We start from the raw sequence: 57671 nt of genomic DNA, 5'->3' as shown, positions 1-57671 counted from the left end.
GGAACGCGGAATCCCGCTCCTTGGGCAGCGGCGCGGGCACGACCTTCTGGACCAGTGCCTGCGCCATATCCACGAACACGCCCGAGGGCTGCGCGCCCGTTTTCTCGATCCGCCCGCCCGGCGGGGAGACGGTTCTGGCGGTGACCCCCGCCTCCCGCATCGCTGCGGTGCTGACCCAGATCGCATGGCCGTCGCCGCGTGACAGCACGACCGGCCGATCGCCCACCGCCGAATCCAGCTCCGCCGCGGTCGGAAAGCGACCCAGCCCCCAGGTCTCCTGATTCCAGCCGCCCCCGACGATCCAGCGCCGGTCCGGATTGGCCGCGGCATAGGCCCTGATCCGCTCCAGCGCGTCCGCCAGCGTCTTCGTCTCCGCCAGATCCAGCTCGATCTTGCGGAAACCGAGTTCCATGACGTGCCCATGCGCGTCGATGAAGCCGGGCATCAGCACCCGCCCCTTCATGTCCGCGCGCCAGTCCAGCCTGTCGGGCCGCTTGTCCTTCGCCGACAACAGCTTCGTCACGATGCCGTCGCGGGTCATCAACAGCCCGGTGAAGCGCACGACCTTGCCATCCGCGTCCAGCGTCACGCCCGCGACGTTGTCGACCAGCGCATCCGCGAAAGCGGGCGTCGGCATCAACAGCGCGGCGAAGAACAGCCGCCTCACTTTGGCAGCCTCCGGATCAGCGAGCTCGTATCGTCGCGCCCGCCGCCCATCGCCTGCACGTCGGCGTAGAATTGATCGACCAGCGCCGTGACCGGCAGCACCGCGCCATTGCTCCGCGCCTCCGCCAGCGCAAGCCCCAGATCCTTGCGCATCCAGTCGACCGCGAAGCCGAAGTCGAACCGTTCCTCCGCCATCGTCGGCCAGCGATTGACCATCTGCCAGCTCTGCGCCGCGCCACCGGAGATCGCCTCCAGCACCTTGGCCGTGTCCAGCCCGCTGGCTTGCGCGAACCGCAGCGATTCCGCCACGCCCTGGATCACGCCCGCGATCGCGATCTGGTTGCACATCTTGGTCTGCTGACCCGCGCCGGCCTCGCCGACATGCACGATGCGCGCGGCATAGGCCTGCATGAACGGTCCGGCCGCCGCGACGGCCTCGGCGGTGCCGCCGCACATGATCGCCAGTGCACCCTTCTCCGCCCCGGCCTGTCCGCCCGACACCGGCGCATCCACGACCAGCAACCGCGTCTCCGCCGCCAGTCGTCTGGCGATGTCCGCAGACACGGTCGTGTGATCCACGAACAGCGCGCCGTCGCGCATCGCCGCGAACGCGCCATCCGGCCCGAGCGTCACCGCGTGCAGATCGTCGTCGTTGCCCACGCACGTGAACACCGCATCCGCGCCCTCGGCAGCGGCGGCGGGCGTGTCCGCCACCTCAAGCCCGGTCGCCTCCGCCTTGGCGCGGGTCCGGTTGAAGACGACGACGTCGTGCCCGGCCTTCGCCAGATGTCCTGCCATGGGCGCGCCCATGACGCCTGTGCCGATGAATGCCAGTCTTGCCATGCGTCCGCGCATAAGCGGTGTTCCCCCACCGCGCCAGACGGTCTAACGCCCGTCAATGGCAACGCAGATCAACCCGCCGCAGCCCGTCCTGCCCGTGTCCATCGACGACGTCCGGACGGCGCACGACCGCATCCGCGCCTCGATCGTCCGGACCCCGACGCTGATTAGCCGGACGCTGAGCGAGATGACCGGCGCGACGGTGTATCTGAAGTTCGAAAACCTCCAGTTTACCGCCGCGTACAAGGAACGCGGCGCGCTCAACACGCTTCTGCAACTGTCTGAAGCGGCGCGGAACAAGGGCGTCATCGCGGCGTCCGCCGGCAATCATGCGCAGGGCCTTGCCTATCATGCGAACCGTCTCGGCGTTCCCGCGACGATCGTGATGCCCACCACGACTCCGACGGTAAAGGTCGTCCAGACCGAAGGCCACGGCGCGACCGTCGTGCTGGAGGGGGAGACGTTCGACGCCGCCTACGCCCATGCCCGCGTGCTGGAGGCGGAGCGCGGATACACTTTCGTCCACCCGTTCGACGACCCACGCGTCATTGCCGGGCAGGGCACCGTCGCGATCGAGATGCTGGAGGACGTGCCGGCGATCGATACGTTCGTGACGCCGATCGGTGGCGGCGGCCTGATTTCCGGTATGGCGACCGTGGCACGTGCCGCAGGGCGCACGATCGAGGTGATCGGCGTCGAGGCCGAGCTGTACCCGTCCATGTACAACCGCATCCGGGGCACCGACATGCCCTGCGCCGGTGACACGCTGGCGGAAGGGATCGCGGTCAAGGAGCCGGGCGGCATCACGTCGGCGATGGTCCGCGAACTGGTCGACGACATCGTCCTCGTTTCCGAGCGCAGTCTGGAAAAGGCCGTCAGCCTGTTGTTGCAGATCGAGAAGACGGTGGTCGAAGGGGCGGGTGCAGCCGGCCTTGCCGCGCTGATCGAGCATCCGGAGCGGTTCCGCGGCAAGACCGTCGGCGTCGTCCTGTGCGGTGGCAATATCGATACCCGGCTGCTCGCGAACGTGTTGCTGCGCGATCTGGCCCGTTCGGGCCGGCTGGCGCGCCTGCGCATCCGACTTCAGGATCAGCCCGGCGCGCTGTTCAACGTCGCCCGGATCTTCGATCAGGAGCGGATCAACATCATCGAGGTCTATCATCAACGCGTCTTCACGACGCTGCCGGCCAAGGGCCTCGTCACCGATATCGAGTGCGAGGCGCGTGATCGCGCCCACCTCGATCGTCTGGTGCTGGCGCTACAGGCCGCGGGCTACGAGACGGCGCAGGTCGAACTCGCCTGACATCCGGTGAGAAGCGGGCGGCGCTGCCGCCCGCTTCCCGGACAATCAGTTGCTGTCCGAATCCTCACCGTCCTTGACGATCGCGACGACGCCGATCGCGACGATGCCCGCTGCGATCACGGCAGCGATCAGACCGCCACCGGCCAGCTTGTTCGACTTGGCCGACGTGGACGACGCACGAACCGACTTGGCGACCGACAGCGAGGCGGCCGGGTTGGCCGAAGCCGCAAGAGCCGGAGCCGCAACCAGCGACATGGCGGCGACAGCCGCCGACATGGACGTAAGACGCATAAATTTCTCCAGTGAAATCGGGATACGCAAAAGTGCGAGACTGCCGCCTATCACGCCGACGACTTGACGGGTGAAATTAATTTTCCGGGCGTTCGATCGTCATCGGGCGACCGGGCGCTGCGTTTGCCCTCATTGCTGCGTTTACCCTCATTGATGGTAAACCCGCTTTTCAGGCGAGCGGCGTCGATCCATAGAGGGCGCTCCTGATTTTCACGGCCAGATTTCAACAGCCAGTTTATGTAGGGGGTCCGTCGGCGGTGACCGCGCCATTCCGTTTCCCGCGCTTCTTCGTCACCAGCCCGTCGCCCTGCCCGTATCTTCCGGGCCGGCAGGAGCGGAAGGTGTTCACGGAGCTGACCGGCCCGCATGCGGCGGAACTGAACGACGCGCTGGGCCGGATCGGCTTCCGGCGGTCGCAAGGGGTGGCCTATCGCCCGTCCTGCGCCGGCTGCACCGCCTGCGTATCCGTCCGCGTCGTCACGGGCGAGTTCGTGCCCAATGCCAGCCAGCGCAAGCTGCTGCGCCAGCATGCCGATCTGGAGGTCACCGCCTGCCGCGCCTGGGCGACGGACGAGCAGTTCCAGCTGCTGCGCCGCTATCTGTCGGCCCGTCATCCGGTCGGGGGCATGGCGGGCATGGACGAGGACGATTATGCCGACATGATCGAACATTCGCCGGTCAATTCGCTGATCGTCGAATATCGCGAGCCGGCGAAGGACGGGCGGCGCGGACGGCTGGTCGGTGCGTGTCTCACCGATCGACAGGCGGACGGGCTGTCGATGATCTACAGCTTCTTCGCCGCCGACGCGGACGATCGCCCCGGGCTGGGCAATTTCATCATCATGGACCACATCATGCGCGCCCGCGACGCTGGCCTGCCCTATGTCTATCTCGGCTATTGGGTGAAGGGTTCGGCGCGCATGGCGTACAAGGTCCGCTTCCGTCCGATCGAGGTGCTCGGCCCGGCCGGCTGGCGACGGATGACCGGCGACGAACCGATGCCGATGGCGCCACTGCCAAACCCGTTGCACGCCCTGTCGTAATCGACACCGGAATCGGCGTCGTAACCGGCGTTCCGATCAGCGCCGGCGGGCCTGCGCGTGAAGCTCCGCCCTGGCCAGCAGGGCATCGAGATCGTCGCGGCTGATATCGAAGCTTTCGTGCATGTCGGCCAGCGCCGCGTCGATATCCTCCGGCCGGAAGCCCGCCGCCGCGACCGTGGCGGGCGCGGCGGCCGGCTGGTGCGGATAGGAGCGCGCGGTCGCCCGGTGATAGAACATCGCGAGCGACACCAGGGCGATCGAGTTGATCCCCACCGGCATGAACGCGAAGCCGTAGCCGGCGGCGTGGATGCCCTGGCTGCCGATCACCGCGGTCAGCGCCGCCGCGCCACCGGGCGGATGCAGGCAACGCAGCAACGACATGACGAGGATCGCGCCACCCACCGCCAGTCCCGCTGCCGCCGTGACATCGGGCACGAGCTGGAACATCGCCACGCCGATCAGGGTCGAGATGATGTTGCCGCCGACCACCGGCCAGGGTTGCGCCAACGGACTGCTCGGCACCGCGAAGACCAGCACCGCCGATGCGCCGAGCGGCGCGACGATGATCGGCAGGTCTGCCCCGAGCGGCGGCAGGCCGGCACAGACCACCATCGTCAACGCAATACCGATCCCCGCGCCGATGCAGCCGGTCAGCCGGTCGCGGAATTGAGCGCCGGCCAGGATCGGCCGGAAGATAGGAGACATGGACGTCCTGCTGAAAAACTTCGTGTATCACGCCATCCGGGGCGACCGTCGGCCTGAGAGATGGTCCGGAGTCGGTCCGATGCGGCGTTTCGGGATCGACGCGCAGGAAAGCCGGCTACTCCTCGCGCAGCACCGTCACGTCGACGTCGAGTTCCTCCTCGCCCTCGCCCAGCCGCGATCCCGCGACCGGGGCGGCGCCGATCGAATCGAGCCCGATGGCGACGCGGACATAACCATCCTCCGGGCTGAGGCCCGTGCACGGATCGAACCCGATCCACCCGATATCTTCACACCAGGCTTCCGCCCACCCATGCGGCGCCAGCCGATGCCCCCCCCCGCCAAGGCGATAGCCGCTGACGTAGCGCGCGGGGATGCCGAGCGATCGCGCGCCCGCGACGAACACATGGGCCAGATCGCGCGCGGTGCCGCTGCGCCGGGCCAGCGTTTCCGCGGCGGTGACGCCCGGTGCGCCCCGACCACGCTCGACGGCCAGCATCGTCTTCACGGCCGCGTTCAGCCTGTGAAGCGCGCGGTGCGGATCGTCGCCCGCAGCCGCGTCGCGTGCAAACGCCGCCAGCGCATCGTCGATGGCGGTTTTGGGCGTCGAGCGGCGGAACAGCGCGGCCGGCAACGGTTCGTGGACGCCGTGGAGGACGCCGTCCGAATGACTTGTCACTACCTCTCCCTGCACGGCGATCTCGATCGCCTCCACCGGGCCGTCGACATAAAGCATCGTCACCGCGTTGCCGAAGCCGTCATGCCCCTCCCGCATCCGCGCATCGTGATCGACGTCGATCCGCCAGCTCGCGACGGTCTGGTCGTGCGAGTTCTGCGGATTGACGCGCAGCATCTGCACCAGCCGCGCCTGGGGTTCGGTGAACCGGTACACCGTGCGATGATCGATCGACAGCCGCATGGCCCGCTATCCTAGCTGAAGGTGAACTGCCGCCCGATCGCGGCGTGCAGCAGCGCGTTCTCGTGGATGAAGGCCTGAAGATACTGGTGCAGCCCCGCCGCGATCACCTCGCCCGACCGCGTCCGCGCCATCCGCGTCGCCCGCACCCGCGCCATCCGGTCCGCCTCGCCGTGCAAGCCCGTCCGCCGCGCCAGCAGGCCCAGCACGTCGACCGTCTCCTCCACCGACGCCGCCAGACTGCGCGGCAGTTCGGCACGCGCGATCAGCAGGTCGATGACGTTGCCGGGCGTCAGGCCGTCCGAATAGAGCCAGCGATACGCCGTCACCGCCGACACGGTCTGGAGGATCGTCGTCCACTGGTCGCGATCGACGACGCCGCCGATCCGCTCGCCCGCCGGTAGCAGGATGTGATACTTCACGTCGAGCAGCCGCGCCGTGTTGTCGGCGCGCTCCACCGCCTGCCCCAGCCGGATGAACCATGTCGTCTGATTGCGCAGCATCCGGTGCACCGCGCCCTCGAACCCGCGCGTCTCGTTCTTCACGGCCTCGACCAGATCGAGGACCGCATTGGGATCGTCCGCTGCCGGCTTCGCCTCGAACGTCAGCCATGCCCGGTTGATCGCCGCCCACGCATCGCGGGTCAGCGCGGTCCGCACCGCGCGCGCATTGTTGCGCGCCATGTCGAGGCAGCGGACGATCGATCCGGGATGGCTGTTGTCGACCGTCAGGAACTTCGCGACCTCGCGCCGGCGAACCTCTCCGCCGCGCTCGGCGAACGTCTCGTCGGTTTCGGTCACCGCCAGCGCCGAGGCCCATGCCGCCTGACCGGCAGATCGCGGCGACAGCACGTCGAGCCGGACCGTCGCCTCCACCAGTCGCGCGATGAAATCGGTCCTCTCGAAATAGCGGCCCAGCCAATAGAGCGACGATGCGGTACGGCTCAGCATCAGAGCGGCCCTTGGGACTGGGTCATGCCGCCCATCGTCTGCGTCTGGCCGAAGCCAAGGTCCTGCGACGGCGCGATCACGGGGTCGTCCATCAGCACGAAGCTGTCTTTCGTGCCGCCGCCCTGGCTGGAGTTCACGACCAGCGATCCCTCCTTCAACGCCACGCGGGTCAGGCCGCCGGGAACCACCTGCACCATATTCGCGCCGGTCAGCACGAAGGGGCGGAAATCGACATGGCGCGGCGCGAGGCCGCTGTCGGCCAGCGTCGGCACCGTCGACAGCGCCAGCGTCGGCTGCGCGATGTAGCGATGCGGCTCCGCGATCAGCGCAGCGCGGAACGCCTCGACCTCCGCCTTCGACGCGGTCGGGCCGACCAGCATGCCATAGCCGCCCGATCCGTCGACCAGCTTGACGACGACCTTCTCCAGATTGTCGAGAACGTATTGCAGCGCCTGCGGCTCGCGGCAGCGCCACGTCTCCACGTTCGGCAGCTTCGGCTCCGCCCCCGAATAGAAGCGGACGATTTCGGGCATGTAGCTATAGATCGCCTTGTCGTCGGCGATGCCGTTGCCGGGCGCGTTCATGATCGCGACGTTGCCCGCGGCGTAGGCGGCGATCAGCCCCGGCACGCCCAGCGCCGAGTCCGGACGAAACACGAGCGGGTCGAGGAAATCGTCGTCGATCCGGCGATAGATCACGTCGACCCGGACACGTCCGGCGATTGTCCGCATCCACACGACATCGTCGTCGACGACGAGGTCCGCCGCCTCGACCAGTTCGATCCCCATCGAATCCGCTAGGAAGCTGTGTTCGTAATAGGCGGAATTATAATGACCCGGCGTCAGCACGACGCAGGTCGGCGCGGCCACTCCGCGCGGCGCGACCGACTTCATCGTCTCCAGCAGCCGGTCGGGATAGCTGTCGACGGCCGCGACGCGGAAGTTGCGGAACAATTCCGGGCACAGCCGCAGCATCGCCTCCCGGTTTTCCAGCATATAGCTGACGCCGGACGGAGTGCGGGCATTGTCCTCCAGCACCCAGAATTCGTCGGGGCCGGTGCGGACGAGATCGATACCGCAGATATGCGCCCAGATGCCGTGCGGCGGGCGCATTCCCGCGATTTCCGGCCGAAACTGCGGGTTGCCGAGGACGAGGTCCTCCGGCAGCACGCCCTCTTTCAGGATGCGGCGCTCCCCATACACATCGTCCAGAAACGCGTTGATCGCCTCGGTGCGCTGGATCAGCCCTTCGGACAGGCGCGTCCATTCGTCGGGCAGGAACACGCGCGGCACGATGTCGAACGGAATGATCCGCTCCGCCGCGTCGCTCTCGCCGTACACTGCGAAGGTGATGCCGAGCTGCCGGAAGGTCGCCTCCGCGGAGCGTTGGCGACGGCGCAGTTCCTCGGGCGGGGTCGTCTCGATCCAGCGGGCAATCGCGGCCAGCTCGTCACGGGTCGGCGGTCCGTCCTCGCCGCCCAGGATTTCGTCGAACGCCCTCGCCATATACCGATACGCCTCCGACGCGGGTTGAGCCTGCATGCTGCGGGGAAACGCCGCACTGCACAAGAGGGGGCGCGTAGAAAGACGTCAGGACCGCCGTCCCTGCCCTCGCCGGGAGCGATGAGGTCAGCCGCCCGACATGCCCGTCAGGATACCGGTCGTCAGCACCTGCGGCATCACGGTCGGCTCAGCCGAGCCCGGCGCATACCACAGGTACAGCGGCACCCCCGCGCGGTTGTGCGCTTCGATGAAGCGGCCGAGCGCCGGGTCGCCGTCCGTCCAGTCGCCGACCAGCACCGTCACGCCCCGCTTGCGGAACGCGTTGCGCACCGCGTCCGTCTCGATCGCGGTCTTCTCGTTGACCTTGCATGTCAGGCACCAGTCGGCAGTGAAATAGGCGAAGACCGGCTTGTTCTGCGCCCGGAGCGTTGCCAGCCGCGCCTCGCTGAACCGCTCTCCCGCATCGGCCGCGGCCACCGCCTGCACGGGCGCGGGGCGGACCAGCACCACCGCCGCGATAGCCAGCACCAGCGCAGGCCATGCCGGCCACCATGCCCGCTCACGCCCCGCATGCTGCCGCCGCCCCGTCCACCACAGGCCGACACCTGCAAGCAGCGTCGCGGCCAGCCCGATCGTCATGCCATCGACGCCTGCCTGCCGCCCCAAAATCCACGCTAGCGCCAGCGCAGTCAGGAACATCGGGATCGACAGCACGCGCCGAAGCCGCTCCATCCACATCCCCGGCTTCGGCAGTCGCCGCCGCAATGCCGGCACGATGCCGAGCAGAAGGAACGGCAGCGCGATACCCAGCCCCAGCCCCGCGAACACCAGCAGCGCGGCAATCGTCGGCAGCACCAGCGCCGCACCGAGCGCCGCGCCCATGAATGGACCCGTGCACGGCGTCGCGACGAACGCCGCCAGCGCTCCCGTGACGAATGCGCCCGCCGCGCCGCTTTCGCCCGCGAAACGCGGCGTCGGCAGCTCGAACAACCCCGCCAGATTGAGGGCGATGCCCATCACCAGCAGCAGCAGCACACCGATGACCCGCGGGTCCTGCAACTGGAACGCCCAGCCGACCCGCGCCCCCGCCGCGCGCAACGCCAGCAATCCCGCTCCCAGCGCGAGGCACACCAATACGACGCCCGCAGTATAGGCCAGCGCCTCACCCCGCGCCTGCCGCTCGCTCGCGCCGCCCTTCGCGAGGCTCAACGCCTTCAGACTCAGAATCGGGAAGACGCAGGGCATGACATTCAGGATCAGCCCGCCCAGCACCGCGCCCGCGAACGCCAGCGCTGCGGTCATCCAGACGCTTTCCGTCGCAGCCGCGCTGACTACGCCCGGTTTGGCCGACAGCAGCAATCCCTGCCCGCCGCCGGTTGCCAGCACGCCCGCGATGGCTGCGACCGGAGCCTTCGCCCCCGCCTTCGTTTCGATCACCAGCCGGTCGCCGTCGCGCGTTGCCACCTGCGGCGCGGCCATGTCGACAAATCCATTAGCAGCCGGATAGAAATAGGCCTCCTCGACGCTCGCCGACGCCGGCAACGGCACCGACAGGCGCAGCCGCCCGGCCTCCACCTGATAGATCGCCGTCGATCCCAGCGGTCGCGGCAGCGCCCGCCGCCATGTGTCGAACTGCGTCCGCGCCGCCGGTTCGATCGCGCCGTCACCGACCGTCAGCGTCGTCGCCAGTTCCTGCTGCTCCGGCACGCACAGACTAAGCGTGCAGACCAGATAATCGAGCTTCACCCGCACCGGCAGCGTCGTTCCCGCCGCCAGCCCCGCTGGCACGTCGAGCGTCGTCAGCATCGCGAACGGCCGTTCGTAGACGTAGTTCATCAGCCCCGCGACGGTCAGCCGCCCCGGCACCGGATACGCCACCGCGCCCGCCTTCACGCCCGCGGGCAGGCTCCACGCGAACTGCGTCGCGAACCCCGCGTCGCCCGGATTCTGCCAATAACCGTGCCACCCCTTCGCCGGCGTCGCCGCGATCGCCAGCGCCACGCGCGATCCCGCGGCGGGCGTCGTGCTTTCCGCAACCAGCCGCATCGGCAGATGCCTCTCCGTCTGCGCCAACACCGAAACCGGCATCAGCAGCATCAGGACCGTCATCATCCTGACCAACACGCGGTTCATGCCGACTCCGTTCTCGCGCCGATTGCCTCGCCGAAACAGGCGATCCATAGCGCCCTACAGTTTACGTCGCCCCGTACCAAGGACGTTCCCGACCGATGAAAGCGCCCCTGCCCGCCGCCCTGTGTGCCGCCCTGCTGTTGCTGTCCGCACCCGCCACAGCCCAGACCGCGACTCCCGCCCCCGCCCCTTTTCCCGCGACGCCACCGAAGCTGATCGTCGCGATCTCCGTCGACCAGTTTTCCGCCGACCTGTTCGCGCAGTATCGCAACCATTATACCGGCGGCCTTGCCCGGCTGCTGACCGGCGGCGTCTTCCCGTCCGGGTATCAGAGCCACGCCGCGACCGAAACCTGCCCCGGGCATTCGACGATCCTGACCGGCTATCGCCCCGCCAACACGGGTATCATCGCCAACAACTGGATCGACCAGCGCGTCGGCCGTCCCGACAAGACCGTGTATTGCTCGGAGGACGAGAGCGTCGCTGGGTCCGATCATAACAGCTACACCGTCTCCGACATCCACCTGAAGGTCCCGACGCTGGGCGAACGTATGAAGGCGGCAGACCCGCGCAGCCGCGTGGTGTCGATCGCGGGCAAGGACCGTGCGGCCGTGATGATGGGCGGCCACAAGGTCGACGAACTCTGGTGGTGGGACGGCAAGACCTATGTCTCCTATGCCGGTCGCGCCGTGCCGCCGGTCGTGCAGCGCACCCGTGACGCGGTCGCGGCGTTGCTCGCGCAGCCGCAGGCGGCGCTGCCGCTGCCCGGCTGGTGCAAGCCGCTCGACCAGCCGATCACGGTCGGCGATCAGACGCTGGGGCAGGGCCGGTTCGAACGCGCGGCGGGCGACGCGAAGGGGTTCCGCGCCTCCCCCGCCTCCGACGCGGCGGTGCTGGCGATGGCCGCCGGGCTGGTGCAGGACATGAAGCTGGGTGCGGGGCCTGCCGCCGACATCATCGCCGTCGGCCTGTCCGCGACCGACTATATCGGCCATTCGCGCGGCACGCAGGGCACCGAGATGTGCATCCAGATGGATCAGCTCGATCAGGCGCTGGCCGGATTCTTTGCCGTGCTCGACGCGACCGGCGTCGATTACGAGGTGATGCTGACCGCCGATCACGGCGCTCACGACATGACCGAGCGGCAGCAACAGCGCGCAATGCCGATGGAGGCGCATATCGACCCGCAGGTGCAGGCCAAGGCGCTGGGCGCGGCGATCGGTCGCGACCTGACGCTGGCGGGGCCGGTCCTGCTCGGCAGCGAGGGCGACGTGTATCTGTCGTCCGACCTGCCCGCGCGCGAACGTCCGCGCGTGCTGGCGGAGGCGCTGCGCCGCTATCGCGCCATGCCGCAGGTCGCGGGCGCCTATGACGCGAAGGAGATCGCGGCGACGCCGATGCCGGGCGGTGCGCCGGAGACGTGGACGCTCCCGCAAAAGGCTCGCGCCTCCTATGATGCGCAGCGGTCCGGCGATCTGCTCGTGTTCCTGAAACCCCGCGTCACGACGATCGAGGTGCCGGGGCCCGGCTATGTCGAAACGCACGGCAGTCCGTGGGATTACGACCGACGCGTGCCGATCCTGTTCTGGCGCAAGGGGATGACGGGCTTCGAACAGCCGCTGTCGGTCGAAACGGTCGACATCATGCCGACCCTTGCCGCGACGATCGGGCTGAAAGTCGGCGGACAGGACGGGCGCTGCCTCGATCTCGATCCCGGTCCGGCGGATACGTGCGCCAGATAAACCCTCCCCTGCAAGGGGAGGAATATCCTCTCTCCCGATGCGAACCGGATCGTCAGCGCGTCTCGTAGGCGCGCAATCCCGGCCCAAGCCGATTAGCGCCGACCGCCAGCTTCTGCCCGCTCGCATTGGCCACGAACGCCGGGCTGCGCGTTTCGCCCGGCGACAGACGTGCGTCGTTATTTTCCACGCGTAATCCGTTCGACGGATAGGTCTTCGCCTCCGCGGAGACGACGATCAGCCCGGACCAGTTCTCCTTGTTGCGACCCTGCACGAAGGTGTTGCCCGCAATCACGCCCGTCGCGCCTTCGGACAGGTCGATCATATAGTTGGTCTTGCGCCCCGCTGTATCGTCGAAGCTGTTGCCGGCAATCGTCACGGTGGGCACGCGCAGCTTGACGTAATGGCCGCCCGTCCCGCGTTCGAACCGCGAGTTGGTGATCGTCACGCGGCCTTGGTTGGCCAGATAGATCGCATGCGAGCAGCTCGGCGTCTCCTCGCATTGACCGAGGCCGGCGAAGGTCGAGTGATCGATCGTGATGCTCTGTCCGCTCGGGTGGCCGCCGAGGATTCCCTCCTGACTGTCGAGGAACATCGAATCGCGGACCGTCAGGTCGCCGATCTCCGTCCGGATGCCTGCACCGTTGCCGTCCGCCACGCGGATGCCGCGGAACACCAGCCCCTCCACGCGCGAGCCGCGGCCGCGCAGCACGAGCGTCGCCTTGCCCTCGCACGCGCCGCCCTCGAACACTGCGGTTCCTGGCGTCGCCGCGCGGAAGGTGATGACGCCGCCCGCCTGGATCGCACAATCCCGATAGCGGCCGGGCGCTACGACGATCGTCCCGGCACCGTCGCGAATCTGGTCGACAGCCTGTTGCAGCCTCGCGAAGCCCTGCCCAGTCTCCGCAATCGTGAACGGCGCATTCCCCTGCGCCGCCGCGGGAGCCGCCAGCATCAAGACAAGGGACAGGATGGGACGCATGAGGAAAGTCCTTTCATCCCGGCCCTGCGCGGAGCCGACCGCATCGGCCAGCCACAAACGCGGTTAACGACCACGATCCATCCGGCGAGCCGTTACCGCCGCCCCCGTCCGTCCCAATCGGGGACGCATTGCGTCCTGACCCATGTCTTGGCTAACGAACGCACCGCACGCGGGACTATCGCTGCTGAGGGGAACAGCAATGCACGCCATGACGCCGACGGAGGTCTTCCTCCTCGCGATGCTCATCATCCTGACCGTGCCGTATCTGGTCTGGAGATTGCTGCGCACCGATTACTGGGCACCGCTGGTGGTGGTACAGATCATCGGCGGAATCCTGCTGGGGCCGGGCGTGCTGGGCGCGGCATTTCCCGATTACTACGCCTTCGTCTTCACGCCCGGCACGATCACCGCGCTGAACGGCATCGCATGGTGGGCGGTGATGATGTTCGTGTGGATCGCGGGCATCGAGCTCGATCTGGCGGAGGCTTGGCGACGGCGGACCGAGACCGGCGTCACCGCCAGCCTCGCGCTCGGCGTACCGCTGCTCACCGGCAGCATCGCGGCGGTGCTGCTGCTGCGCACCGACGGCTGGCGCGGACCGGAGGGTGCGACGTGGCAGGTGGTGGTCGGGATCGGCATGGCGTGCGCGGTCACCGCGCTGCCGATCCTCGTGCTCTTGATGGAAAAGCTGGGCATCCTGCGCACCCCTCTGGGCCAGCGGACACTCCGCTATGCCAGTCTGGACGATATCGCGATCTGGGGCGTGCTGGCGCTGATCCTGCTCGATTGGGAGCGTGTCGGGCGTCAGGGCAGCTTCCTCGTCGGCTTCGCGCTCGCCACCTACGCCGTCCGCAAACTCCTGCCGCGCATTCCGGAGGCGGACCGGTGGTATGTCAGTCTGATCTGGCTCGCCGCGGCGGGCTTCGCCGCCGACTGGGCGGGCCTGCACTTCATGGTCGGCGCGTTCCTGGCGGGAGCGGTGCTGGACGCCGAATGGTTCGATCGCGAGGCGATGGACCGGTTCCGCCACATCATCCTGCTGACCGTCATGCCGGTGTTCTTCCTGTCGACCGGTCTGCGGACAGAGTGGGGCGTCGGAGGTGCGACCGTGTTCGCGGCGGCGGCGCTGCTGCTGGTCGCATCGGTCGGTGGCAAGCTGCTCGGCGTCGGGCTGGCGGGGCGCATCCTCGGCTGGAAGAAGGGCGATGCGATGACGATCGGCTGGCTGCTGCAGACCAAGGCGCTCATCATGATTATCTTCGTCAACATCCTCCTCGACAAGCGCATCGTCACCAACGAGACGTTCACGGCGCTGCTGCTGATGGCGCTCGCCAGCACGATGCTGACCACACCCATCGTCGCGCCGCGGCTGAAGCGCTTTCCGGAATTGCTGAAGCGCCGCCAGTGATCGGCGATATTCGCCATCTTGACGGAATCCACACCGACGCACTTTCCGATAAGTCGTTGATGCGCCTCGTACGAGGTGAGTGGCACGACTAATGCAGTGGTGTTTGTGTCGCCGGAACGGGCGGCACCAACATCACAGGGAATGTCACCATGTTCGCTCGCCGCCCCGTCGCATCGATCGCCACCACCGCCGCTCTCGTCCTCGGCCTGTCGATGCCGGCCATCGCCGCCGCAAAGACGCCGGTCGTCATCGTCCCCGCCAGCGTCATCGCCAATCCCGCGGCGAAGCTGTGCATGCCCCGCTCGACCAGCCCGATCGTCGCCAAGGACAAGTCGCTGCCCGCGACGCTGTGCCAGACAGTGGAGGCATGGGCCGCGCACGGCGTGACGGTGAAGGCGAAGTAACGCCCGCATCGCATCGCGCCGCACCGCGCTTTCACAATTCCAGCTTGGCGGGAGAGGTCACGCTCTCGCCATAACCTTCTCCCTTCCCACCGGGGAGGTTGGGACGGGGTCTGGCCGCGGGCATCAAGCTCGCGGAGAGGTCCCCCCCAACCCCTCCTGGGGGGCGGGGATTTTTTCCTAGTCCAGGTTCGGGCGCAGCCAGCGTTCCGCCTGGCGGGCGTCGACGCCACGCCGCACGGCATAATCGGCAACCTGATCCTGCCCGATCCGCGCCACGCCGAAATACTCGGCCTCCGCATGTCCGAAATAGAAGCCGCTCACCGCTGCGGTTGGCAACATCGCGAAACTCTCGGTCAGCTCCAGCCCGGTGTTCGCCTCGGCATCCAGCATATCGAACAGCGTCCGCTTCAGCGAATGCTCGGGGCACGCCGGATAGCCCGGCGCCGGCCGGATGCCGCGATATTGCTCGCGGACCAAAGCATCGTTGGTCAGCTGCTCGCCCGGCGCATAGCCCCACAGATCGGTACGGACATACGCATGCAGCCGCTCCGCGAAGGCCTCCGCCAGACGATCTGCCAGCGCCTTCAGCAGGATGTCGTTGTAATCGTCATGGTCCGCCTTGTAGCGCGCCAGATGCGGCTCGATCCCGTGGATGCCGACGGCGAAGCCGCCCATCCAGTCACCCGCCGGATCGATGAAATCGGCGAGGCACATGTTCGCCCGCCCCTCGCGCTTGGCGATCTGCTGGCGCAGGAACGGCAGCCGCACCGTCGCCTCCTGCGTCCGGTCGAGGTTGGGGATGTGGAAGCCTTCGGGAATGCTCGCGCCATCCGGGCTGCGATGCGACTCGCTGTGCTGCGTGTACACCCACACGTCGTCGTCATGCCGATGGCACGCCCACAGCCCGGCCACCCCGCGCGCGGTCAGCCATTTCTCGGCGATGATCCGGTCGAGCATCGCCTGCGCGTCCTCGTACAGCCCGGTCGCGCTCTCGCCGACGACTTCGTCGGTCAGGATTGCGGGGAAATTTCCTGCCAGCTCCCACGCGCGAAAGAACGGCGTCCAGTCGATATACCCACGCAGATCGGCGAGATCCCAGTCGTCGAAGCAATGCACACCCGGCTGCGCCGCGGGCGGGGCCTTTAACGCCATGTCGACCTTCAAGCCCCGCGCCCGCGCCTCGGCGAGCGGCAGCAGGTCGTTCTGCCCCTTGTTCGCCCGCGCGATCCGCACCTTCTCATATTCGTCGGCGATCCCGAGCACATAGGCATCGCGCTGCGTATCGCTGACCAGCGTCGTCGCCACGCCCACCGCGCGCGATGCGTCGAGCACATGGACGATCGGCCCGTCATAAGCCGGCGAGATGCGCAGCGCGGTATGCACCTTCGACGTCGTCGCGCCGCCGATCAGCAGTGGCATCGTCATGCCCGCGCGCTTCATCTCCTCGGCGACCGTCACCATCTCGTCCAGCGACGGGGTAATCAGACCCGACAGCCCGATCATGTCGGCGTCGTTCTCGTTCGCCGCCTCCAGAATCTTCGTCCACGGCACCATCACGCCCAGATCGACCACGTCGAAGCCGTTGCACTGAAGCACCACGCCGACGATGTTCTTGCCGATATCGTGAACGTCGCCCTTGACGGTCGCCATCACGATCTTGCCCTTGCCCTTCGCGCCGGGTTCCTTCGCCGCCTCGATGAAGGGCAACAGGTGCGCGACCGCCTTCTTCATCACGCGCGCGGATTTCACGACCTGCGGCAGGAACATCTTGCCCGATCCGAACAGGTCGCCGACGACGTTCATCCCGTCCATCAACGGGCCTTCGATGACCTCGATCGGCCGCGCGAATTGCTGGCGGCATTCCTCGGTATCGTCTACGACGTGCGCGTCGATGCCCTTGACCAACGCATATTCCAGCCGCTTCGTGACGGGCAGGCTGCGCCACTCCGCCGCCTGCTTTTCTGCCGCCGCGTCGGTACCGCGATACTTCTCCGCCAGCGCGACCAGCCGGTCGCCCGCCTCCGGATCGCGGTTGAGCACGACATCCTCGCACGCCTGACGCAGCTCGGGATCGATCGTGTCGTACACGTCCAACTGGCCGGCATTGACGATGCCCATGTCCATGCCTGCGGGGATCGCATAGTACAGGAACACGCTGTGCATCGCGCGCCGCACCGGCTCATTGCCGCGGAACGAGAAGCTGAGGTTCGAGAGCCCGCCCGAGATGTGGCAGTGCGGACACCGTGCCTTGATCTCGCGGCACGCCTCGATGAAATCGACCGCATAATTGTTATGCTCCTCGATCCCCGTCGCCACCGCGAACACGTTAGGGTCGAAGATGATGTCCTCCGGCGGAAAGCCGATCGTCATCAGCAGCTTGTAGGCACGCTCGCAGATCTCGACCTTGCGCGCCTGCGTGTCGGCCTGACCAACCTCGTCGAACGCCATCACGACGACCGCCGCGCCGTACGCCATGCACTTCTTCGCCTGGGCCAGGAACGGCTCCTCGCCCTCCTTCATGCTGATCGAATTGACGATCGGCTTGCCGGACACGCATTTCAGCCCCGCCTCGATCACGCTCCACTTGGACGAATCGACCATGAACGGGATGCGCGCGATGTCCGGTTCCGCCGCGATCAGCTTCAGGAACGTCGTCATCGCGTATTCGGCGTCTAGCAGCCCCTCGTCCATATTGACGTCGAGGACCTGCGCGCCCGACTCCACCTGCTGCAACGCGACCTCGACCGCAGCCGGATAGTCGCCCGCCATGATGAGCTTCTTGAAGCGAGCCGAACCGGTGACGTTGGTGCGCTCGCCGATATTGACGAACTGGGTGGCGGAGTTGGTCATTGTTTCTTCTTCTATCCTCCCCTGCGAGGAAGAGGTGGCGCGATGCGCCGGAGGGGTTTCACTCGATCGAGAGGGTGTCCCCTCCCGCCTCCCCGTGCCGGGGAGGACGTCTTCAAGCCGCCATCGTGAACGGCTCCAGCCCCGCCAGCTTCGTCCGCACCGGCGGCGCACCCGGCACGCGCGGCTTCAGCCCGCGGACCTTGTCGGCCATCGCCTTGATATGCGCCGGCGTCGAGCCGCAGCATCCGCCCAGCACGTTGACCTGCCCCGCCACCGCCCATTCGCCGACCAGCCCCGCCGTCGTCGCCGGCGCCTCGTCATACGCGCCCAGTTCGTTGGGCAAGCCCGCATTCGGGTAGATCATGATGAGCGTGTCGCAAATCTCCGACAGCGTCTTCACGTGCGGGCGCAACTGCTCCGCCCCGAACGAGCAGTTCAGCCCGATCGTCACCGGCTTGGCGTGGCGCACCGCGTGCCAGAACGCCTCGACCGTGTGCCCGGACAGGTTGCGCCCCGACAGGTCGGTCAGCGTCATCGACAGCATGATCGGTACGTCACGGCCCAGCGCTTCGCCCGCCTCGATCGCGGCCATGATCCCCGCCTTGGCGTTCAGCGTATCGAACACCGTCTCGATCAGGATGAAGTCGACGCCGCCTTCCAGCAGCGCGTCGGTCTGCTCGCGGTAGACCTGCTTCAGATAGTCGAAATCGATCTCGCGATAGCCGGGATCGTTGACGTCCGGCGACAGCGACAGCGTCTTGTTGGTCGGCCCGATCGCACCCGCCACGAAGCGTGGACGTCCGTCGCGCGCGGCATATTGATCCACCAGCCGCCGCGCGATCTTCGCGCTTTCGATGTTGATGTCGCGGACCAGATGCTCGGCACCGTAATCCGCCTGCGAGATGATGTTCGCGCTGAACGTGTTGGTCGACACGATGTCCGACCCCGCATCCAGATATTCGCGCGTGATCGTCTCCGGCACCTCCGGCTTCGTGATCGCCAGAATGTCGTTATTGCCCTTCTGGTCGTGGCTCAGCCCCAGCGTGCCGGCATAATCCGCCTCCGACAGCTTCCAGTTCTGTATCTCCGTCCCGAACGCGCCGTCGGTGATGAGGACACGCTTCGCCGCCTCGGCGAGGAACGCCTGACGGATGCTCACGCCGCCACCTCCTGCACCGCGGCCTTCGCCCGCACGCCCAGCAGATGGCAGATCGCGAACGCCAGTTCCGCGCGGTTGAGCGTGTAGAAATGCAACTGCTTGCATCCCCCCGCATACAGCCGCCGCGACAGCTCCGCCGCGACCGTCGCCGCGACCAGCTGCCGCGCCGCCGGATGAACGTCGAGTCCCTCGAACAGCCGCCCCATCCACGCCGGCACGTCGGTGCCGCACATCGCGCTCATCCGCTGAACGCTGGCGAAGTTCGACACCGGCATGATCCCCGGCACGATCTCCGCCGATATGCCCGCCGCGGCGACGGCGTCGCGGTAGCGGAAGAACGTCTCCGGCTCGAAGAAGAACTGGGTGATCGCACGGTTCGCGCCCGCGTCCAGCTTGCGCTTCAGATTGTCGAGGTCCGCCGCGGCATCCGCCGAATCCGGGTGGTTCTCCGGATAGGCCGCGACCGAGATCTCGAACGGGTGCAGCTTGCGCAGCCCGGCGACCAGCGCCGCCGCATTCTCGTATCCGCCCGGATGGCTGGCGAACTTCGTCCCCGCTGTAGGCGAGTCGCCGCGCAGCGCGACGATGTGGCGCACGCCCGCCGCCCAATATTCCTCCGCGACCTGATCGATCTCCTCGCGCGTCGCCTCGACGCAGGTCAGATGGGCCGCCGCCGCCAGCGACGTCTCGCGCTGGATGCGCGCCACCGTCGCATGCGTCCGCTCGCGCGTCGTACCGCCCGCGCCGTAGGTGACCGATACGAAGCGCGGACCGAGCGGCTCCAGCGTCCGCACCGATTCCCAGAGCTGCTCCTCCATCTTCTCGTTCTTCGGCGGGAAGAATTCGAACGACACGTCGAGATCGCCGCCGACATCCGCGTAAAGCGGCGATTCCAGCGCGCACCGCGCCTCCGCCAGCTGATTGACCGAAATCGTCATGCCGCCTTCACCTCACGCAGATGCACGCCCGCCTTGCGACCGAGCCACAGTTTCACCGTCAGTTCCCCACCGTCGAGCATGTCGGTCCGTGCCGGCGTCAGTCCCGCCGCCTCGAACCAGCCCTCGATCTGGGCATCCGAAAAACCCAGGCGGACATGCGCGTCGCGCGTCCGCAACTCCTCGCGATCATGGCTCGCGAAATCCGCGATCAGCAGGCGACCACCCGGACCCAGCGCCCGCGCCGCTTCCGTGATCGCCGCACCCGGCTGCTGCGCGAAATGCAGCACATGATGCAGGATCGCGACATCCACCGCGCCATCATCTACCGGCAACGCGTAAAGATCGGCCTGTCGCAGTTCCGCATTGGCGACGCCGGCCAGCTTTGCGCGTGCCAGTCGCAGCATCTCCGAACTGCGATCGATGCCCAGCGCATGGACGGCACGACCCGCGAACAGCTCCAGCATCCGGCCCGTGCCGGTGCCGATGTCGATCAGCGTGCCGACATCGCCCTCGCCCAACGCGGTCTGCATCGCAGCCTCGACCTGTTCTTCCGCGACATGCAGCGACCGGATCGCATCCCACTCGCGCGCATGGCTTTGGAACCAGGATGCCGCCGCCGCTGCGCGATCCGCCCGCACGGCCGCCAGCCGCGCCGCATCGGTGCCACTGTCGGGCTGCCCCCACGCATCGAGCGCCGCCGCGACCGGACCGACGATGTCGCCGCGGCCCAGCACGACGAAGACCCAGCTCCCCTCCTTGCGGCGTTCCGCAAGCCCGGCATCGCACAATATCTTCACGTGCCGCGACACACGCGGCTGGCTCTGCCCGAGCACCTGTGCCAATTCGCCGACCGACAGCTCCATCTGGCGCAGCAACGCCATGATGCGCAGCCGCGTCGCGTCGCCGAGCGCGCTGAAGATGTCGAGCGGGTTCACCATGTCGCATCAAGATATAAAGATATCTTTATATGGGGTCAATCGGCCATGATCGTGGACCCGAATGCTTTCGCTCGCGTTCCGACCTCTCGACGCCTGTAACCTGCGTCAATGAAATGGGAGGAACCCTGATGAAGAAGCTTATCGTGCCGACGCTGGCGGCCATCGCGCTCGCAGCCTGCAGCCAGAACGCCCAGAACGAGACGTCCGAGGCCGCCAACGCCGTCGCCGCCGACACCGCAGCCACCACCAGCAATGCCGTCGGCGATGTCGATGCAGCGACCGATCGTGCGCTCGGCTCGGCCGAAGCGAACCTCGATAATGCCGGCGCCAACATCGAACGCGGTGCGGACCGTGCGGGCAACAGCATCGAGAACGGCCTGGATCGCACCGGCGCCGCGATCAGCAACGGCGCGGATCGTGCCGCAGACGCCACCGGCAGCGCGCTTCAGAAAGCCGGCGCGAAGCTGAAGGATTAATATCAGGATGCGCCTCGTCGGCTCGATCGCCGTCGCCCTGCTTCTTGTCGCCTGTTCGGGCGGCGAGGACCAGCCGGGCACCGTCACCGCCGACGAGGCGCGCCAGTTGAACGAAGCCGCGGAGATGCTCGATGCCAACAGCGTCGACCCGAACGCGATGACGAACGATCAGGACGTGCCATGACCCAACTCCGCCGCCTCGGCTCGACCGACCTGAAAATCGCACCGCTCGTGCTTGGTGGCAACGTGTTCGGCTGGACTGCGGACCGCGCCACGAGTTTTGCCGTACTGGATGCGTTTGTCGCGGGCGGCGGCACGATGATCGACACCGCCGACGTCTATTCGGCATGGGTCGATGGCCATTCGGGCGGCGAGTCCGAAACCGTGATCGGCGAATGGCTGAAGCAGTCCGGCAAGCGGGACGCGGTGCAGATCGCGACCAAGGTGGGGATGCTGCCGGTCAGGGGTGAAAAGCTCGCCCCCCCCAACATCGCGGCGGCGTGCGACGCGTCGCTCCGGCGGCTCGGCACCGATCGGATCGATCTCTACTATGCGCATCAGGATGACGAAACCACACCGCAGGAATCGGTTCTGAAGGCGTTTTCGCGCCTGATCGATGCTGGCAAAATCCGTGTTCTCGGTGCGTCCAATTTTTCCGCGATGCGCCTGAAATCTGCGAACGATGCTGCCACCGCCGCCGGCTTGCCCCGCTATCACGTACTGCAGCCCGAATATAATCTGGTCAGCCGCCACAAGTTCGAAGGCGAACTGCAGGATTATTGCGTCACCGAGAATATCGGCGTGCTGCCCTATTACGGACTCGCTGCGGGATTTCTGACCGGGAAGTATCGCAAGCCCGGGGATTTCGGGCAGAGCGTTCGCGGTGCCCGAATGGGTGAACGCCTTGCCGCCGGCGAACCCGTATTGACGGTGATGGATGCGATTGCGAACGAAACGGGCGCGTCGCTCGCCACCATCGCGCTTGCTTGGTTGATCGCGCAGGACGGCGTCACCGCGCCGATCGCCAGCGCATCGAAACCCGAACAGTTGCCCGACCTGCTGGCCGCGATGACGCTGGAGTTGAACGAGGATCAACTCGCGCGGCTGATCGAGGCTGGCGCCTGACGTCCACTTCGACGGCCACATCAGCCGGCTGACGCGTGTCAGGCGATCAGGCCGCCGCCCTCAGCACCTTTGGCCAGCACCCGGCCCATCGCCTCGAACAACTGGTCCATCGCGACCGGTTTGAAGATCACGTCGTCCGCACCCGCCGCCAGACACCGTTCGCGCAGATCGAGGGCCGCATCCGCCGTGACGACGATGATCGGGACACGACCGCGGTCGTCGCCGCGTGCGCGGATATGTTCGATCGCCGTAACGCCATCCATCCCCGGCATCCGCAGGTCGATCAGCACTATGTCCCACACCCGATCGTCGATCATCGCCAGACCCTGCTCGGCATCCTCGGCTTCGGCCATCGTCGCGCCGGCGACATCGAGCATGTCGCGAACGACGCGCCGGTTCATCCGGTCGTCCTCGATGAAGAGGACGTTCATGATGCCGCCGACCCGTTCGGGAGAAGCTGTGTTGATCGGGTCATACGCTTTGATACGCGTCAAGCCGGCTCGGACACAAGTCGATCCGTACCGGAGGCAACAGTTTGTGCGACAAATAGCCGATCGATCAGCGTTGCCCCCGCCACCGGCCGCATAACGACGCGCGTGACGCCGGTCCGCTCGGTTACGCTGCTCACATCATGAGCGTTTTTCCACAGCAATGTCGTCTCCCCCGCACCCGCCGCGGTGGCGATTCGCGCGATATCGGATGCGTTGGCGGCGACCGTGGCATCGTCGATCAACACCCGCGCGACCGGCCCATTGGCCAGCAGACCGACGGCTTCATCCGCGCTGGCCGCGAAGCCGATACGGCCGGCGTGGCGTGCGAAGAGCGATGTCCACATCGCGCGCGCGATGGGATTGCGCTCGACGATCAGCAGGTCGGGCACGTCGGCCGGGCGGACGCCGATCATCGGGGCCGGCGCGGTGCGGAGCGGCAGCGTGACGGTAAACGTCGCACCCTCGCCCGGCACGCTGCTCACCGTCACGTCGCCGTCCATCGCCCGCGCCAGTTTGCGGCAGATCGTCAGGCCCAGTCCGGTGCCTCCGTATCGGCGTGTCGTGCTCGCATCCGCCTGCCGGAAGGATTCGAAGATCTGGCCCAACTGGTCGGCCGGGATGCCGATGCCGGTGTCGGCGATGGCGATCTGCACCGTATCGTCCGCCGTTTTCGCGGTCAGGGTCACATCGCCGCGTTCGGTGAACTTCAGGGCATTCGACAGAAGGTTGAAGACAACCTGCCGCACCCGTGCCGCGTCGCCGATCACCCACCTAGGACACGCATCGAGCTGCGCGACAAACCTGACGCCCTTCGCTCGCGCCTGTTCCTCCCACAACCGGCTTGAATCGGCCAGCGTCGCGGCGAGATCGAACGTCGCATCCTCGATCGTCAGGTTCCCCGTCTCCATCTTGGCGACGTCGAGGATATCGTCGACCAGCGCGCGCATCGTCACGCTGGCACCGCGAACGACGCCCAGCCGGTCCCGCATCAGCGGTGCCAGGCCCGGATCCGACAACATCACGTCCGTCATGCCGAGGATGCCATTCAGCGGCGTGCGGATCTCGTGGCTGGTCGTCGCAAGGAATTCCGTTTTGGCGGCCAGCGCACGGGACAGCGCGGCGTTGCTCTCCCCCAGTTCGGCATTGGCGGCGCGTACGTCGTCACGGCTGCGACGGATCGACACGAGTGCGAAGACGAGCAGACCGACGATGATCGCCGCTGCCCCGGCACCGCCGTAGAAGATCGTCCGCTGCGTGCTGGCGCGGGTCTGCTCCAGTTCGATGCGCCGCTGCAACTCCTGCCCGCGCAACGTCGCAATGCGCAGTTCCTGATTGGTGAAATCGAACTGCGCCGCCATCAGCGCGGTGCTGGTCGTGGTCGCAAGCCGCGTGGCGTCGTCGTCGATCCGCTTCATGGCCGCCAGGTGCGGCAGCGCGAGGTCGGTGCGGCCCATCCGGCGATAGACGGTGTACGCCGTCTCGTGCGGCTCGCGCAGGCTCAGCGTCGTCGTGCGCAAGTCGACACCCGCAAAGCTGCGATCGATCAGATTGGCCGCCCGCGACAGGTCGCCCCGCTGGAGTGCGGCCTGCGCCGCGACGGCCAGCACCTGCGGTCGCCAGCTGGCCGCATCGCCGCTCGCGCTGACCGTCATCGCCTCCACGATCAACCGGTCGGCCTCGGCGACCTTCCCCGCCTTCAGCCGGTTGCGGACGAGGTTGACGAGGATGCGGATCCGCATCGACGCGCTTTTCAGCTCCGCGGCATCGTTCAGCGCGAGGCGGAGCTGCTGGTACGCCTCGTCGAAGCGCTGCAGTTCCTGCAACGCCGCGCCGCGCCCGTTGTGCAGCGCGATCATCAGCCCCGGATCGCCGCTATAGGTGTCGAGCGCCTGCTTCAGATAGCGCTGGGCTCCGTCGCTGTCCTTGGCGTCGCTGTAGAGGCTGGCGATCAGCAGCAGCGCGATCGCCTGGCTGCGATCGTTATCGAGCGCCCGAAATATGCGATAGGCGTCTTGATAATCCTTCAGAGCCCCCGCAGGCTCGTTCTTCGTGCCGTGAACGCCGCCCCGGGTCAGCAGGATGTCCCCCATCAACTGGGACTCCGGACGCGATCTGGCTATAATGGCATAGGCGCCCGCCAGAAACCTATCCGCATCCGCCTCATCGCCGAGCCGCAGGCTTGCTTCCGACTGCAACCAGAGAGCGGTCGCCAGCGTGACGCGCGCGGTAGGATCGGACTGCACCGACCGCGCTTGCGCCGCCGCCAGCCTTGCGATCGTTCGCGCGGAGGACACGTCGGACAGCATAGCCGCCTTGGCACGCTCGACCCCGGCAGCAGCAGCCTTGGCTGCGGGAAGCACCGGAACGGGGCTGGCGGCGACAGGCCAGGCCATCATTGATGTCACGGCCAGCAGCACCGCCGCGAGCAGCGACCGCGCCCTCATGATGCGCGTCGGTGACCGACCGACAGGTTCAACAATTTGGCCGGCGCCCCCGCAAACGCACGTGCGCCGTCATTGGCGAGGAACTCGAACAGAACCGGCAGATCGACCGGCCGGCTGATGAGGAAACCCTGTGCCACGTCGCAGCCCATTACAGACAGCAACGCCAGTGCCGCCGCCGTTTCGACACCCTCGGCTACGACCTCCATCTCCATCGCGTGCGCGAGATCGATCGTGGATCGCACGATCAGCGGATCACGGTTGGAACTGGTCAATTGCGTGACGAACAGCTTGTCGATCTTCAACTCGCTGGCCGGCAACTGCTTTAGATAAGCCAACGACGACAGGCCGGCACCGTAATCGTCGATCGCGATGACGATGCCGATGTCCGCGAACGTCTTCAGGTGCCCGATCGCGCTTTGCGGGTCGCGGATCACGGCCGTCTCGGTGATTTCGAACCCGATCTTGACGCCGCTGCTCTCGATCAGCGCGCAGGCGCGGCGGACGAAACGGGCATCGGAGAGCAGCACGCCGGAGATGTTGACGAACACGGGTATGTCGTGGCCGCCGGCCGCCAGAATGCGCTGATCCTTGATGACCTGCTGGATCGTCCACACCGTCAGGTCGACGATGTCGTGCGATTCTTCCGCCAGCGCGATGAAGTCGCCCGGCATTACCAGTCCGCGTACCGGATGCCGCCAGCGGATCAGCGCCTCGACGCCCGACACGACCTGTCGCCGGAGGTGCAGCTTGGGCTGATATTGCAGGAACAGCTCGCCCTTGCCGATCGCATCGCGCAGATCGCGACCCAGACTGGCGCGGTCGGGCGGCGCGGTGCCCCGGCCCAGATGGCGTACCACCGGCGCACGCGATTCACGCGCCGCCTCGGACGCTCGCTCGGCTTCGTCCAGCAGGCGAACGTCGTCCTGCAGGGCGGCGGGCAAGGTCGCAGCTCCCAGCACCAGTTCTACGGAATAAGGCTCGCCATCGACATCGAAAGCCGCTTCGAATGCCGCATCGAGCCGCGCCACTGTGGCGTCGATGTCGTCGGCGTCAGCCGTCTTTAGCGACACCTCGATACGGTCGCGCCCGGCGGCAACGATCATGCCGCCGTCGATCAGTTCCCCGATACGGGTTGCGACGTTCTCCGCCAGCCGGTTGGCACGGGCGATCCCGACGTGGCGGCGCAGGATGGGAAAATTGGAAATCGTTAGCACGATCAGTGCGCAGCAGCCGGCGGTCGCCATATCCGGCGTAATCGACGCCGTCCCGCCACCATCGATACGACGGATCGGCGTGGGAGCGACGGGGCCGCTCACTGCCGGGTCACGGTCGCAGCCGCCGCAAGAGGGAACGCGCGCTTCATCACCTCATCCCCTAGCGACCGGCAGATGAAAATTGCGTTAAGCCGAGCTTCATCTCGGGTCGTCGCAAGTCCCGCTGCAACCGGTTGTCTAATGGTGAAGCGTGCATTAATCCTGTCGAGGCGTCCAACGAGGCGCCTATGGGAGAAAATACATGCTGCGTTTCATTCTCGCGCTCGTCCATCTCGACGGCGTTCGTCCCTGGTAAAAGGCTCGGCCTGGTCCCGGTCAGGTTAATGAAGCGGGACCGGGCCGAATCTCCATCGCCCGGCGCGAACGGCGCGGCGACACCGTAACCATATCCGCTTCCAGAGGCGGACGGACCGCAACGTCGGCCATTTGATCGCATCACCGGATTACCCAACGCAGCGGCTTCTGCCGGATGCGGCGATCGCCCGTGCGCCGTCGGCGCGGCAGACTCGTGCTGCGAAGCGGGCGATGCAATCTGCACCACCCGCTCATCGTCAATAATCCTTCGAATAGCGCAAGCTGCCGCTCGATCCGCCGAACGATCCGGTCGAGGTCAACAGGCTCAGCGCCTTGGTCAGCGCGATCTCCAACTGCGTCGCGGTGAAGCCGCGGGCGTCCGTGACGATCTCCACATAGATGTTGTCTGTCAGGTACTTGCCCGCCGCCAGGCTGGTACCGCGCCCGGTCGCCTCGTCGGCACCCAGCACGCGCAGGCGATCGAACCCGGTCGCCGAGCGCAATTTGCCCAGCGGGTTCAGCCCGCCGCCGCCTGACCCGCGCAGGGAATTCAGGGCGGACGCCAACTGGATCGCCTCCGTCGCCGACAGGTTTTCGGGATTGGTCCCGAACAGCAGGCGGCTCAACACCTCGTCCTGCGGCAGGTTCGGGGTCGAGGTGAAGCTGATCTGCGGACGCTGGCCAGTACCCGTGACGTTGATGACCGCGGTGATCCCGTCCGTCGTCGTCGTCGCCTGGATGTTGATGTCCGGATCGGTCAACGCACCGCCGCGGAAGCGAATCGTGCCGCGATTCACCTCGAACCGCTTGCCGGAGAACGAATAGGTGCCGCGGACCAGATCCAGTCCGCCCGTGATGACCGGTGCCGCCGACGTGCCGCCGATGCGCAGGTCCATCTCCCATTCGGATTCCAGTCCCATGCCGGACACGAACAGCTGGTTCTCCGCCCGCACGCGCAGGTCGAGCTTGAACAGCCCCACCGGCGCGGCGTTCGCGGCCGGACGATCGGTCGGGCGCGGAGTGCGGATCTGGCTGCGACGACGGATCCCGGTCAACTCCGGAACCTCCGCCTGCCCCTGACGGATGATCTGGTAGCGTGCGTTCGGGATCGTCAACTCGCCCTGGATGAGGCCGCCCTGCGGCCCGTTCGTCAGACGCACCGTTCCACTGCTGGTCGCCGCCAGCGCGTCGCTGTTCGCGAGACGGGCGTTGTCCAGCGTCGCGGTCAGGTCGATGGGATAGCCGCTGTCCGCCGCCAGCCCGATCGAACCCTTCGCCTGCACGGTGCCGTCACCGGCCCGCGCGTTCAGCGTCGTAATCTCCAGCCGGTCGTTGTTGAACCGTCCCGCCAGTTGCATCCGCGACAGGCGGGTACCGAACGCTTCGTTGTCGTAGGTCAGGTTGTCCGCCCGTATCAGGCCATTCAGCCGGGGCGCGGACACCTGTCCGCCGAAATCCGCGGCGACGGCGATCGGGCCGGTCAGTTGCTGATTCGGCAATGCCGCGAACGAGAACAGCAGCGAGGACGGACCATTGTACCGGATGCCGCCGCCCAGCGGGGCCGACATCAGCCGCGTCGTCCACGATCCGGCACCCGGCGGCAACGGCCGTAGTGTCGCAAGCATCCGTCCGACGACGGTCGGCCCACTCTTGACCAGCGCCCGTGCTTCACCGCCGTCGCCCTGCAACCGCCCGGCGAACACGACGTCGACTGGCGTCGACACCGCCGCAAGGCCGGTGCGCCGGAACTGCGACACGGTGATGCGCGCATCCGCCGTCGGGAACGACGCCCCCGATGCCTGCGTATAATCGAGGCTGCCCGTCGCCGTGCCGGATACGCCGAGATTGGGCACGAAAGCGGAAGCGATGGAGAGGTCGAGGCGATCGAGCCGCACCTGCGCTGAGGTCGCGCTGCCATAGGCACCCGCCAGTCGCACCGATCCGCCCGCACCGCCGCCCTGTCCCGCACCGAAGTCGATCCGCGTAGGGGCTAGCCGGTACGTGCCGCGATCCGCGCGGATGCGGGCCGGGTTGGCCGTCCTGAAGGTGATGCTGTTCGCCATGCCCTGCAACGCGACGAGGTAATCGTTCGGGCTGAGCTTCGCGTTCACCGCCACGCGGAACGGCACGCCGTTGGACCCGGTCAGCAGGGCCTGCGCGGTGCCACGCCCGCCGACATAGTTCACCTTCGCACGGGCCGACTGGATGACCGTCGGGCCATAACGCATATCGGCCAGCTGCACGTCCGCAACGACCTGTGGCGCGTTCGGCAGCAGCACGATGCTGGCATCGACGATCGCGCGGCCGATGGTGAAATCCACCTGCCCCGGCACCGTCGCGTTATAGGCGCGCGCGGCGACGTCGGCGCGCTGGTACCCGCCCTGATTGGCAAGCTTGACGTTGCCGTTCATCCCCCGCCCGTTGAACAGCAGCGCGCCCGAGAATGGCCCCGCCGCCGTCTGCACGACGCGACCGTTCGCGACGATGCCAGCGAACACCACGCGCCGTATGTCGACAGCGAGCTGCGCGCCCGGACGGACCAGCACGTCGGCGGTGAACGGCCCATAGTCGGTGCCGCCGCTTGCGGTGACCGCGTAAGCGCCCCCGCGTCCGACGACGCGGGCGTTCAGGTCGACCAGCCCGACCCCGGCGCCGGGGCGCGGCGCGCGCAGCACCACCACGGGCGCGGTGGCCGAGCCGGTGACGCGCGCGAATAGCGGGCCATATTGGGTGGAGACAGCATCCGCCTCTACCGCGACCGCGCCGTTTTTCGGGTCGAAACGCCCCTGTCCGCGCGTGATGCGGAACTGCGGCGCGTTCATCCGCAGGTTGCGGAACGTGACCACGCCTTCCGGGCTGTAGCCGATGTCGGCACGCACTACGGCATTGCCGCCAAGGAAGTTGCGGGCGCCGTCGTTGAACAATTGCGTCGTCTGCGCCGCGACGCGCCCGGTGATGCCGAAGCCTCCATTCGGACCCGGCACCAGCCTGGCATCGGTCGTGATATTAAGGATTCCGACGGAATCGACGCGGTAGTTGTTGACCCGACCCTTCAGCGCGCCGGTGTAGCGACCGGTTTGCATGTTCGCGACGACGATCGCGGTGGCGTCGATGTTGTCCGACCGGATGCGCAGATTGTCCGACAGGATGTTCGGCATCGAGATCGCGAAATCGCCGTTGATGCGGACATTGTTCGCCAGCCCGCCGACCGCTGCGTTCAGACCGACGACGCGGCGCGCACGGGCATTGACCGGCACCAGGATGCGGTCGCTGTTCACGCGTGCCAGACCTTCGGCGTAAAGGTTCTCGACGCCCATCTCCCCGAACCCGATCGCCGCCGCGGAAATCTTGTAATCCACCGTCGGCGTCGCGAACGCACCATCCAGTACCACGCGCGCGTTCACATCGCGTCCGCGCAGATTGGGTGCGATCGCGCCCGGCGTCCGCAACCGCGCATTGACCGCGAAATTGCCGAACCGGCTGTTGGCGAGATCGAGCAGACCGCCCGCATCCACCGCCAGCGCGTCGGACTTCAGCGTCATGCGCGTGTCCGCCTTGCGGTCGTTCAGCGTCGTGTCGATCGCCACCTGAAGATCGGGCGCGGTCAGCCGCTCGACCGGTCCTTCGAGGTAAAGGCCCGGCCGCGTGGTGCCGCGAACCTCGATATGGCCGCTCTTCGCCGACAGGTTCAGATTTGCCAGCGGCCCTCCGCCCAATGTCGCCAGCGCCCGGCCCTGCCACGACGCCCAGCTGCCACGGCCATCCACCGACACCGTCAGCGGCTGCTTCAGCCCGCCCATCGTCGCGACGACACCGCCGGTGGGGGCCTGCAGCTTGACGTTCACGTCCAGCCTGTTCTGGTCCGGCACCGCGTCGATCTTCAATGCCAGCCGGTCGCCGCCCGCGACGCCCGGCCCCCGCAGCGCGGCGGCCTTTGCCACCAGTTGCGCGCGGCGATCGGCGATATGCACCACGCCGTCGATCGACAGGATATGCGCCTGCCCCGTCACCGGTGCGGCCAGCACGAAGCGCCCGACCTTCAGACTGTTCACGTCGATGTCGAGATCGGGCAACAAAGGCGCGTTCGGATCGCTCGGCGTCTGCTTCAGCACCGGCTTGCGCCGCATCGTGACGGTGCCCGCCTCCAGCGAACGTACGTCGACGTGATTGCTGGCGAACGCGAATGGCCGCCAGTCGACCGCCAGCCGCGGGCTGTCGAGGAACACGCCCTGCGTATCGCTGACGCGCAGGTCGGACAGCGTCATCCTGCCGTAGAGAGAGCCGTCGATCCGCCCGACCTTGATGTTCAGGCCCGACGCCGTCGTATAGCCGCCGATCTGGTCCGCGACGAACCGCCGGCCGGGATCGGTATTAATCCCGAACAGCACCAGCAGAACCAGCACGATAAGGCCGACGATCGCCAGCCCCAGCCATTTCAGGATGCGCTGCCACAGCGGCGGCCTGATCCCGGTCGTGCCGCGCGTCTCGGGGGTGGAGGGCTGCGTCACGGGCATATCCTCGGCCATCAGAATGCCTGCCCGATCGAAATATAGAGCGCGACCTTGCCATCGCCCGGCCGCGGATTGAGGGGCGTTGCCACGTCGATGCGGAACGGCCCGAAATTGGTGTAGAAGCGCCCGCCGATACCGGCGCCGAACTTCAACGCGGAGAAGGTCGGCAAGGAATCCTCGTAGCTGTTGCCCGCATCGATGAACGGCACGATGCCGAAATTGCCGAAACGGTAGCGCGCCTCGACCGCGAACTCGTTCAGGCTGCGACCGCCGACGGGGTTCCGCCGCGCCTCCGGATCGGCGGGGTTGACCGGCTCGAACGGCCCGAGCCGCTGGAACCCGTAACCGCGCACCGATCCACCGCCGCCGCCATAATAACGCCGCGACGGTGCCAGATCGTCACGGTCGATGCCCTGGATCGACCCCGCCCGCACGCGACCGGCGATGACCAGACTGGAGCTGACGGGATAGTAATAGGTCCCCTCCACCATCGTCCGGACATAGGGCCGCACGCCACCGCGCACCGAGGTTTCCGGGCTGAGGTTCAGTTTCAGACGATAGCCCCGCGTGGGATTGAGCAGATTGTCGGACTGGTCGAACACGACCTGCCCCGGCAACGCCGCGATCCCGAAGGTGCCGCGCCGACGCCGGTTGAGGTCGAAATCATACACGTCCTCGTTCGTGCCGGTCAGTTCGACGCCGTACGAATAGGTGAATTTCTTCTGCCAGATCGGCGTGGAGTCATAGCTCCAGCGGAATGCGAGCGTGCCGATAAATGCCTCGTACGCATCGTAATTCTGGTGGCTGGCGTTGGCGATGATCGAGAAGGTGCGATCGCGCCGCCCGGCGTTGGACCGGCGGAACGTCGCGCCCGCACCCTGTTCCTGCGTGCCCGCGACAACGGTGCCGATCAGCGCGCCTTCGTCGGGGAACAGGTTGCGATGCTGCCAGCTTCCCTCCAGCCGCGTGCCCTGTCCGGTGGAATAGCCCGCCGTGCCGGCCAGCGTGCGCGCCGGCCCCTTGCTCTGGCGGACGAGCAGATCGACCTCCTCGGTGCCGTCAGGCCCCGTGCGCCCGGTACGCTGCGGCTCCACCGCGACGCTGTTGAACAGCCCGGTCGCGACCAGTGCGTCGCGCAGATCGTCGGTCAGGCGGTTGTCGTAGAGCTGCCCTTCCCTGAAGCGCGGGAACACGTTCAGGTGATCGACGCCGAACACTGTATCGCCCGTCGTCGTCAGCTTGCCGAACGACGATCGGGGGCCGGTGTCGACCGGCAGCGTGTACGCGCCGGTCGCCTGCGGAGCCTGATCCTCCAGCAGGATGTCGCGCTCGCCGACCTTGACGAACGGATAGCCCTGTTGCGGCAGGACGAGGCTGACATTGGCCTCCGCGCCCTGAATGCGCGCCGCCTCGATCGGATCGCCGACCTTCAGCGGCAGGTTGCGGGTCAGCAGGTCCTCCGGCACCACCGGATCGGCGAGGATCTTGATCGACGATAGCGTATACAGGCGTCCCGGCGATGCGGTGATGACCGCGCGGAACCGGCCCGGCGTGTTCGGCACGGACTCCACCGTCGACAGCGCCGTCGCGTCGTAATAGCCCAGCGACTGCATCAGCCGCACCGCCAGCGCCTCGTCCTCGCGCGCCCGCGCGCTGATCTGCGCAGTATTAGCCGCCTTGCCGTCGCCCTCGTTCAGCGCCGACAGCGACTTGAACTCGTCCGCCAGTTCCAGCTTGTCGAGGCCGTTCAGGGTCGTCTCGTACCGGACTTCGGGCGTGTCCGGATTGGCGACGACGGCGGTTTCCAGCGGCGTCGTGTCGAAACTGCCGATCGGCGGCAGCGGGCGGGCCAGTTCCGGATCCTCCGGGCCGACCGGGGGCAGCGTGTCGCCGGTCGCGACCGGCTGGTTCGTCGTCGGCGCGGGCAGCGGGGACGCGGCACCCGTGACGGGCGCGGTCATCCTGCCGATCGCCTCCAGCGGCGCGTTGATGTCGCCCGACAATGGCGGCAGGGCGGCGTCGAACTCGGCTTCCGGCACGATCGGGGCGTTGCCGTTCGGATCGCCCTGATCGGCGGAAGGTACGGTCCCCGGCTCGACCTGAGCGGGGATCGTGGAAGGTTTCGGGGCATCGGGGCCACGCGCCGGCGCGACGCCGGGCTGCGACAGTTGGGCCGTCGCCGGGGCAGATGCCACCAACGCCACGGCGAGCCAGTAATGTCGACGAGAACGTACGGTCAGGCTGAACACAGAACCCCTTTCACGCCGGCATCCGTGTTCGGTATACCTTCGCTTATCGCCCAACGCCCTAAACTAGGCTTGGTTTCACGGCGTCGGGCTTTTCGCGCATCCGATCAATCCGCCCACCGGCACGACCAGCGCATCGCCGCCGCCCTTGGTCACGCTCAGCGTCGCCGTCGGCACGATCGCACCGTCGACCAGATCGCTGCGGGTAGCGATCTGCAACGTCAGCGTCGCGGTGATGTCGTCGCGCCGATAGGTGGTGCTGTCCGCAAAGCCGAAGCCCGCGCCGCCCGCCTGCTCGGCGCGTGCGATGTCGACGATCTTGCCGTCCAGCACCAGCCGCAGCGCCGCCGGCTCGGCCCCCGCCATCGCCACCAGCCGCCGGTCCTCCGCGCTCCACAGATACACCGCGCACCCCTTGCCCGGCAGCGCCTGTTTGGGCAGCGTGCCGGGGATCGGCACCGTCAGGGGGGCCGGTGTCGGCACGGGGGCGAGTTGCAGAAGCAACGGGAGCAGCGCGATCATGCCGCCATCCCTATCATCATCAGCCACGCCGGATAAGCCGCCAGCGCCATCAGCGTCCCCAGCGGCAACGCATCGTCGCGCGCAACCGCCTTTCCCGACAGATGCCGGACCAGCACGATGCCCAGCCCGATCAGCGCCGCGACGACCAGCACCGCCGGCAAGGGCCGCCATCCCAGCCACAGGCCGATCGCCCCGAACAGCTTGGGATCGCCGCCGCCCATCCCGTCGCGCCGCCGGATCAGCCGATAGCCCGTCGCGATCGTCCAGAGCAGCCCGAAGCCGAGCACACCGCCGATCAGCCGATCCTCCGGCACCGGGCCCAGCCCCGCCGCCGCGCCCGCGATGCCGCCCAGCGCGAGCAGCGCCGTCAACCGGTCCGGCAGCCAGAACGCCCGCCAGTCGAGCGCCGCCAGCACCAGCAGCAGCCACCCGAACACCGCACCCGCCACCGCCTCCGGTCCCGGTGCGATCAGCCCCGCGCCGGCTCCGACCAGCACCGCCGCCACCTCGATCCGCCAGTGCCACGGATCGATCCGCGCACCGCAACTCCGGCATCGCCCACGCTGGATCGCCGCGCTCAGCAGCGGCACCAGTTCATGGGCACGTAGCGTCCGGCCGCATCCGTCGCATGCCGACCGGCCCGTCATTACCGACCGCCCCTCCGGCCAGCGCAGCACCAGCGCGGCCGAAAAACTGCCGACGATCGTACCCAGCCCCCCCAGGATCAGCGCCCAGAACGCAGGTTCGCTCATCCGTCACGCCGGATCAGGTATCGGTACACGCCCAGCAGGTTGATCCCGAACAACACCGTATTCTGCGTCCCCAGCGCCCAGTCCTCGGTCATCCATGCGCCTGTGAACCACGCCACCGACGACGTCACGAAGATCACGAACCCCCATCCCGTCAACCGCCGCCCCAGATCGAGCGACACCATGAACGCGGCAAGGATGCCGGAAAGCGAGGCATACCATTTGATGCCGTCCGTCAATGTTTCCATGCCGGACGGTGTAACCGGGGCGGGCCGCTTTGCCATTGACCCCGCTCAACGCTAGATCGCGCGCAAAGAAAAACTCCCGGAGAGCCGTCATGCCCGACCCCGTCGCGAACCCCGTCAACGACCCCGTCGTGATCCTGTCCTACGCCCGCACGCCGATGGGCTCGTTCCAGGGCTGTTTGTCGGGCGCGCTCGCGACAGAACTGGGTGCCGCGGCGGTGAAGGGCGCGGTCGAGCGGGCGGGCGTCGCCGCCGCCGATGTCGAGCGCATCTATATGGGCTGCGTCCTTCCCGCCGGCCTCGGCCAGGCCCCGGCGCGACAGGCGGCGATCGGTGCGGGTCTGGGCGATCATGTCGAGGCGACGACCGTCAACAAGATGTGCGGATCGGGGATGCAGGCTGCGATCATGGGCGCGGAGGCGCTGGCGGCCGGCTCCGTCGACCTGCTCGTCGCGGGCGGGATGGAGAGCATGACCAACGCCCCCTATCTGTCGAAGAAGCACCGTGCCGGCGCGCGCATCGGTCACGATACGATGTACGACCATATGTATCTCGACGGGCTGGAGGACGCGTACGAACCCGGCAAGCTGATGGGCAATTTCGCCGAGGACAGCGCCGCCGAATATCAGTTCACCCGCGCGCAGATGGACGACTATGCGATCCAGTCGCTGCACCGCGCGCAGGCCGCGCAAAAAGACGGCGCATTCGATCGCGAGATCGTGCCGGTCGAGGTGAAGGGCCGCAAGGGCAGCGCGACGATCACGCTCGACGAGCAGCCGGCGAAGGGCGATGTCGCCAAGATCCCGACGCTGAAGCCCGCCTTCAGCCGCGACGGCACGATCACCGCCGCCAACGCCTCCTCGATTTCGGATGGCGCGGCGGCGCTGGTGATGACGCGCCAGTCGGTCGCCGATCGCCTCGGTCTCACGCCGATCGCGCGCATCGTCTCGACCGCCGCGCACGCGCATGCGCCCGCCCAGTTCACTACCGCTCCCGTATTCGCGATGCGCAAGGCGATGGACAAGGCCGGCTGGACCGCATCGGAGATCGACCTGTTCGAGATCAACGAAGCCTTCGCCGTCGTCCCGATGATCGCGATGCGCGACCTCGATTTGCCGCACGACAAGGTCAACGTCCATGGCGGCGCCTGCGCACTGGGCCACCCGATCGGCGCGAGCGGCGCGCGCGTGATCGCGACCTTGCTGTCTGCGCTGGAAACCACCGGCGGCACGCGTGGCCTCGCCTCGCTCTGCATCGGCGGCGGCGAAGCGACTGCGGTCGCGGTGGAGATGATCTGACGGCGAATTGGCTGGCTTCATCAACCGCCCCCGTCATGCCGGGTTCATTCCGGCATCCACCCCTCCGCTCTCTCTGGTTGCCAATTGGGCCGGCCGAACGGTGGAAAACGGGGGCCAATCCGGCGTGACGGGAGCAGCAGCTTCCCCGGTCTTCGCGTGCCGTTAACCATTCGTCGCATACACGGGGCGGACGGCGGCGGGGGCGATTGATCTCTCACGCGCGTCGCGCAATCGAGGTCAGCCGTGCAGTCGGAGGAAAAATGCTGTTCGATGTTTTGGTGATGGCCTACGCCGTCGTCGTGGCGTTCGTCTTGTCGACCGCCAGCCGCAACCGCCGCGAACAACGGCCCAACGGCCAAGCCGTGCTGTACGCCGGGCAACTCGCCTGCGGCGTATCGATGACCTTCGCCGTGCTGTGCATGGGCTGGGTCGGCCTGTCGCTGATGGGTGCCGCACCCTACCCTACGATTTCTTGAACTCTGACGCGCCGGATCGGTTCCGGCGCACCCGCAAAGTTTCCGATCAGGGCAGGACTTCGGTCGGGCCGACGCCCCAGAGCTGCCCGGTTTCGACGAAGCCGATCTGCCCCTTCACGTCGAACCGGCACCAGCCGTTCGCACACTGGCTGATCCGCCCGACCACGCCGGGTGCCGCCCGCCACGCCAGCCGTGCATCCGCGGCCGGCCGTTCGCGCATCGCCAGCGGCTCCGTGCCCTGGACGATCGCGGTCCGCGTTTCCCGCAGCAGCGTGCCCTGCATCCAGCCCTCCGTGCCGTCCGGATCGCGCACCTTGCGCCATTCCTTGAACACCTGAACCACCTGCACGGGCAGGTCGGCGCGCTGATACAGCCAGCTCGCCGGATAGGCGCGCGCCGGGCCGGTCCGCATCCGCGCCTGACCCGGGCCGATCGACGCCCAATACGGCACCTGCCGTTTCGCCTGTGCGACCGTCGGCGACGGCGCGACGACACCGCTGCCCAGTCCCATGACGACGATAAGCGCGAACGCCCGGAAACGCATGACCCGAAAACCCCTTCGCCGTCGCTCTTCCACGAAAGCGCCGTGACGATCAACGACCGTTGACGTGTCCCGTTGCCTCCGCCAAGCCGAACGCATGTCCGACACGCGCCCCTCGCGTCCGCGGGTTCCGCATCCCAGGGTTGTGGTCACGCGCGACCTGCCCGATGCGGTGACGACGCGGATGGCGGCGCTGTTCGACACCGATCTCAATCCTTCCGATACGAAGCGCTCCGCCGCCGAACTTGCCGCCGCGGTCGCCGATTGCGACGTGCTGGTTCCGACCGTGACCGACGCGATCGATGCCGACGTGATCGCCGCCGCGGGGTCGCGCCTGAAGCTGATCGCCAATTTCGGCGCGGGCGTGAATCATATCGACCTGAAGGCGGCCCGTGCGCGCGGCATCATCGTCACCAACACTCCCGGTGTCCTGACGGAGGATACCGCCGACATGACGATGGCGCTGATCCTGTCCGTCCCGCGTCGTCTGGCGGAGGGCGAGAAGCTGGTGCGATCCGGCGAATGGCATGGCTGGAGCCCCGGCGGGATGCTCGGCCATCGCATCGGCGGCAAGACGCTGGGCATCGTCGGCATGGGCCGCATCGGTCAGGCGGTCGCCGCCCGCGCCCGCGCGTTCGGCCTGTCGATCCATTATCACAATCGGCATCGCCTGCCTGCGGTGCCGGAAGCGCAACTGGCGGCGACCTTCTACGAGGATCTCGACGCAATGCTCGCCGCGGTCGATATCGTCACGATCCACACCCCGCTCAACAGCGACAGCCGGATGCTGCTCGACGCACGCCGGATCGGCCTGATGCGTCCCCATGTCTACCTCATCAACGCCAGCCGTGGCGGCATCGTCGACGAGGAGGCGCTGATCGACGCGCTGGAGAACGACCGGCTCGCCGGCGCGGGACTGGACGTCTGGGAGCACGAACCGCGGATCGACCCGCGGCTGCTGGCGCTCCACAATGTCGTAATGACCCCGCACATGGGATCCGCCACCTACGAAGGCCGCCTCGCCAGCGGCGAAAAGGTCATACAGAACATCCGCATGTGGGCCGACGGCCACCGCCCCCCCGATCAGGTGCTCGACGGCTGGCTGTAATCCGGCGCTCCCGTCGACCTCTTCCCATGATCCAGGTCGTTGCTGCTGTGCAGCATTTCGGTTCCGAAACGGCCGGAACCTAACGGGATCGTCATCCTTTTGGAGGGGCATCTACCCTCCGCAACAAGGATTCGACCCATGAAGAAGATCGCCCTTTCCGCCGTGCTCATCGCATCGGCCGTATCCATGTCGGCCTGCTCGACCCTGCGCGGCGCGGCGATCGGTGGCGCGGGCGGCGCCGGTGTCGCAGCAGCGACCGGCAACGACGTCGGCAAGGGCGCAGCTGTCGGCGGCACCGCCGGCGCAGTCGTCGGAACGGTCGCAGATTGATCCGGAGCCGGGGGGAGCAAACTGCACCCTCCGGCCTTCACCCGTCAGCCGGCAGGCGTCAGACGTAACAGACGCCCCGGCTTGTCTTCCAACACCCACAGCGCTCCATCCGGTCCCTGTTCCACCTCTCGCGTCCGCGCACCTAGCGACAGGCGTTGTTCTTCGGCCGCCGACGAACCGCTGACCCGGACCCGGACCAACCCGCCCGATTGGAGACCGGTGACGATCGCATCGCCGCGCCACGCCGCAAACATCGTCCCCATGTAGAAAATCATGCCGGCGGGCGCGATCACCGGTGTCCATGATTTCGCGGGCGCGACGAACCCGTCTCCCGGGGCATGATCCGGAATGACGGTGTCGTCGTAATTGTCCCCGTTCGATACGCGCGGCCATCCGTAATTGCCGCCCGGCGCGATCAGGTTGAATTCATCGCCGCCCTTGGGCCCCTGCTCGTGCGACCAGAGTTGCCCGGCGGCATCGAACGACAGCCCGTACGGGTTGCGATGTCCAAGCGTCCAGATCTCCGGTGCGGCGCCGGCACGTCCGACAAAGGGGTTGTCGCCCGGCACCGTGCCGTCCGGCAACAGACGCACGATCTTGCCGATCGTATTGTCGAACTGCTGCACGGGATCGAATTCCTGCCGATCACCCGCCGCGACGAACAGGAACTGCCCGTTCGGCGAAAACACCATCCGGCCACCGAACTCGCCCGATCCGGGATAGGCCACGATTTTCGGAGCCTGCCGCCAGATCGTCCGCACGCTGGACAGCGACACGCCGGTTGCGTCCACCATCAGTCGTCCCGTGGCGACCGCCAGTCCCGCCGGGCTGAGTGTGGTGACATCGGCCGCCCGCCCGACGCGCGGCGTCGACGCGTCGCCCGGTTCGACGTAGCTGATATAGACGATCCCGTTGCCGGCAAATTGCGGATGCAGCGCCACGTCCAGCAGCCCGATATTGGCTGGCAGACCCGTAACCGCCGTTTTCTCACCCGTCGTGGTTGTCAGCCACAGGCGACCGGCGTTGTTCGTGGTATCCCTCTCCGTCACCAGCAGCCGTCCGTCCGGCAGGAACACCATCGCCCAGGGAGCGGCGAAGGATGTGACCGGGGTGCTGTTCACAGCAGTGATGGGAGCGGCCGGCGTTGGCGTCGGGGCCGGCGCGGCGGCTGGCGCGACCGTGGGCGCTGGCAGGGGCTTCGCCGCATCGTCGTCGCCACATGCAGCCAGCAGCACGATCGCAGTAGCTGCTCCGGCGCGCAATACTGCCCGCCGCCAAACGCCGAACGTCATCATTCGCTCCGATGCCTCGCCGCCGCATCGGTCCCGGCGTGGGATACGATCGATCAACCCACTACAAGTGGCATATAATCGATTTCATAGATACAGGTGATTAATCTGCATTAATCTCATCGGTTTAGCTGCAGGTGTAAGGCAACCGGGTAATTCGCCGTCAGGGATCCAGAGCGTCCAGCCATTGCGCGATCATCACCCGGCCCGCCGCTACCGCGCCGGGTCCCAGGCGTCGGTGATCCTCGACCAGACGATCAACATCGACACCGGCGGCAATGACATAGTCCAGCCCCTCCCCGATCCAGATGTCGAAGCGCGGGTCCTCGCCCATTTCGGCGTGAAACTGCAGCGCCAAGACATGCCGGCCGACCGAAAAAGCCTGTCGTGAAAACGCTTCCGTCGACGCCAGCAGCGTCGCGCCGGCCGGCAGGTCGAACGTGTCGCCATGCCAGTGCAGGACCGGGACGTCCGCCACTGCCGCCACGGGCGATGCGGAGCCGGCCTCGCTGAGCGTCAGGGTGGAAAACCCGACTTCCCGTCGGGGTCCCGGATAGACGCGCGCGCCGAGCGCGGCCGCGACCATCTGGCTGCCCAGACAGATCCCCAGCGTCGGCAGGCCCTTCGCCAGCCGCCGGCCGATCGCCGCGATCTCGGGCATGATCCACGGATGGGCGTCCGTATCGTACACGCCCATCGGTCCGCCCATCACGACCAGCAGGTCGGGCGTATCGAGCACGTCGCCCGAAAAATCTGCGCTGTCCGCTGCCAGCCACTCCAGTACGTATCCCGCGGCAACGATCGGCTCGCGATAACCGGCCGCACCCTCGTAATCGACGTGCCGGATGATGAGCGCGCGTTTCGCCGCGGAGATGGTCATGCCCGGCGTCAGTCCCCGGTCAGGATGCGGTCCACCAACTGCTTCACCGTCGGCACGAAGCCGTTGGAATAGAAGGGGTCGCGCTTGAAATTATAAGCCGCGTGGCCGGCGAACATCAGATTTTGTTCGGTGTCGCCGCCATGCGCGATGTCCTGCAACGTCTTCTGGATGCAGAAGCTGCGCGGATCGGCCAGCCGCCCGGTCGAGTTCGTGTCGGTGTCCGCCCAGCTCGAAAACAGGCATTGCGACAGGCAGCCCATGCAGTCCGACTGATCCTTGCGGATTTCGCCCTTCTCGGTCGGCGATACGAAGACGAGCGTATTGTCCGGCGTCTTCAGCGCGTCGGTGAAGCCATGGCCGAACCACTCGCGCGCGCGCAGCAGATCGCCCTGCGTCACCCAGAAATTCTTGCCCTTCACGCCGACGTCGAGCTGAAAGACGTGATCGCCCGCCTCCTGCTGCGAGAACGCGATCTGCCGCGCCGACCGCGCTTCCAGAGCGCGCAGGAACGGGTTGCGCACCGCGGATGAATAAAAACCGGTCGGGGAGAAACGGTGCAGCAGCACGTCGCCCTCCTCGATCTCCATCAGCTTCGCCTTCCACCCCTCGGGGATCGGGCTTTCCCGCGTCAGCAGCGGACGCGTACCGTACTGGAAGGCGATCGCACCGAGTTCCGGATTGTCGATCCAGTTCTCCCAGTCGCGCAGATACCAGACGCCACCCGCCATCACGATCGGCGTGCTGTCCGGAATGCCGCCCTCGCGCATCGTGTCGCGCAGTTCCTTGACGCGCGGATACGGGTCCTGCGGCTTCAACGGGTCCTCCGCGTTGGACAGGCCGTTATGCCCGCCCGCCAGCCACGGATCCTCGTACACGACCGCCGCCAGCCACTCCGCCGCCTTCGAATAGGCGCGCTTCCACAGCGCGCGGAACGCCCGGCCGGACGACACGATCGGCATGTAGGAGACATTGTAGGACGAGGTGATCTCCGACAGTTTATACGGCATCCCCGCGCCGCAGGTCACGCCCGCGACCAGCCCGCGCGTCCGCTCCAGCACACCATGCAGGATGCGTGGAGCCCCACCCATTTCCCACAACACGTTGATGTTGATCGCACCCTTGCCGCCGGCGATGTCGTAGGCGCGCTTCACCTGCTCCACCGCGCCGGCGATGGCGTATTCGATCAGTTCCTCATGCCGGTCGCGGCGGGTCAGCGCGCGATAGATCTGGGGGATGATCTTGCCGTCGGGATCGTAGCTGTCGGCGTTGACCGCCGACACGGTGCCGATGCCGCCCGCCGCGGCCCATGCCCCGGCGGATGCGTGGTTGGTCGCGGCGACGCCTTTGCCGCCCTCCACCAGCGGCCACACTTCGCGACCGTTATAGTTGATGGGGGAAAGACCCTTGAACACGAAAACGACACCTTTCGGACGAAATACGCCTTCCTATAGCGGATGGATGCAGGCGTGCGAGCGAAACATGGATCATGCGCGCCATAGCTTTGCTGTCCGCCGTAGCGTCAGCCGAGCGCGCCGGGCCGCCCCAGCGCATCCTCGTACAACGCCTTGTAACGCGCGATCATCGTCGCTTCGTCATATTGCGCCACCGCCTTTGCCCGGTTCGCCGCCCCGACCGCCGCGCGCAGGCCGGGATCGTTGACGAGGCCCTGGATCACGTCGCGCAGCCGCACCTCGGTCGGATATTCGGCGATGAAGGGCAGGTTCTCCGGCGCGACCATCCGCCGCACGTCGCCCACCGGCAGGCTGGCGATCGGCAGCCCCGCCGCCATCGCCTCCACCACGGAAATCGGGAACTGCTCGCTTTTCGACGATAGCGCCAGCAGGTCGAAACTGCGCATGTACCGATAGGGACGATCGATAAAGCCCGGCATCAGCAGCCGGTCCGACAGTCCCATCGCCATCGCCGCGCCCTCGATCTTCGCGCGCTCCGGGCCCTCTCCGACGATGACGAGGCGGAACTTGCCCGACAGCCCGCCCGCCGCCCGTACCAGTGCCGGCAGGTCCTTGACCGCGCGCAGACCGGCGACCGCGCCGATGACGACCTCTCCCTCGCGCCGCCTGAGGCCGGGGATCGCCTTCGGATCGGGATCGCGGAAATAATGGCCGGTTCCGATGCCGTTGACGATGCGGTGGACGCGGCCCGCCGGCTGCTTCCACGCCTTCAGCGCGATCGCCGCCAGCACCTCGGACGGCACCGCCAGCGCGTGCGCCGCGGGCAAGGCGACGCGCCGGTACATGCTGCGCTCGATCTTCAGCCCGCCCGCTTCGTCCTCGTTGAAGCCGTCCTCGTGGTGCACCAGCGGCGGTGCACCCTTCGCGAACACCCGCCGCGCCATGACGCCGTCGATCGCGCCCCAGTTATACGTCAGCACCAGGTCGAACCGCCGCATATACTGCGCGATCGCCTCGTACCGCTTGACCGAGGGCCGCCCCGTCAAGGGCAGGTCGCCCTGCGCGATCTCGTACCGCACGCCCTTCGGGATGGCAGCGCGCGCACCCAAGGCCCCCGGCACGCCCGACACGATCGTGTGCCGCGCCCGATCCCCCCACGCCCCCATCAACCGCACCGCCCGCGCCTCCTTGCCGCCGAGATCGAACGAGGAATGGAGGTGGAGGATATGGAGGGGCGCGTTCATGCCCGCCTCGATAGCGGCGCGGGCATCACGTTCCTATGCAAATACCGACTTCGCGACGTGCGTAATCCGGCAGGCGAGGTCCGCTTCGCCGCTCGCCACGACATAATGGTCGCCGGCGTCGGCGATGCCGGTCGTAAACACGACATTGTCGAGATACATGCTGTCCTTCAGCGGCTCCGTCAGCGCGGGTGCCGGCTCCAGCAGCGGCGCATGCTCGGTTCGTACCGTGACGCACGGATCGTCGCGGTCGAGGATCGACCAATAGGTGCGATAGATGCCGACCACCCCGGACGGCTCGACACCGTGCCACAGCGTCAGCCATCCCCCGTCCGTCAGGATCGGCGGCGTGCCCCCGCCCATCCGCGCGGTCGCGACCGTCGCCGCGTGCGGGCGGATGCCGGGCCTGTCATGCGGTTTCCAGTGCAGCCCGTCCGGTGACGTCGACAGGTTGATCGACGGGCCCGCCCGCCACTCGCTGCCCGGCGGATAGGCGAAGTACAGGTCGCCCAGCGGTCGCGTCTGCGCCCAGTATTTCCCCGCGACCAGCCCCTCGAACACCAGCATGTCCTTGTTCTGGTGGTCGAGGACGATCCCCTCCAACGTCCAGTCCAGCGCGTCGGCGCTGCTGTACATCGTCGTGCAATGCCGCTCCGGACTGACCGAACAGGTCGTCATCAGGAACCGGTCGCCGACCCGGCTGATCCGCGCATCCTCGACGCCATAGCATTGGTAATCGGCGGTCGGTGCGATCGCGCGGTCGTAATGCACCGCGACGACCTCGCGTCCTTCCGCATCCAGTTCGACCGGCAGCAGCCACGACAGGCTGGTCAGCGCCAGCACCTTCCACCCGCCACCGCGCATCAGGAACTTGCGCGGATCGGCGGTATCGACCAGCCCGAGCGGCCACGCGTCGAGATGATAGCTCCCGTCCGCCCAGCGGATCGCGTGGATATGGCCATCGCGGATCGGTTCGCGCAGCGCCTCCGCGATCCGGACCATCAGCAACAGGTTGCCGTTCGCCAGCCGGGTCATGCCGGGGTTGAACGCACCCAGTACATAGGTTTCGGCGTCGATCTTCCCCGCCAGCGGCGAGCGCGACAGATCGACATCGTCGGGGGTGAACACCAGATGGTCGAGCGGCATGTCGTCCTGGTCCTTTACTCGCCACCCTGGGCGCGCGGCACGATCGTCAGTTGCTGTACCACCGTGCGGCCCGGCTGCGTCAGCAGATAATGGACGCCGACCGCGATATCCTCCGCGCGCAGCATCGTCTCATCAGCGATCTTCTCGCGCTGCTCCTCGGGCGGTGTGTCCGGCTCCTGCATCGTCGATCCGGTCAGACCGGGCTCGACCAGCGCGACGCGGATGCCCTTCGGACCCAGCTCGCGGCGCAAGGCCTCCGAGAATCCGGCGATGCCTGCCTTGATCCCCGCATAGACCGTCGATCCCGGTCCCAGCACATGCGCGCTCATCGATCCGATCAGCACCAGATCGCCCCTCTTCGTCAGCCGCGCCGCCGCCGCGTGGGCGCCCATCACATAGGCGGTGAAGTTCAGCGCCACGACATGCGCGACCTCGTCCTCGCTCATGTCGGTCAGCCCTTCGGCAGCAACGGCGGCGTTCATCACCGCGATGTCGAGGCCGCCCAGATACGACTCACCCGCCTCCAGAAATGCACGTGCATGGCCCGCAACGGCGAGATCCAGCGTCATCCCGTCACCTTCGCCCACCTCCCGAATGCGGGCCAGCGCATCCTGCAGATGTTCGGGGCTGGTGCCGCCGATGAACACCTTTGCGCCCTCCGCCGCCAGCAGCACCGCGATCGCGCGGCCGATGCCGGTCGTGCCGCCGGTCACGATCGCGCGGCGGCCCTTCAGGGATGTAACGGCGGTGTGCGCATCAACGATGTCGGTCATGGCGACATTACCCCGGCTATGCTCGGCTATTCCGCCCGGGGACGCATCACGGCGGGGGCTGGTTCCCATCGTCTTAACGCAATCGTTGCCGATTATTCATGCTTTCCTGCGAGATAACCTCGCTGCCGAAGTCAGAGACGACCCCATGACCGCAAACGCGCATTTCTCCATTACGATCGATCCCGCCCTCCACCTGATGTCGATCAGGATGGGCGGGTTCTTCTCCGAAGCCGATGTCGCGGGCTTCGACGCCCTGTTGCGGGACAAGGTGAAGACCCTGACCTGCGGCCCCAACGAGCATGTCACGCTGGTCGACGTGTCCGACATGAAGATCCAGCTCCAGGATATCGTGCAGATGTTCGCGAAGATCGTCAGCACGCCCCGGCATCGCTCCCGCCGGCTCGCCTTCGTCACCGGCTCCTCCCTCGCTCGCATGCAGACCCGTCGGCTGACCGACCGTCCGGACGTGGAGTTCTTCACCGATCCGGACGCAGCGAAGGCATGGCTGTTCGATTGACCGTGTCCGCGGTGCAGGGACCCGCCAATCTCGGCTCCAGGTCCCCGCCCCGGCTACAGTACGGCGCTACAGGAACGGCCGCCCGCCCGTCACCGGGATCGTCGCGCCGGTGATGTAACTCGCCTCGTCGCTCGCCAGCATCACATAGGGCGGCGCAAGTTCCGCCGGCTGAGCGGCCCGGCCCAGCGGCGTGTTCTGGCCGAAGGTCTTGACCGCCTCTGGCGGCATCGTCGACGGGATCAGCGGCGTCCAGACCGGTCCCGGCGCGACGGCGTTCACCCGGATCTTCTTCTCCGCCAGCAACTGCGCCAGCCCGGCGGTGAAATTGTGGATCGCACCCTTCGTCGTGGCATAGGCGAGCAATGTTTCGCTCGGCTGGTCGGCGTTGATCGAGGTCGTGTTGATGATCGACGCACCCTCCTGCATGTGCGGCACCGCCGCCTTCGCCAGATAGAACATGGCGTGGATGTTGGTCGCGAACGTCTTCTGCCACTCCTCGTCGGCGATATCCTCCAGGGACTCGAAGCTGGCCTGATGCGCGGCGTTGTTGACCAGCACATCGACGCGGCCGAACGCCTCCACCGCCTTTGCCACGACCGCGCGGGCATGATCGGGCTGGCTGATGTCGCCGGCAACCAGCACCGCCTGCTGCCCCGCCGCCTCGATCAGGCGCTGCGTCTCCTGCGCATCCTCATCCTCGCTCAGATAGCTGACGAGCACGTCCGCGCCTTCCCGCGCAAAGGCCAGCGCCACCGCCCGTCCGATGCCGCTGTCGCCGCCGGTGATGATCGCCTTCTTCCCCGCGAGCCGACCATGCCCGACATAGCTGTCCTCGCCGTGATCGGGCCGCGGCGTCATCGCGTCGGTCTTGCCGGGCATATCCTGCTGCTGCTCGGTCTGGGGCGGTTCGGGGCGGTCGGTCATCGGGAACTCCTTGGCTTGTGGCTCGGGCCGACAATGGGTCGGCCACGCCGCGCGTTCCCCGAAAAATACCTGCCAATGATGTGGGTTAGCCGGTTTCCTGCAACTGCCCGGCGACCAGCGGCGCGACCTTGTCGGCGATCCGCGCGACGCCGCGCACGTTCGGATGCACGCGGTCGCCCTGCATCAGCGCGGGGTCGCCGATCACGCCGTCGAGGATGAACGGGTACAGCCCGCCCCCGTATCGCTTGGCCAGATCGGGCCAGATCGTGTCGAACGCCGCGACGTAATCCGGGCCGAGGTTCGGCGGCGCCTTCATCCCCGTCAACAGCACCGGAATCCCGCGCCGCTTCAGCTCGTCCAACATTGCCGTCATGTTCGCCCGCGTCTCCGCCGGCGCGATCTGGCGCAGTACATCGTTGCCGCCCAGCCCCAGCATCACGAGGTCGGGCTTCCGCTTGAGATTATCGAGCACGAAGCCCAGCCGCTGCCGCCCCGCGGCGCTGGTATCCCCCGACACGCCCGCGTTGACGACATCCGCGTTCACCCCCGCACGCCGCAACCGCGCCTGCACCGCATCGGGCAGGCTCTGCCCGCGATCGAGACCGTATCCGGCATACAGGCTGTCGCCAAACGCCAGCACCAGCCGCTCCTTGCCGGCCGGCCGCTGCACCGAAGCCTCGGCGGTCGCGCTTTGCGTCGGCGAAGGGGCAGGTTCAGACGCAGGCTGCCCGCATCCGCCGAGCAGCAGGGCTTGGACGAACGCGACGGCTGTCGCATAGCGCGGCAACGATCCCAACAGGCTATCCTTCCACTATGACCGACCCCGCTATGGTGATCGACGCCCGCAATGTCACCCTGACGCTCGGCGAAACCGCGATCCTGCGCGGTGTCGACCTGTCCGTCGCGCGTGGTGAGAGCGTCGCGCTGCTCGGTGCGTCCGGATCAGGCAAATCCTCGCTGATGGCCGTGCTGACCGGGCTGGAACGCGCCAGCGGCGGGCAGGTGCTGGTCGACGGGCTCGACTTCGGCCGTCTCGACGAGGATGCACTGGCGAAGGCGCGGCGCGGTCGGATCGGCATCGTGCTGCAGGCGTTCCACCTGCTGCCGACGATGACCGCGCGGGAGAATGTCGCGGTGCCGATGGAGCTTGCCGGCATGGCCGACGCGTGGCCCCGCGCGGAAGCGGAACTCGCCGCGGTCGGCCTCGGCCACCGGCTCGACCATTATCCCACGCAATTGTCCGGCGGCGAGCAACAGCGCGTGGCGATCGCCCGCGCGCTCGGTCCCCGCCCGCCGCTGGTGTTCGCGGACGAGCCGACCGGCAACCTCGACACCGCGACCGGCGACGCGATCATGGACCTGTTGTTCGATCGCCGCGCAGCGCTCGGCGCGACGCTGGTCGTCATCACCCACGACGCGCGCCTCGCGGAACGCTGCGACCGGGTCGTCACGCTCGCCGACGGACATGTGATTTGACCGGCTGGACGTTCGCATGGCGGCTGGCGCGGCGCGAACTCGACTGGCGGTTCCGCGGCCTGCGTCTGCTCGTCGCCTGCCTGTTCCTCGGCGTCGGCGCGCTGGCGGCGATCGGCGGCCTCGCCGATACCGTCGCGCGCGAACTGGCGGTGCGCGGCAGCGCGATCCTCGGCGGCGATATAGAGGTCGCGACGTCGCAGCGCCTCGCCACGACGCAGGAACGCGCCGCCCTGACGCGGCTGGGCCACGTGTCCGAAACCGTGCGGATGCAGGCCAACGCCGTCGCCGGAACGAACGCCGCACCGATCCAGCTCAAGGCGGTCGACGCCGCCTATCCGCTCTACGGTGCGCTGATGCTGGCGGATGGACGCAGCGTCCGCGCTCCCTCCGGCGGCGAAGTGTGGATCGCTCCCACGCTTGCCTCGCGCCTGACCCTGAAACGCGGCGACCGCCTGCGGATCGGCACCGCGTCCCTGCGCGTCGGCGGCATCATCGCCGACGAGCCCGACCGGCTGGGCGAGGGCTTCACGCTCGGTCCCGTGGCGATCGTCGGCATGCCGACGCTGGCCGCGACCGGACTGGTGCAGCCGGGCAGCCTCTACGACACCCGCTACCGGGTCGCCCTGCCCGCAGGCCGCAATCCCGATGCCGCGACGACCCGCTTCCGCGACGCCTTTCCGGCGGGCGGCTGGGCAGTCAAGACCCGCGACCGCGCGTCCCCCGGCGCGTCGCGCTTCGTCGGCCGCATGGGCGAGTTCCTGACGCTCGTCGGCCTCGCCGCGCTCGCCATCGCCGGCATCGGCGTCGGCAACGGCGTCGCCTCGTTCCTGACCGCACGTCGCGGCAGCATCGCCACGCTCAAGGTGCTGGGCGCGACCGCTGCCGATGTCGCACGCATCCATGCGCTGGAGATCGGCGCGGCGGCGCTGGTCGGCACGATCGGCGGGCTGGCGGTCGGCATCGCCGCCGTGCCGCTGCTGACCCGCGCGCTCGCCGGCACGCTGCCGATCGCGGGCGGTTTCGCGATCGAGGCATGGCCGCTCGCCCGCGCCGCCGCCTACGGCCTGCTGATCGCCACCGCCTTCGCCGCGCCGCCCCTCGCCGCAGCGGGCGCGACGCCGGCCGCCGGCCTGCTCAGGGGCGCACTCGCTCCCCTGCGCAAAGCATCGTGGCGGGGCCGCACCGTCGCGATCGCCGCGGGCGCCGCCGCGGTCGCGCTCGCCATCCTGTCCTCGGACCAGCCCCGGATCGCCGCGACCTTCCTCGCCGCCGTCGCCGGTGCGCTGCTGCTGCTGGCGGGGCTTGGCCGGCTCGTCAGGATCGCCGCCGCCCGTGTGCCCCGCCCGCGCCGCCCCCTGATCCGGCTCGCCCTCGCCGCGCTGCACCGGCCGGGTGCGCGGACGGAGGCGCTGGTCGTCGCGCTCGGCCTCGGACTGACGCTGTTCGTGCTGCTCGCGGCGATCCGCACCAGCATCGACGCCAACATTGCCACCACCGTGCCCGCCCGCGCTCCTGCCCTGTTCGCGCTCGACGTGCCCCGCCCGCGCGAGGCGGAGTTCCGCCGCACCGTCCTGACCGCCGCCCCCGGCGCGGCGATCCGCACCGTGCCGATCCTCCGCGGCACGATCACCGCCTACAAGACCATCCGCGTCGCCGATCTGAAGACCCTGCCCGAGGGCGCATGGGCGCTGCGCGGCGAACGTGGCCTGACCTACGCCCGCACGATCCCCGACGGCAATCGCCTGACCGCCGGCCGCTGGTGGCCCGCCAACTACAGCGGCCCGCCCCTGGTATCCGTGGACGAGCGGCTGGCGCAGTCGCTGTCGCTCAAGGTCGGCGACACGCTGTCCGTCAGCCTGCTCGGCGTCGAGCGCACCGCGCGCATCGCGTCGCTCAGGCGGATCGACTGGGACACGCTCGGATTTAACTTCGTGCTGGTCTTCTCCCCCAACACGCTCGCCGACGCGCCGCACAACCTGGCGGCGACGATCGACCTTCCGACCGGCCGCGAAGGCCCCGTCACGCGCGCCCTGCTCGCCCCGTTCCCGTCCGTCTCCGTCATCGAGGTGCGCGGCGTGCTGGCGCAGGTCCGCGACATCGTCGGTCAGGTCGCAGCCGCCATCGCCGCCGCCGCCGGAGTCGCGGTCGCCGCCGGCATCGCCGTGCTGGTCGGCGCGATCGCCGCGGCACGCGAAGCCCGCACCTACGACGCGGTGATCCTGCGCACGCTCGGCGCGACCCGTGCGCAGTTACTGACCGGACAGGCGATCGAATATTTTTTGCTCGGCCTCGTCGTCGCGGCGGTCGCGGTGGCGCTCGGGCTCGGCGGCGCATGGTATGTCGTGGTCGAGATGTTCGGCTTCGTCTGGTCGCCAGACCCGGTTGCGGTCACCGTGACGCTGGTCGCCGGCCTCGGCATTACCGTCGCGATCGGCCTGGCCGGCGCATGGCCGATCATGAGCGCACGGCCGGCGCGGGCCTTGCGTCAAATCTGACGCGGGAAGCGTTACTCGCCGCATGACCGACCGCTCCGCCATCCTGTATCGCATGGTCCTGCCCGACCATATCTGCCCCTTCGGCGTCCGCGCCAAGCAACTGCTGCAAGCGGAGGGGTGGCAAGTGGACGACCGCATCCTGCGAACCCGCGAAGAAGTCGACGCGTTCAAGGCCGAACACGGCGTCGCCACCACCCCGCAGATCTTTGTGGGCGATCAACGCGTCGGTGGGAGCGACGATCTGGAACGCTGGCTGGCCGATCGCGCAGGCTGAGGCCCCCGGCCCCTTCGTCATTACTTTCGCAATCCGGTGCTCCCCCCGGATTAACGCTTTCGAGAGTGAAAGACGCTATCCGGTGCGGGCAACCGGTGCGGCGTCGGGCCGCCAGCCGATGGGGATGTCGATGTTTGAAAACCAACCGATCGGCCGAAAGATCGCGACGTGCTTTTCCGTCGTCGTGGTGGCGGTACTGGCGATGATGGCAGTGCTGTACAACGCCAACGCCAGTATCGCGGATGCCGCCGCGCGCAGCGTTCGTAGCGAGAACATCCATCGCCTCACGCTGGAAATGGAGATCGCGATCCTGCGCCAGAACAGTCAGGTCCGCGGCTTCCTCATCACTGGCGACGAAGCCTATCTGAAACAGTATCGCGAGGCGCGCGACGACGGCTCCGCCGCTGCGACGACCCTCTCGGGGCTGCTCACCCTGCCGCAGGATCGCGTCCGCGTCGCCCGGTCGAACGCCAGGATCAACGCATGGCGGGTTCGCTGGGGCGATCCACTGATCGCGCAGGTGCATGCGGGCGATCGGGCCGGCGCGCAGGCCCGGCTGTCCGCATCCAGCAAGACGGTGACGATGGTTCCCGTCCTCGCTCCGCTCCGCGACCTTCGGGCCGATGCGCGTCAGGTGATGGTCGACACCCGCGCCGCGCAGGACGGGGCGCTGCGAACCAGCCTGATCGCTTTCGCGGCCGGGGGTATCGCGCTGCTCGGACTTGCGATCTTTCTGTCGATGCTGCTGGCACGGCAACTCGCCCGCCCGGTCGTTCGCCTGACGACGGCAATGGCCACGCTGGCGGCCGGTGACAACAGCGTCGTCGTACCCGACACCGGTCGCGGCGACGAACTCGGCCGGATGTCGCAAGCCGTGCTGGTATTCCGCGACGCTGCCATCGCCAAGGCGAAGAGCGACGAGGATCAACGCGTGGCCGTCAGCGGCATCGGCGCCGCGCTCAGCCGCCTCGCGGACGCCGATCTGACGACGCGCCTGTCCGGTTTCCCCGACGGCTATCGCACGATCGAACGCGACTTCAACGCCGCAGTCCAGAACCTGTCTGCGGCGCTGGTCGCGGTCAGCGATCGTTCTGCCGGGATCGACGTCAGCGCCAACGAGATTGCGCGCGCCTCCGACGATCTTGCCGCCCGGACCGAGCGACAGGCCGCCTCGCTGGAGGAAACCGCGGCGGCGATGGACGAGATCACCGCGACGGTCCGCGACGCCGCGAACGGAGCCGCCAGGTCGAGCGAGATCGTCAACGCCACGCGATCGGAGGCGGAGGCGGTCGGCACCATTGTCCGCCAGGCGGTCGACGCGATGGGCGGGATCGAACGCACCTCCGGCGAAATCGGCGAGATCATCGCGCTGATCGACGGCATCGCCTTCCAGACCAATCTGCTGGCGCTGAATGCGGGGGTCGAGGCCGCCCGTGCCGGAGACGCTGGCCGTGGCTTCGCGGTGGTCGCCTCGGAGGTCCGTGCCCTCGCCCAACGCTCCGCCGACGCCGCCAACGACGTGAAGTCGCGCATCGTCGCCAGCCGGACGCAGGTCGAACTCGGCGTCTCGCTGGTCGCGCAGACGGGCAAGGCGCTCGGCAGCATCATCGACCGGATCGAGGAGGTCAGTGTGCTCGCCGGCCAGATCGCCACGTCCTCCGCGCATCAGGCTTCCGGGATGGGTCAGGTCAACATCGCGGTCAACGAAATGGAAAGCGTCACCCAGCAGAATGCGGCAATGGTCGAACAGAGCAATGCCGCCGCGCGCACGCTGTCCGGCGATGCCGCCGAACTCATGCGCCAGGTCGGCCGCTTCCGCATCCATGGCGACACCCCCGCGACGGTCGCGGCTTCCCCGCGACGCGTCCCCGCCCAGGCCCGCTACGCTGCCTAGGCACGACCGGTTGCGGTCATGCGACATCAGGAGCCAGCCGCCCCGTCTACCCGATCTCACCCTTGACCCGGTCCGGCGTCCCGCCACCTGAATCCGCCGCTTCGGTACATGCAACGTGATGGATGCCGGGACCGGCCCGGCATGGCGGGGAAGGCCCGGGCTCCCGCGGATGAGGAGCCCTGCCCCTTGGAACCCGCGCGGTACCCTGGACGTCGGCCGCGGCGTCTCCCGACCAACAAACGCTGTCCTACGCACCACCTCCCGTGGCAAAGCGACCGCGATGACCACGACTTTCCAGGCCCCGACTACCGCGACCTCCGCTCCATCTCGCCCCATGAATGTTACCCCCGCCAACGCCTCCACTTCCTCCACTTCGCCTCTTTTTCAGGCAGTACGATGAGCGTCCTCGGAGTCGCCGCCTCCTTCCTCGGCCAGCCCTGGCGTTGGCGTTCGCTTGCCGCGGACGCGCGCGACGGTGGGATGGGGGAAGCCGATCTCGTCACGCAATTGCTGCTGTCGCGCGGCTGCCCGCCGGACGCGCTGGACGCGCATCGTGCGCCGTCGATCCGCGGCTTCATGCCGGATCCGTCGATCTTCCGCGATATGGACCGCGCCGCCGCACGGCTGGCGGACGCCGTCGAGGCCGGCGAGCGCGTTGCGATCTTCGGCGATTATGACGTCGACGGCGCGACCTCCGCCGCCGTCATGATCCGCGTCCTGCGGTCGCTCGGTCTCGATCCCGTCGCCTACATCCCCGATCGCCTGACGGAGGGTTACGGCCCCAGCGGCGCCGCACTCGTCCGCCTCGCCAACGAGGGTGCGACGCTGATCGTCACCGTCGATTGCGGTGCACAGGCGTTCGAGGCGCTGGAGGCCGCGCGCGACCACGGCGTCGATATCCTCGTCGTCGACCACCACAAATGCGCCAGCGCGTTGCCGCACGCTCACGCGCTGGTGAACCCCAACCGCCTCGACGAACTCGCCGATGCCGCCGCCCACGGACATCTGGCGGCGGTCGGCATGTGCTTCCTGCTCGCCGCCGCGCTCGTCCGCGAACTGCGCGTCCGTGGCCGGTTCGCCGGTCGGGCGGAGCCGAAGCTGATCGATCTGCTCGATCTCGTCGCGCTCGGCACCGTCGCCGACGTCGCGCAATTGCGCGGCCTCAACCGCGCCTTCGTCGCGCAGGGCGTGAAGGTAATGGCGAAGCGCGCCAATCCCGGCCTCGACGCGCTCATTTCGGCATCGCGCCTGACCCGCGCGCCGACCGCGACCGATCTCGGCTTCGCGCTCGGTCCGCGCATCAACGCCGGCGGCCGCGTCGGTCGCGCCGACCTCGGCGTCCGCCTGTTGACCACCGACGACCCGGCGGAGGCGGGGGCGCTCGCTGCCGAACTCGATCGCTACAACGAGGAACGCCGCGCGATCGAGGCGGCGGTGCAGGAACATGCCGACACGCTCGTCGATGCATCCGCGCGGGTCGTCGTCGTATCCGGCCGCGGCTGGCACCCCGGCGTCATCGGCATCGTCGCCGGGCGCCTGAAGGAGCGGCTCGGCCGGCCGGTTGTCGTCATTGCGCTGGACGATGCCGGCGTCGGCAAGGGATCCGGCCGCTCGATCACTGGCGTCGATCTCGGCGCGGCGGTGATGGCGGCAAAAGAACACGGCCTGCTCGCCGCAGGCGGCGGCCACGCGATGGCCGCCGGGCTGACGGTGGCGGAGGCCGACATCCCTGCCCTCGCCGCCTTCCTCGACGACCGCCTCGCCGCCGCCGTCGATCGGGCACGCGAGGACCGGGCGCTACTGCTCGATGCGGTACTCGCGCCCGGCGGAGTCACCCCCGATCTGGTACGCTCGCTGGAGGCGGGTGGTCCGTACGGGGCCGGCTGGCCCTCGCCGCGCGTGGCGGCCGGCCCGGTGCGGCTGGTGAAGGTCGACATCGTCGGCAACGGTCACATCCGCGCGATCGCCACCGGCGACGACGGTCGCGGGTTCAAGGCGGTCGCGTTCCGCGCCGCCGACACACCGCTGGGCCAGACATTGCTCGCCTGCGCTCCCCACCGCCGCCTGTGGCTGGCAGGCCGTGCGAAGATCGACGACTGGGGCAGCCGCCCCGCCGCCGAACTTCATCTCGACGATGCCGCCTGGGCGGATTGACGCGCCCGCTCTCTTGCCCTAGCAGCCACCTCCGCTGGCCCCTTCGTCTAGCGGTTAGGACGCGGCCCTTTCACGGCTGAAGCACGGGTTCGATTCCCGTAGGGGTCACCATCCTCGCAAAAAGGCGAGGAATTCGGCGGAATTCGCGAAAATCAACGCTTCAGCAAGCGCCCAGTGCTACAAATGGGGCGTCGGATGTCGCATTCCGTGAAGCGGGCAAAATCCAAGAACGAGCAGTTCCGCATGGCGGTGCCGCGTGACATCCGGCATCTCGTCGGCAAGAGTGAATGGACCGCGAGCCTCGGCACGACCGACCCGGTCGCAGCCGCCGCGAGGCGCGGCGAACTTACCGCCTTCTGCAAGAATGAGGTGCTGCGGCTTCGTGGGCAATTGGCTCAGAAGCCGGTCAATGACGCGCTGCGCTTGCTCGACCGAAGCTTCGAGCGGCTCGCGACCATCCGCGGTTCGATGGACAAAGCGATCGCGGAGCAGCTCGCCCTGCTCGCCTCAACGGTGATCGACTCCTGGTTGCCCGCCGACCATCTTGGTAACCCTCAGGATTGGGGCGGCATGACCGTATGGGAAGCGCCCGGCGATCCCGAACCTGTTCCCTCGATCGATACGGAGCCGGAGCGCGAGATTTTCCGGGTTCGGGCGGCGCTACTCGAAGGCACCGGCAAAACCGATGGTATTCTGTATCGCCGTCTCGCCGCGCTGCTGCTCGAACGCCGCGTCTTCAAGCCGATCCGATTCGCGGTCAGCTACATGACGTCGATCGAGCCGAAGCTAAAGCTCGACCGCGACGACGTGTACGAGGCTGTCGCTTCGGCCTATCTCGATCGGCTGGCCGGACATCATTTCACGAGTTGGCCGGCACGCGCCGAGGCTGCGGTCGAGCCGATCCTGTCGATCCCTTCTCCAACTGGCGCGGCCGGGGTGCCAGACAACGCAGCCACGCCGAACCCAACCACCGGGCTTTGGGCAATGCCGCTCAGCGACGCGCTCGGCTATTGGAAGCAGCACCGGATACCGAGGCCATCGGCGATCAGCGCGGCCACCAAGTCGGTGCTGAACTTCATCGACATGTTCGGCGACATCGCCATAGGCCGCATCACGCGCGAGATCATGATCGAATATCGTAACCTCGTCTCCGACCTTCCGCCGCAGACCGAATTGACGAAGGTCCGCGGTTCGGGCCGCACGCTCCGCCAGCTTGCGGAAACAACACGAGAGGCGCGCCAGCGCTGGGATGATGATGATCGGGGGATGCCGTTTCCGGATCGCCTCGCGCCGGGATCGATCAAGAAGGACGTCAGCGCGATTGGGTGGATCCTCGGCAAGATCAAGGCCGACGCCCATTGCGGGGTGAATGTCGCGGAAAAGATCGAGATCGCCGGCTATTCAAAGACAAAGAAGGGACAGAAGACGCCCCGCCTCCCCTTCACGCCGGACATGATGCAGACTCTGTTCGACTCGCCGCTGTTCACCAACTGCGCCGGTCACGGGGATGCCCAGCGTGCCAAGCCGGGCCTCCATGTCTACCAGGACGAACTCTACTGGAGCTTCCTGTTCGGTGCGGTGGGCGGCCCTCGCCTCGGCGAAATCGGTCAGATCGCGCTAAGCGATGTAAAGGACGTCAATCTCGATCGGACCTTCGGCGGCGACTTTACGGGACGCTGCACTTTCATCCACATCACCGGCACGGGCGAAGGTCAGCACGTCAAGACCGACGTGTCGGAGCGCTATGTGGTCATCCATGATCGGCTGATCGAATTGGGCTTCCGCGACTATGTCGAGCAGCGTCGCCGCGCCGGCAAGACGAGGCTGTTCGATCTCGAGCCCGACAGAAACGGCAATTTCGTGAAGCGATTGAGCCGACGATCGAACGACTATCTCGATCGGGTCGTCACCAAGGATCCGCGTTACGTCTTTCACTCGACCCGCCATGAGTTCACGGACCGCGCGGAGCTCAGCGGCATGCCGACACGAGTAGCCAATTCGATCAAGGGTCATGCGAACCAGAACGAGGGCGACAAATACGGTCAGGTGACGATCCGGAACCAATATGTCTTTCTGAAGAACCTGCAGCTGGATTTCATCGACTGGGACCGCCTGAAGCTGGCGAAGGCGTCATCGCCAACAGGATAAGTGCGCCGACCAGGATTTCCGATTGCGCCGCGCTTGCTCGCCGTTTCTAAATGTCGCTTGACGTGCTCCCCAGAAACTCTGCCAATTTGAGCTAGAGTCCGCCTTCGCGAGGAGACGGAAGTGAAGAAGACGAGGTTCAGCGAGGAGCAGATCATCG

The 57671-nt window shown here is 67.5% G+C and carries 49 protein-coding genes and 1 tRNA gene (1 of these 50 running past the window's edge); 20 read left to right on the top strand and 30 right to left on the bottom strand.

The features are described from left to right. Positions 1-637, bottom strand: the start of a protein-coding gene (locus tag ASG07_RS14490; protein WP_082474854.1) for an amidohydrolase. 971 nt of this gene lie to the left of the window's left edge; 637 of the gene's 1608 nt are visible here — the first part of the coding sequence; it begins with the start codon at positions 635-637; its stop codon lies off the left edge, out of view. Positions 638-663: 26 nt separating this feature from the next. Beyond that, the gene (locus tag ASG07_RS14485; RefSeq protein ID WP_055848823.1) at positions 664-1509 is read right to left on the bottom strand and encodes an NAD(P)-dependent oxidoreductase; all 846 of its coding nucleotides are present in this window, start codon (positions 1507-1509) and stop codon (positions 664-666) included. A 55-nt stretch (positions 1510-1564) separates the two neighbouring features. Between ASG07_RS14485 and ASG07_RS14480 the strand changes: the two genes are divergently transcribed. Continuing rightward, positions 1565-2809: a threonine ammonia-lyase gene (locus tag ASG07_RS14480; RefSeq protein ID WP_055848305.1), complete on the top strand. Its 1245-nt coding sequence runs from the start codon at positions 1565-1567 to the stop codon at positions 2807-2809. Positions 2810-2854: 45 nt separating this feature from the next. Here ASG07_RS14480 and ASG07_RS14475 read toward each other — a convergent pair whose 3' ends face one another. Further along, a complete protein-coding gene (locus ASG07_RS14475; protein WP_055848302.1) occupies positions 2855-3100 on the bottom strand; it encodes a hypothetical protein in 246 nt (81 codons plus the stop codon). Positions 3101-3357: 257 nt separating this feature from the next. Here ASG07_RS14475 and ASG07_RS14470 point away from each other — a divergent pair, with 257 nt between their 5' ends. Further along, positions 3358-4143: an arginyltransferase gene (locus ASG07_RS14470; RefSeq protein ID WP_055848297.1), complete on the top strand. Its 786-nt coding sequence runs from the start codon at positions 3358-3360 to the stop codon at positions 4141-4143. Positions 4144-4179: 36 nt separating this feature from the next. Here ASG07_RS14470 and ASG07_RS14465 read toward each other — a convergent pair whose 3' ends face one another. From ASG07_RS14465 to ASG07_RS14445, 5 genes are all read right to left on the bottom strand, one after another. After that, positions 4180-4848, bottom strand: a complete 669-nt coding sequence (locus ASG07_RS14465) for an HPP family protein (protein ID WP_055848293.1) — start codon at positions 4846-4848, stop codon at positions 4180-4182. Between the two features lie 115 nt (positions 4849-4963). Continuing rightward, positions 4964-5764 carry a transglutaminase family protein gene (locus ASG07_RS14460; RefSeq protein WP_055848289.1) on the bottom strand — a complete coding sequence of 267 codons (801 nt, stop codon included), beginning with the start codon at positions 5762-5764 and terminating at the stop codon, positions 4964-4966. 11 nt (positions 5765-5775) lie between these two features. After that, on the bottom strand, positions 5776-6711 hold the full coding sequence (locus ASG07_RS14455; protein ID WP_055848286.1) for an alpha-E domain-containing protein: 936 nt from the start codon (positions 6709-6711) through the stop codon (positions 5776-5778). After that, a complete protein-coding gene (locus tag ASG07_RS14450) occupies positions 6711-8216 on the bottom strand; it encodes a circularly permuted type 2 ATP-grasp protein (protein ID WP_055848283.1) in 1506 nt (501 codons plus the stop codon). The genes ASG07_RS14455 and ASG07_RS14450 overlap by 1 nt, the downstream gene beginning before the upstream one ends. Positions 8217-8339: 123 nt before the next feature. Further along, positions 8340-10346: a protein-disulfide reductase DsbD family protein gene (locus tag ASG07_RS14445; RefSeq protein ID WP_055848818.1), complete on the bottom strand. Its 2007-nt coding sequence runs from the start codon at positions 10344-10346 to the stop codon at positions 8340-8342. Positions 10347-10441: 95 nt separating this feature from the next. Between ASG07_RS14445 and ASG07_RS14440 the strand changes: the two genes are divergently transcribed. Next, complete coding sequence (locus ASG07_RS14440) at positions 10442-12085, top strand: alkaline phosphatase family protein (RefSeq protein WP_055848280.1); 1644 nt, start codon at positions 10442-10444, stop codon at positions 12083-12085. 52 nt (positions 12086-12137) lie between these two features. On the opposite strand, the gene ASG07_RS14435 is transcribed toward ASG07_RS14440, so the two are convergent. After that, on the bottom strand, positions 12138-13064 hold the full coding sequence (locus ASG07_RS14435; protein WP_055848813.1) for a right-handed parallel beta-helix repeat-containing protein: 927 nt from the start codon (positions 13062-13064) through the stop codon (positions 12138-12140). A 199-nt stretch (positions 13065-13263) separates the two neighbouring features. Between ASG07_RS14435 and ASG07_RS14430 the strand changes: the two genes are divergently transcribed. Then, entirely contained in the window at positions 13264-14472 is a 1209-nt protein-coding gene (locus ASG07_RS14430; protein ID WP_055848277.1) for a cation:proton antiporter, read from the top strand. A gap of 149 nt (positions 14473-14621) precedes the next feature. After that, positions 14622-14876, top strand: coding sequence for a hypothetical protein (locus ASG07_RS14425; protein WP_055848275.1), 255 nt, complete (start codon positions 14622-14624; stop codon positions 14874-14876). A 177-nt stretch (positions 14877-15053) separates the two neighbouring features. On the opposite strand, the gene metH is transcribed toward ASG07_RS14425, so the two are convergent. The 4 genes from metH to ASG07_RS14405 all read right to left on the bottom strand — a co-directional run bounded on the left by metH (position 15054) and on the right by ASG07_RS14405 (position 20761). Next, positions 15054-17726, bottom strand: a complete 2673-nt coding sequence (gene metH, locus ASG07_RS14420) for a methionine synthase (RefSeq protein ID WP_055848272.1) — start codon at positions 17724-17726, stop codon at positions 15054-15056. Positions 17727-17838: 112 nt separating this feature from the next. Continuing rightward, positions 17839-18885 (bottom strand): homocysteine S-methyltransferase family protein, encoded by a 1047-nt coding sequence (locus ASG07_RS14415; RefSeq protein WP_055848266.1) that lies wholly within the window; start codon positions 18883-18885, stop codon positions 17839-17841. Beyond that, positions 18882-19823 (bottom strand): methylenetetrahydrofolate reductase [NAD(P)H], encoded by a 942-nt coding sequence (metF, locus tag ASG07_RS14410; RefSeq protein WP_055848261.1) that lies wholly within the window; start codon positions 19821-19823, stop codon positions 18882-18884. Before metF ends, ASG07_RS14415 begins: the two co-directional genes overlap by 4 nt. Next, complete coding sequence (locus ASG07_RS14405; protein WP_055848258.1) at positions 19820-20761, bottom strand: ArsR/SmtB family transcription factor; 942 nt, start codon at positions 20759-20761, stop codon at positions 19820-19822. The genes metF and ASG07_RS14405 overlap by 4 nt, the downstream gene beginning before the upstream one ends. A gap of 29 nt (positions 20762-20790) precedes the next feature. Between ASG07_RS14405 and ASG07_RS14400 the strand changes: the two genes are divergently transcribed. Genes ASG07_RS14400 through ASG07_RS14395 form a run of 3 tightly spaced genes read left to right on the top strand, consistent with a single transcriptional unit; the run spans position 20791 to position 22362 of the window. Next, on the top strand, positions 20791-21237 hold the full coding sequence (locus ASG07_RS14400) for a hypothetical protein (RefSeq protein ID WP_236694698.1): 447 nt from the start codon (positions 20791-20793) through the stop codon (positions 21235-21237). Between the two features lie 7 nt (positions 21238-21244). Beyond that, positions 21245-21421 carry a hypothetical protein gene (locus tag ASG07_RS17535; protein WP_168377358.1) on the top strand — a complete coding sequence of 59 codons (177 nt, stop codon included), beginning with the start codon at positions 21245-21247 and terminating at the stop codon, positions 21419-21421. After that, positions 21418-22362: an aldo/keto reductase gene (locus ASG07_RS14395; RefSeq protein ID WP_055848255.1), complete on the top strand. Its 945-nt coding sequence runs from the start codon at positions 21418-21420 to the stop codon at positions 22360-22362. The genes ASG07_RS17535 and ASG07_RS14395 overlap by 4 nt, the downstream gene beginning before the upstream one ends. Before the next feature lie 38 nt (positions 22363-22400). Here the strand turns inward: ASG07_RS14395 and ASG07_RS14390 are convergent, their stop codons facing one another. The 8 genes from ASG07_RS14390 to ASG07_RS14355 all read right to left on the bottom strand — a co-directional run bounded on the left by ASG07_RS14390 (position 22401) and on the right by ASG07_RS14355 (position 35141). Further along, entirely contained in the window at positions 22401-22793 is a 393-nt protein-coding gene (locus ASG07_RS14390; protein ID WP_055848252.1) for a response regulator, read from the bottom strand. A 59-nt stretch (positions 22794-22852) separates the two neighbouring features. Next, entirely contained in the window at positions 22853-25297 is a 2445-nt protein-coding gene (locus tag ASG07_RS14385) for a tetratricopeptide repeat-containing sensor histidine kinase (protein WP_156361894.1), read from the bottom strand. After that, positions 25294-26613: an EAL domain-containing protein gene (locus tag ASG07_RS14380; RefSeq protein ID WP_156361893.1), complete on the bottom strand. Its 1320-nt coding sequence runs from the start codon at positions 26611-26613 to the stop codon at positions 25294-25296. Before ASG07_RS14380 ends, ASG07_RS14385 begins: the two co-directional genes overlap by 4 nt. 509 nt (positions 26614-27122) lie before the next feature. Next, positions 27123-31391, bottom strand: coding sequence for a translocation/assembly module TamB domain-containing protein (locus ASG07_RS14375; protein WP_055848246.1), 4269 nt, complete (start codon positions 31389-31391; stop codon positions 27123-27125). Further along, positions 31391-33571, bottom strand: a complete 2181-nt coding sequence (locus tag ASG07_RS14370) for an autotransporter assembly complex protein TamA (protein ID WP_236694697.1) — start codon at positions 33569-33571, stop codon at positions 31391-31393. Before ASG07_RS14370 ends, ASG07_RS14375 begins: the two co-directional genes overlap by 1 nt. Before the next feature lie 129 nt (positions 33572-33700). Next, complete coding sequence (locus ASG07_RS14365) at positions 33701-34144, bottom strand: hypothetical protein (RefSeq protein WP_055848243.1); 444 nt, start codon at positions 34142-34144, stop codon at positions 33701-33703. Next, positions 34141-34896, bottom strand: coding sequence for a prepilin peptidase (locus tag ASG07_RS14360; protein WP_055848239.1), 756 nt, complete (start codon positions 34894-34896; stop codon positions 34141-34143). The genes ASG07_RS14365 and ASG07_RS14360 overlap by 4 nt, the downstream gene beginning before the upstream one ends. Continuing rightward, on the bottom strand, positions 34893-35141 hold the full coding sequence (locus tag ASG07_RS14355) for a hypothetical protein (protein WP_201781037.1): 249 nt from the start codon (positions 35139-35141) through the stop codon (positions 34893-34895). Before ASG07_RS14355 ends, ASG07_RS14360 begins: the two co-directional genes overlap by 4 nt. An 89-nt stretch (positions 35142-35230) precedes the next feature. Here ASG07_RS14355 and ASG07_RS14350 point away from each other — a divergent pair, with 89 nt between their 5' ends. Together ASG07_RS14350 and ASG07_RS14345 are read left to right on the top strand one after the other, a co-directional pair. After that, positions 35231-36436: an acetyl-CoA C-acyltransferase gene (locus ASG07_RS14350; protein WP_055848236.1), complete on the top strand. Its 1206-nt coding sequence runs from the start codon at positions 35231-35233 to the stop codon at positions 36434-36436. 260 nt (positions 36437-36696) lie between these two features. Beyond that, the gene (locus ASG07_RS14345; RefSeq protein WP_055848232.1) at positions 36697-36912 is read left to right on the top strand and encodes a hypothetical protein; all 216 of its coding nucleotides are present in this window, start codon (positions 36697-36699) and stop codon (positions 36910-36912) included. Between the two features lie 46 nt (positions 36913-36958). On the opposite strand, the gene ASG07_RS14340 is transcribed toward ASG07_RS14345, so the two are convergent. Continuing rightward, positions 36959-37456 carry an SH3 domain-containing protein gene (locus tag ASG07_RS14340; RefSeq protein ID WP_055848229.1) on the bottom strand — a complete coding sequence of 166 codons (498 nt, stop codon included), beginning with the start codon at positions 37454-37456 and terminating at the stop codon, positions 36959-36961. Between the two features lie 94 nt (positions 37457-37550). Between ASG07_RS14340 and ASG07_RS14335 the strand changes: the two genes are divergently transcribed. Further along, complete coding sequence (locus ASG07_RS14335) at positions 37551-38561, top strand: 2-hydroxyacid dehydrogenase (RefSeq protein ID WP_055848226.1); 1011 nt, start codon at positions 37551-37553, stop codon at positions 38559-38561. Between the two features lie 138 nt (positions 38562-38699). Continuing rightward, positions 38700-38891: a hypothetical protein gene (locus tag ASG07_RS14330; protein WP_055848224.1), complete on the top strand. Its 192-nt coding sequence runs from the start codon at positions 38700-38702 to the stop codon at positions 38889-38891. 44 nt (positions 38892-38935) lie between these two features. Here the strand turns inward: ASG07_RS14330 and ASG07_RS14325 are convergent, their stop codons facing one another. From ASG07_RS14325 to ASG07_RS14300, 6 genes are all read right to left on the bottom strand, one after another. Beyond that, a complete protein-coding gene (locus ASG07_RS14325) occupies positions 38936-40183 on the bottom strand; it encodes a PQQ-dependent sugar dehydrogenase (RefSeq protein WP_082474850.1) in 1248 nt (415 codons plus the stop codon). 160 nt (positions 40184-40343) lie between these two features. Then, entirely contained in the window at positions 40344-41060 is a 717-nt protein-coding gene (locus ASG07_RS14320) for a glutamine amidotransferase (RefSeq protein ID WP_055848218.1), read from the bottom strand. 8 nt (positions 41061-41068) lie between these two features. Beyond that, positions 41069-42472 (bottom strand): NAD(P)H-dependent flavin oxidoreductase, encoded by a 1404-nt coding sequence (locus ASG07_RS14315; RefSeq protein ID WP_055848214.1) that lies wholly within the window; start codon positions 42470-42472, stop codon positions 41069-41071. A gap of 107 nt (positions 42473-42579) precedes the next feature. After that, positions 42580-43716 (bottom strand): glycosyltransferase family 4 protein, encoded by a 1137-nt coding sequence (locus tag ASG07_RS14310; protein ID WP_055848210.1) that lies wholly within the window; start codon positions 43714-43716, stop codon positions 42580-42582. A gap of 33 nt (positions 43717-43749) precedes the next feature. Continuing rightward, the gene (locus tag ASG07_RS14305) at positions 43750-44859 is read right to left on the bottom strand and encodes a glycosidase (protein WP_055848207.1); all 1110 of its coding nucleotides are present in this window, start codon (positions 44857-44859) and stop codon (positions 43750-43752) included. 14 nt (positions 44860-44873) lie between these two features. Further along, positions 44874-45632, bottom strand: a complete 759-nt coding sequence (locus tag ASG07_RS14300; protein ID WP_055848205.1) for an SDR family oxidoreductase — start codon at positions 45630-45632, stop codon at positions 44874-44876. Between the two features lie 145 nt (positions 45633-45777). On the opposite strand from ASG07_RS14300, the gene ASG07_RS14295 reads away from it, so the two are divergent. Then, complete coding sequence (locus ASG07_RS14295; protein WP_055848202.1) at positions 45778-46149, top strand: STAS/SEC14 domain-containing protein; 372 nt, start codon at positions 45778-45780, stop codon at positions 46147-46149. Positions 46150-46215: 66 nt separating this feature from the next. Here the strand turns inward: ASG07_RS14295 and ASG07_RS14290 are convergent, their stop codons facing one another. Both ASG07_RS14290 and ASG07_RS14285 read right to left on the bottom strand, forming a co-directional pair. Then, entirely contained in the window at positions 46216-47073 is an 858-nt protein-coding gene (locus tag ASG07_RS14290; protein WP_055848198.1) for a glucose 1-dehydrogenase, read from the bottom strand. A gap of 85 nt (positions 47074-47158) precedes the next feature. Then, positions 47159-47869, bottom strand: coding sequence for an arylesterase (locus ASG07_RS14285; RefSeq protein WP_055848195.1), 711 nt, complete (start codon positions 47867-47869; stop codon positions 47159-47161). Between the two features lie 17 nt (positions 47870-47886). Between ASG07_RS14285 and ASG07_RS14280 the strand changes: the two genes are divergently transcribed. From ASG07_RS14280 to ASG07_RS14250, 7 genes are all read left to right on the top strand, one after another. Then, positions 47887-48549, top strand: a complete 663-nt coding sequence (locus ASG07_RS14280) for an ABC transporter ATP-binding protein (protein ID WP_055848192.1) — start codon at positions 47887-47889, stop codon at positions 48547-48549. Continuing rightward, positions 48546-51044: an ABC transporter permease gene (locus ASG07_RS14275; protein ID WP_055848189.1), complete on the top strand. Its 2499-nt coding sequence runs from the start codon at positions 48546-48548 to the stop codon at positions 51042-51044. Before ASG07_RS14280 ends, ASG07_RS14275 begins: the two co-directional genes overlap by 4 nt. Positions 51045-51066: 22 nt before the next feature. Further along, positions 51067-51318, top strand: a complete 252-nt coding sequence (locus tag ASG07_RS14270; protein ID WP_055848186.1) for a glutaredoxin domain-containing protein — start codon at positions 51067-51069, stop codon at positions 51316-51318. 130 nt (positions 51319-51448) lie between these two features. Beyond that, a complete protein-coding gene (locus ASG07_RS14265; RefSeq protein ID WP_168377357.1) occupies positions 51449-53212 on the top strand; it encodes a methyl-accepting chemotaxis protein in 1764 nt (587 codons plus the stop codon). 396 nt (positions 53213-53608) lie between these two features. After that, positions 53609-55366, top strand: coding sequence for a single-stranded-DNA-specific exonuclease RecJ (gene recJ / locus ASG07_RS14260; protein ID WP_055848183.1), 1758 nt, complete (start codon positions 53609-53611; stop codon positions 55364-55366). Between the two features lie 36 nt (positions 55367-55402). Next, a tRNA-Glu gene (locus ASG07_RS14255) sits at positions 55403-55477 on the top strand. A gap of 84 nt (positions 55478-55561) precedes the next feature. Continuing rightward, complete coding sequence (locus tag ASG07_RS14250; RefSeq protein ID WP_055848179.1) at positions 55562-57514, top strand: DUF6538 domain-containing protein; 1953 nt, start codon at positions 55562-55564, stop codon at positions 57512-57514. The last annotated feature ends 157 nt before the right edge of the window (positions 57515-57671 follow it).

The sequence above is a fragment of the Sphingomonas sp. Leaf343 genome, assembly GCF_001423765.1.
Lineage (GTDB): Bacteria > Pseudomonadota > Alphaproteobacteria > Sphingomonadales > Sphingomonadaceae > Sphingomonas.
This window is presented reverse-complemented; position numbering and strand designations above follow the sequence as displayed.

Bases quoted from the DNA above. Each gene is read 5' to 3' on its own strand.
- ASG07_RS14485 (WP_055848823.1), bottom strand. From the start codon at position 1,509: ATGGCAAGACTGGCATTCATCGGCACAGGCGTCATGGGCGCGCCCATG.
- ASG07_RS14480 (WP_055848305.1), top strand. From the start codon at position 1,565: ATGGCAACGCAGATCAACCCGCCGCAGCCCGTCCTGCCCGTGTCCATC.
- ASG07_RS14475 (WP_055848302.1), bottom strand. From the start codon at position 3,100: ATGCGTCTTACGTCCATGTCGGCGGCTGTCGCCGCCATGTCGCTGGTT.
- ASG07_RS14465 (WP_055848293.1), bottom strand. From the start codon at position 4,848: ATGTCTCCTATCTTCCGGCCGATCCTGGCCGGCGCTCAATTCCGCGAC.
- ASG07_RS14460 (WP_055848289.1), bottom strand. From the start codon at position 5,764: ATGCGGCTGTCGATCGATCATCGCACGGTGTACCGGTTCACCGAACCC.
- ASG07_RS14455 (WP_055848286.1), bottom strand. From the start codon at position 6,711: ATGCTGAGCCGTACCGCATCGTCGCTCTATTGGCTGGGCCGCTATTTC.
- ASG07_RS14450 (WP_055848283.1), bottom strand. From the start codon at position 8,216: ATGGCGAGGGCGTTCGACGAAATCCTGGGCGGCGAGGACGGACCGCCG.
- ASG07_RS14445 (WP_055848818.1), bottom strand. From the start codon at position 10,346: ATGAACCGCGTGTTGGTCAGGATGATGACGGTCCTGATGCTGCTGATG.
- ASG07_RS14440 (WP_055848280.1), top strand. From the start codon at position 10,442: ATGAAAGCGCCCCTGCCCGCCGCCCTGTGTGCCGCCCTGCTGTTGCTG.
- ASG07_RS14435 (WP_055848813.1), bottom strand. From the start codon at position 13,064: ATGCGTCCCATCCTGTCCCTTGTCTTGATGCTGGCGGCTCCCGCGGCG.
- ASG07_RS14430 (WP_055848277.1), top strand. From the start codon at position 13,264: ATGCACGCCATGACGCCGACGGAGGTCTTCCTCCTCGCGATGCTCATC.
- ASG07_RS14425 (WP_055848275.1), top strand. From the start codon at position 14,622: ATGTTCGCTCGCCGCCCCGTCGCATCGATCGCCACCACCGCCGCTCTC.
- metH (WP_055848272.1), bottom strand. From the start codon at position 17,726: ATGACCAACTCCGCCACCCAGTTCGTCAATATCGGCGAGCGCACCAAC.
- metF (WP_055848261.1), bottom strand. From the start codon at position 19,823: ATGACGATTTCGGTCAATCAGCTGGCGGAGGCGCGGTGCGCGCTGGAA.
- ASG07_RS14405 (WP_055848258.1), bottom strand. From the start codon at position 20,761: ATGGTGAACCCGCTCGACATCTTCAGCGCGCTCGGCGACGCGACGCGG.
- ASG07_RS14400 (WP_236694698.1), top strand. From the start codon at position 20,791: ATGGGGTCAATCGGCCATGATCGTGGACCCGAATGCTTTCGCTCGCGT.
- ASG07_RS17535 (WP_168377358.1), top strand. From the start codon at position 21,245: ATGCGCCTCGTCGGCTCGATCGCCGTCGCCCTGCTTCTTGTCGCCTGT.
- ASG07_RS14395 (WP_055848255.1), top strand. From the start codon at position 21,418: ATGACCCAACTCCGCCGCCTCGGCTCGACCGACCTGAAAATCGCACCG.
- ASG07_RS14390 (WP_055848252.1), bottom strand. From the start codon at position 22,793: ATGAACGTCCTCTTCATCGAGGACGACCGGATGAACCGGCGCGTCGTT.
- ASG07_RS14385 (WP_156361894.1), bottom strand. From the start codon at position 25,297: ATGAGGGCGCGGTCGCTGCTCGCGGCGGTGCTGCTGGCCGTGACATCA.
- ASG07_RS14375 (WP_055848246.1), bottom strand. From the start codon at position 31,391: ATGGCCGAGGATATGCCCGTGACGCAGCCCTCCACCCCCGAGACGCGC.
- ASG07_RS14365 (WP_055848243.1), bottom strand. From the start codon at position 34,144: ATGATCGCGCTGCTCCCGTTGCTTCTGCAACTCGCCCCCGTGCCGACA.
- ASG07_RS14360 (WP_055848239.1), bottom strand. From the start codon at position 34,896: ATGAGCGAACCTGCGTTCTGGGCGCTGATCCTGGGGGGGCTGGGTACG.
- ASG07_RS14355 (WP_201781037.1), bottom strand. From the start codon at position 35,141: ATGGAAACATTGACGGACGGCATCAAATGGTATGCCTCGCTTTCCGGC.
- ASG07_RS14350 (WP_055848236.1), top strand. From the start codon at position 35,231: ATGCCCGACCCCGTCGCGAACCCCGTCAACGACCCCGTCGTGATCCTG.
- ASG07_RS14345 (WP_055848232.1), top strand. From the start codon at position 36,697: ATGCTGTTCGATGTTTTGGTGATGGCCTACGCCGTCGTCGTGGCGTTC.
- ASG07_RS14340 (WP_055848229.1), bottom strand. From the start codon at position 37,456: ATGCGTTTCCGGGCGTTCGCGCTTATCGTCGTCATGGGACTGGGCAGC.
- ASG07_RS14335 (WP_055848226.1), top strand. From the start codon at position 37,551: ATGTCCGACACGCGCCCCTCGCGTCCGCGGGTTCCGCATCCCAGGGTT.
- ASG07_RS14330 (WP_055848224.1), top strand. From the start codon at position 38,700: ATGAAGAAGATCGCCCTTTCCGCCGTGCTCATCGCATCGGCCGTATCC.
- ASG07_RS14325 (WP_082474850.1), bottom strand. From the start codon at position 40,183: ATGACGTTCGGCGTTTGGCGGCGGGCAGTATTGCGCGCCGGAGCAGCT.
- ASG07_RS14320 (WP_055848218.1), bottom strand. From the start codon at position 41,060: ATGACCATCTCCGCGGCGAAACGCGCGCTCATCATCCGGCACGTCGAT.
- ASG07_RS14310 (WP_055848210.1), bottom strand. From the start codon at position 43,716: ATGAACGCGCCCCTCCATATCCTCCACCTCCATTCCTCGTTCGATCTC.
- ASG07_RS14305 (WP_055848207.1), bottom strand. From the start codon at position 44,859: ATGCCGCTCGACCATCTGGTGTTCACCCCCGACGATGTCGATCTGTCG.
- ASG07_RS14300 (WP_055848205.1), bottom strand. From the start codon at position 45,632: ATGACCGACATCGTTGATGCGCACACCGCCGTTACATCCCTGAAGGGC.
- ASG07_RS14295 (WP_055848202.1), top strand. From the start codon at position 45,778: ATGACCGCAAACGCGCATTTCTCCATTACGATCGATCCCGCCCTCCAC.
- ASG07_RS14290 (WP_055848198.1), bottom strand. From the start codon at position 47,073: ATGACCGACCGCCCCGAACCGCCCCAGACCGAGCAGCAGCAGGATATG.
- ASG07_RS14280 (WP_055848192.1), top strand. From the start codon at position 47,887: ATGACCGACCCCGCTATGGTGATCGACGCCCGCAATGTCACCCTGACG.
- ASG07_RS14270 (WP_055848186.1), top strand. From the start codon at position 51,067: ATGACCGACCGCTCCGCCATCCTGTATCGCATGGTCCTGCCCGACCAT.
- ASG07_RS14265 (WP_168377357.1), top strand. From the start codon at position 51,449: ATGTTTGAAAACCAACCGATCGGCCGAAAGATCGCGACGTGCTTTTCC.
- recJ (WP_055848183.1), top strand. From the start codon at position 53,609: ATGAGCGTCCTCGGAGTCGCCGCCTCCTTCCTCGGCCAGCCCTGGCGT.
- ASG07_RS14250 (WP_055848179.1), top strand. From the start codon at position 55,562: ATGTCGCATTCCGTGAAGCGGGCAAAATCCAAGAACGAGCAGTTCCGC.